Raw genomic sequence first — 54550 nt, 5'->3', positions numbered from 1 at the left:
CGGGGGAATCGAACCTGTTGCCGCGCGGTTATCACTCCGGCGTCAGCGAGGATCTCGCCTCGGTTGTCGCCCATGTTCGTGCCAAGCGGCCGATGGCGCCGCTCTATGCAGTGGGTTACTCGCTGGGCGGCAATGTGCTGCTCAAGTACCTGGGCGAATCCTCGGATAGCTGCCCGCTGAAAGGCGCGGTCGCGGTGTCGGTGCCGTTCCGCCTCGACCAGTGTGCGGACCGCATCGGCATCGGCTTCTCCAAGGTCTACCAGGCACACTTCATGCGCGAGCTGGTGGCCTATGTGCAGACCAAGCGCCAGGCCTTCGCCGCCGGCGGCCATGCGGAAAACCTCGCTGCGCTGGAGCGCCTCGGCCCGCTGGACGGCATGCGCACCTTCTGGGACTTCGACGACCGGGTCACCGCACCGCTGCACGGTTTCGCCGATGTGCACGATTACTACCGGCGCGCCTCCAGCCGTTATTACCTGGGCGGCATCCGGGTGCCGACGCTGGTCATCCAGTCCAGCGACGACCCGTTCATCCATGCCAACAGCGTGCCGCAGCTGGACGAGCTTTCCGCGTCGACGCAACTGGAGCTGCTGCCCCACGGCGGTCACGTTGGTTTCATCGGCGGCTCGCCCGGACGCCCGGATTATTATCTGGAGCGCCGCATCCCGCAGTGGCTGCGCGAACGACGCGAAGCCTGACTGCGCTGGATCAGCCCAACAGAACGGGAATGAGGCAGACTGAAACTGCACCAGGAAGGAAACGCCAGAAAGGAGCGCCGCCATGCACGACACGCCGCTGACGATCCTGCAGAACCCGCCGCTGAGCAATGCCCAGTGCGCCGCTATCGCCGCGCTTTACCGCGCCGTGGGCTGGGGCTCTCCTGGCACTACTGCGGAACTGCGCGATCTCTACGAATACTCCAGCTACTTCCTGCTGGCCCTGGACGGTGAACAGGTAGTCGGCCTGTTGCGCGCGGAAAGCGAGACGGCGCAGACCACCTGGCTGGCAGAGATCGCCGTGCTGCCGAGGCTCCAATTGCGTGGAACGGGCCTGGCGCTGATGGCGCGCTTCCTCGCCGATCATCCTGACCGCACGCTTTATACCGATGCCACCGAGGGTGTGGAGGAGTTCTTCCTGCGCCACGGCATTGCTCTGCGTCGGCCACGGGTACCGGGACCGCGCAAGGTGGATGCCTGACCTTCCAGCCCGAACATTCGGCGGATAACGCTGGCGCGTTATGCGCCCTGCATGGGGGCTCGGCGTAGGGCGAATAACCGTTCACGGTTATCCGCCGATGGAATATCAGCCTTCCAACGGCACATACAACCGATCGAACACCGCCGCCACCGCCTCGCGGAATGCCGGGGCGATGTGGCCGCTTTCCAGCGCCAGCACCTGGTAGATGCCGCGCCGCATCAGCGCTTCGCTGAGGTCGTTGGCCACCTCGCGGGTGGTGCACAGATAGCGCACCCAGGAGGTGAGGATGATCCAGGCGTTCAGGGTCAGCGCTTCGAGTTGCGGTTCGTCCATCTGCAGGATGCCGGCGTCGACGAAGCCCCGATAGATCGCCTTGGCGTTGTCCATGGCGCGGCGGGCGAAGGCGCGGTAGGCGGCGGCCAGCTCCGGGTCGGAGTCCAGCAGGTGTTCCAGGTCGCGGTGCAGGAAGCGGTAGTGCCACATCGCGGCGAGCAGCGCCTCGAGGTAGAAGGTCTTGTCCTCCACCGTCAGCGTGCGCCCCTCCGGCAGGTGCAGGAACTGGTCGACGTGGTTTTCGTACTCGGCGAACAGCTGGGCGATGATCACCTGCTTGTTGCGGTAGTGGTAGTACAGGTTGCCCGGCGAGATGCCCAGGTGCGCGGCGATGTGGTTGGTGGTGACGCTGCGCTCGCCCTGGGCGTTGAACAGCTCCAGGCTGGCCTGGGCAATGCGGTCACGGGTATTGATGCGTGGTGCCATTCGCGAAACTCATCGAAGCGGATTGCGCGGACGCAAAGGTACACCGATTGCTACCACCTGACACAACTGCGGGGTGCGCCCAACTTTTCGTTGGCTGGGCCTGGCGGCGCGGAAACGGCATGCTGATTGACACTCTAGAGCAATTGCTCTAAAAAACCAGCGACAGCATAAAAACGCGAAGCATCCGAGATCCTTGTGTGAATCCACGGAGAGCTTCCCCACCCGCTTCCGCCCAGGAGCCCGTCATGGTTGCCGATATCGCCTACCTGCAGCAGACCCAGCAGCAGATCAGCCAGCTGGAAACCCTTCTCGAACGCCAGCGCCAGGCCTATCGCGCGAACCCGATGCCGGACGCCGGCCAGCGCATCCAGTGGCTGAAAAGCCTCGCCAACCTGCTGGTGACCGAGCAGAAGGCGATCATCGACGCCATCAACGCCGACTTCAGCAACCGTTCCGCCGACGAAACCCTGCTTGCCGAAGTGCTGCCCAGCCTGCACGGCGTGCACTACGCCACCAAGCGCGTGAAGAAGTGGATGAAGCCCTCGCGCCGCAGCGTGGGCATGCAGTTCATGCCGGCCTCGGCCAAGGTCATCTACCAGCCGCTGGGCGTGGTGGGCGTGATCGTGCCGTGGAACTACCCGCTGTTCCTCGCCATTGGCCCGCTGACCGGGGCGCTGGCCGCCGGCAACCGGGTGATGATCAAGATGAGCGAATCCACCCCGGAATCCGCCCGCGTGCTGAAGGATCTGCTGGCCAAGGTCTTCCCCGAGGACCTGGTCGCCGTGGTGCAGGGCGAAGTGGATGTCGGCGTCGCCTTCTCCAAGCTGCCTTTCGACCACCTGCTGTTCACCGGTGCCACCAGCGTCGGCAAGCACGTGATGCGCGCCGCCGCCGAGAACCTCACCCCGGTCACCCTGGAGCTGGGCGGCAAGTCGCCGGCCATCGTCTCGGCCAGCGTGCCGATGAAGGACGCCGCCGAGCGCATCGCCTTCGGCAAGTCGCTCAACGCCGGGCAGACCTGCGTGGCGCCGGACTACGTGCTGGTGCCGCAGAACCGTATCGACGAGTTCGTCGAGAGCTACCGCCAGGTGGTCCAGGGCTTCTTCCCGAAACTGGAGAACAACCCGGACTACACCGCAATCATCAACGAGCGCCAGCTGTCGCGCCTGAACGGCTACCTCGCCGACGCCCAGGCCCGCGGCGCCACCGTCATCCCGTTGTTCCCGCAGGCCCAGGGCCGCCGCCTGCCGCAGGCACTGGTGCTGAACGTGACCGACGAGATGAAGATCATGCAGGAAGAGATCTTCGGCCCGCTGCTGCCGGTGATCCCCTACCAGACCCTCGACCAGGCGCTCAGCTACGTCAACGAGCGCGATCGCCCGCTGGCCCTGTATTTCTTCGGCTATGACAAGCGCGAGCAGGACCACGTACTGGCGCAAACCCACTCCGGCGGCGTGTGCCTCAACGACACCCTGCTGCACGTCGCCCAGGACGACATGCCCTTCGGCGGCGTCGGCCCCTCCGGCATGGGCCACTACCACGGCCACGAAGGCTTCCTGACCTTCTCCAAGGCCAAGGGCGTATTCAGCAAGCCGCGCTTCAACGCGGCGCGGGTGATCTACCCACCCTACGGTAAATCGCTGCAGAAGCTGGTCTACAAGCTGTTCATTCGCTGACCGGCACCCTCCAAGACACAGGTGAAAAAATAAGAATGACAGACACCTCCCTGAGCGCGCCGGGACTCTCCCGGCGCGGCGTGCTCAAGATCGGCCTGCTGGGCGGGGCCTTCCTCGCCACGGCGGGCGTTACCGCCAGCCTCAGCGGCTGCTCCGCCAGCACTCCGGCCAATGGCTTTGCCGTGCTGCGCGATTCCGACCTGCCGTTCCTGCGCGCGCTGGTCCCGGTGATGCTGGCCGGCGCCGTGCCCGCCGAGCGCATGGCCGAGGCGGTCAAAGGCACCATCCAGAGCCTGGACAACAGCCTGAACCACCTCTCCCCGGAAATGCTCAAGCTCACCGTGCAGTTGTTCGACGTGCTCGCCCTGCCGATCACCCGCGGGCCGCTCACCGGCATCTGGGGCAGTTGGGACAACGCCAGCGCGCAGGATGTGCAGAACTTCCTGAACCGCTGGCAGAACAGCTTCATTTCCCTGCTGAAGATGGGCCACAGCTCGCTGCTGCAACTGGTGATGATGGCCTGGTACAGCCGCCCGGAATCCTGGGGCCACTGCGGCTACCCCGGCCCGCCGAAAATCTGATTTCGCCAGAACAACAAGAATTCGCCTGAGAGATTTCCGATGCCCGTACCCGATCTGTTCGCCGAGGGCCTGGCCCGCGGCTGGAAAGTCCACAACGGCTCGCGCCTGGACAAGGACCTGACCCTGGAGGCCGACGTCGTGATCGTCGGCACCGGCGCCGGCGGCGGCACCACTGCCGAAACCCTCAGCGCCGCCGGCTACAAGGTGCTGCTGGTGGAAGAAGGCCCGCTCAAGACCAGCAGCGACTTCAAGATGCAGGAAGCCGACGCCTACCCGAACCTGTACCAGGAAGGCATCGGCCGGATGAGCAAGGACGGCGCCATCACCATCCTCCAGGGCCGCGCCGTGGGCGGTACCACCCTGGTCAACTGGACGTCCAGCTTCCGCACCCCCGAGCCGACCCTGGAACACTGGGCCAAGGAACACGGCGTGAAGGGCCACAGCGTCGCCGAGATGGCGCCCTGGTTCGAGAAGATGGAACAGCGCCTGGGCGTCGCGCCCTGGATCATGCCGCCCAACGCCAACAACGACGTGATCCGCAACGGCTGCGAGAAGCTCGGCCTGCACTGGAAGGTCATCCCGCGCAACGTCCGTGGCTGCTGGAACATCGGCTACTGCGGCATGGGCTGCCCGACCAACGCCAAGCAATCGATGCTGGTCACCACCATTCCGGCCACGCTGGAGAAAGGCGGCGAACTGCTGTTCCTCGCTCGCGCCGACCGCCTGCTGCTCGACGGCAACAAGGTCAGCGGCCTGGAATGCTCGGCCATGGACGAGCGCTGCGTCGCCCCCACCGGCCGCAAGATCACCATCAAGGCGCGTCACTACGTGCTCTCCGGCGGCGGCATCAATACCCCGGCGATCCTCCTGCGTTCCAAGGCGCCGGACCCGAACGGCCGCGTCGGCCAGCGCACCTTCCTGCACACGGTGAACTTCAGCGCCGCCCTGTTCGACGAAGTGATCAACCCGTTCTACGGCGCACCGCAGTCGATCTATTCCGACCACTTCCAATGGGACGACGGCGCCACCGGGCGCATGTCCTACAAGCTGGAAGTACCGCCGCTGCAACCGGCGCTCAGCGCCACCCTGCTCGGCCGCTTCGGCGAAGACAATGCGCTGCGCATGGAGCAGTTGCCGCACACCAACGTGATCCTCGCGCTGATGCGCGACGGCTTCCATCCGGACAGCGCAGTGGGCTCCGTCAGCCTGCGCGGTGACGATACCCCGGTGCTCGACTACCAGATGACCGATTACACCTGGGACGGTATCCGCCGCGCCTTCCACACCATGGCCGACATCCAGTTTGCCGCTGGCGCCAAGGCCGTGCTGCCGCTGCACGCCGACGCCGGCTACGTGAAGACTGCCAAGGAAGCACACGAGCTGATCGACAGCCTGAGCCTGGAGCTGTACCGCACCCGCCTGGGCAGTGCCCACGTGATGGGCGGCTGCGCCATGGGCGAGGACCCGAAGCAGTCGGTGTGCGACAGCCTCGGCCGCCACCACCAGCTGGAGAACCTGTCGATCCACGATGGCTCGCTGTTCCCCACCAGCATCGGCGCCAACCCGCAGCTCTCGGTCTACGGCCTCACCGCGCAACTGGCCGATGCCCTGGCCAAGCGGCTGGGCAAGGCCTGAGACCGCTCCCGTAGGGCGCATAACGCGCCAGCGTTATCCGCCGCAGGTTGGCTGGCGGATAACCCGTTCCGGGTTATCCGCCCTGCAAAACCGAGCAGAATCGGGCGAAACCGCGCGCGCAGGCTCTGGCACGCGGCCTGCGTGTGACTCATCAGTCTCTCGCCGGTTATCTCAGGTAGTCCGTTCACAGAAGCACTACCAAGGTCGCTTGGCCCCACGGACATGCTGCGTTACCATCCGCCCGCTATTGCACCAGCCTGCCAACAAGAGCCGACCAGGACGCCGCGATGAATCGAGTGTTGTACCCGGGTACCTTCGACCCCATCACCAAAGGCCATGCCGATCTGGTCGAACGCGCCTCGCGACTGTTCGACCAGGTGATCATTGCCGTCGCCGCCAGCCCCAAGAAGAATCCCCTGTTCCCGCTGGAACAGCGCGTCGAGCTGGCCCGCCAGGTCACCTCGCACCTGCCCAATGTAGAAGTCGTCGGCTTCTCCACGCTGCTCGCACATTTCGCCAAGGAGCAGAATGCGAACATCCTGCTGCGCGGCCTGCGTGCGGTGTCGGATTTCGAGTACGAGTTCCAGCTGGCCAACATGAACCGCCAGCTCGCACCTGACCTGGAAAGCATGTTCCTCACGCCGTCGGAGAAGTACTCCTTCATCTCCTCCACCCTGGTGCGCGAGATCGCGGCCCTGGGCGGCGACATCACCAAATTCGTCCATCCCGCGGTGGCCAGCGCCCTGGCCGAGCGCTTCAAGCGCTGATCCGCACGCCGCCAAGGATGGCGGTTTCCGTCAGTTGACTCCCTGACTGCGTGCACTGCGCGCGCCGATACGGCACAATTTCATCCTTGTTGCTACCGATCGCCATGGCAGCCGCCCTGGTTGGAGTTGTATCGATGTCCCTGAAAATCACTGACGATTGCATCAACTGCGACGTCTGCGAACCCGAGTGCCCCAATGCCGCGATCTCCCAGGGCGAGGAGATCTACGTCATCGCCCCGAACCTGTGCACCGAATGCGTCGGCCACTACGACGAGCCACAGTGCCAGCAGGTCTGCCCGGTCGACTGCATTCCCCTCGACGAAACCCACGTCGAGAGCAAGGAAGAGCTGATGGAGAAGTACAAGAAGCTCACCGGCAAGGCCTGACTTCGCGCGATTCGACACTTTTTCATTGAGTTCTCACAAACCTGCGGCGCCGTGGATTGTCTATCCTCCACCTTCGCCCCATTTGGTTTTCCAGCCGGCAATGCCGGCGGTTCGTGAGATGCCATGTCCTCGTTGAACTCCCGCTCCCGCGCCTCCCTGCTCGGCTTCTGCAGCCTGCTGCTGCTCAGCTTCGCGCTGCACGCCGCGGAACACCCGGCCCAGGCCAGCGTCGCCACGGCGCATCCGTCCGCCACTGTCGCGGGTCTTGAAACACTCGCCGACGGCGGCAACGCCTTCGACGCCGCCGTGGCCATCGCCGCCGCGCTGGCGGTGGCCGAACCCTACGGCTCCGGCCTGGGCGGCGGCGGTTTCTTCCTGCTGCGCAAGGCCGGCAGCCCGCCGACCTACCATTTCATCGACGCCCGCGAGCGCGCCCCGCTGGCCGCCCACGCGCGGATGTACGAGCGCAACGGCAAGGTCGATCCGCAGCTGTCGCTCAACGGCCCGCTGGCCGCCGGTATCCCCGGCCTGCCCGCCGCCCTGGCGGACATCACCAGCCGCTACGGCCGCAAGACCCTGGCGAACAACCTCGTACCGGCGATCCGCCTGGCCACCGATGGCGTCTCCATCGACCGCGTCTACATCGACCGCGCCTCCTGGCGGCTGGATGCCATGCGCCAGGACCGCGAGACCGCACGCATCTTCCTCGACCAGGGCAACCTGCCCGAAGAATACAGCCTGATGCGCCAGCCACAGCTGGCCAACACCCTGGAGAAACTGGCGCGCTACGGCCGCATCGGCTTCTACGAAGGCGAGACCGCGCAGAAACTAGTGGAAGGCGTGCGCGCCGCCGGCGGAGTGTGGAGCCTGGAAGACCTCGCCAGCTACCGCACCGTCGAACGCCAGGCGCTGCGCTACCCGCTGGCCGACGGCAAGGAATTGATCAGCGCCCCGCCGCCCTCCGCCGGTGGCGTCGCCCTCGCGCAGAGCCTGGGCATGCTGCAGCAGCTGCCCTGGCAGAAGGCCGAACCCGTACAGCGCGTCCACTACGTTGTCGAAGCCCTGCGCCGCGCCTACCGCGACCGTGGCCTGCTGGGCGACCCTGACCGCGTCGCCAACCCGGTCAACCAACTGCTCGCACCGGATTACCTGAAGCGCCTGGCCGCCGGCATCGATCCGCAGCGCGCCACGCCCAGCTCTTCGCTGCCACCCGCGCCCGCCTGGCGCGAGGGCGATCACACCACCCACTTCGTGGTGATGGACGCCGACGGCAATGCCGTTGCTGCCACGCTGTCGGTCAACCTGCCCTTTGGTGCGGCCTTCACCGTGCCCGGCACCGGCGTGCTGCTCAATGACGAGATGGACGACTTCGCCACCGACGTCAGCGGCGCCAACGCCTACCAGTTGGCCGGCAGCCAGGCCAACGCCGTAGCGGGCGGCAAGCGCCCGCTGTCGAGCATGAGCCCGAGCTTCATCGAAAGCCCCACAGAGCTGGCCGCCTTCGGCACGCCGGGCGGCAGCCGGATTCCCAGCATGGTGTTGCTGGCGATGCTCGAATACCTGGACGGCAAGCCGGTGCAGCGCTGGGTGTCTTCGCCGCGCTACCACCACCAGTTCCTGCCGGACGTGATCGAGCACGAACCGCGCGCCTTCAGCGCTGCCGAAGCGGCCGACCTGCAGCGCCGTGGCTACACGCTCAAGGATGTGGGTCGCGCCTATGGCAACCAGCAGGTGCTGCTGTGGAACAAGAAGTCCGGCGAGGTGCAGTCCGCCAGCGATCCGCGCGGCATCGGCCTGGCCACCGAACTGGCGGCACCGCTGCGCTGACCAGGGATTCCTCAGGGCAGGATGAGGCCGGGCGCTTCGTCCTCGCCCGGCTCGAACAGGCCATGCTCGGTGCCCAGTTGCAGTACATTGCGCAGGCTCTGGATGATGCGGCTGACGTAGCCCAGGTCGTTCATCAGCGAGCTCATCTGCAGGCCATCCAGTTCGTGCCGGCGCACCGCAGCGAACAGACGCTGGCGGAAGGCACCGTCGAATTCGGCGGCGCTTTCGTCGAGCAGCTGCAAGCGCGCCGTCAGCGCCTCTTGCGGCAGATCGCCGCCAATCAACGAACCCAGCGCACGTACTTCCCGCAGCATCGCGATCAGGTGGCGACGCAGCTCGACATAGGTATCGCGCAGCACTGAAGGCTCGCCCTGCAGAGCCTGCCCCAGGTTCTTCTGCAGATGCTTGGCGTCCTTCACGGCATCCACCAACTGCAGCGCCACCACCTGGCAGGACAGCCAGAAGCGCTGGTGTTCCTCGTCCAGAGGGACTTCGAGGCGCCCCATGAAGCTCAGCAGATCGCCATAAACTCCCTTGATATGGCGCTGGTAGAGCACTTCCGCGCCCAGCGCATGGCGGTCGGGCGCCGCGCGCAGCTCGTTCTCGTCAATGCGCGGCTGGCTGAGCATGTCCACCGGCAGGTAGAGCGCGTGGCAGATCACCTCGATACTCAACCGGCCGAGATGTCGCAGTTCCTGGAGTACCGCGCTGGCGGCGGCATCGGCGGAATCCAGCGCGCGTTCGTTGAGGTAGCGCGCATGGGTGCGCTCGATGCTCGGCATGGCCGGCGCCATGTCGGTGATCAGCACGGCCGGCTCCTCCACTTCCGGCAACCAACGCACCAGGGCATTGGCCAGCGCGCCCTGCAGGGGCCAGAACAACGCCACGCCCATGCCATTGAACAGTGTATGGAACAGCGCCAGCTGGATCATCGGGTTGTCCGCCAGGCCCAGCGGTGTCACCAGCCAGTGCACCAGCCAGGTCAACGGCGACAACAGCAGGAAGGCCAGCACACCGGTCACGACATTGAACAGCACATGGGCCAGCGCCAGCCGCTGCCCACTGCGGTTGCCGCCCAGGGAGCCGACGAAGGCCGTGGTGACGCTGCTGCCCACATTCGAGCCGATGGCGATGGCCAGGCTCTGGCCCAGCTCCAGCTGCCCGCCGGCCAGGGCCGCCAGGGTCAGCATCAGCGTGGCGTGGCTGGATTGCAGGACCACGGTGATGAGCAGGCCGAAGGTCACGAACAGCAGCGCGCCGAGCATGCCTTCGGCACGCAGCTCGCTCATGTCCATGGCATCGCCGAAGCTCTGGAAGCCTTCCTTGATCTGGTCGATGCCCAGGAAGATGAAGGCGATGCCCAGCAGGATGCGTCCGGCAGCCTTGCTCTTGGCGCCGTTGAACCCCAGCAGGATGCCGAACACCAGCAATGGCAGCGCCAGCGGGCTCAGGCTGAGGTTCTGCCCGGCCAGCGCCAGCAGCCAGATGCCGCTGGTGGCACCCAGGTTGGCGCCGAACAGGATCGCGATGCCACCCGCCAGCTGGATCAGCCCGGTGCTGATGAAGGCAATGGTGAGCAGGGAAACCAGCGTGGAGGATTGCAGCAGGAAGGTGCCGAAGAGGCCGAACAGCAGGCTCTTGCCGCGCGTCGCGGTGCTTTTTTCCAGCCAGCGTTCGAGCTGGCTGCCGGCCAGGTCGCGCAGCCCTTCTTCCAGGCACTGCATGCCGAGCAGGAACAGCGCCAGGCCCGCTCCCAACTGCAGCAGGCCGGCGCTGGACCAGAAGGTGTAGCCCAGGACGATGGCGACCAGCAGCAGAAGCAGCGGACGCAGGTGCTTCTTCAGGCCGCTCAGGTTCATGGGCTACCCACAGGACTCACCCGGCAAGCCGGGCCGACGAGGCGGCCTCGCCGCCCCGGAACGGGACGACGGATCAGTCTTTCTTGTAGCCGCTGGTGGTGCAGCCCAGGCAACGTACGAAAGCGGCCTTGCCCGGGTCGACGACCAGCGCCTTGCCCGCTTCGCCGATATTGCCGCCGGCCGCGCTGAACGGCAGGGTCACCACGAAGGCGGCGGTGCCCACCACGGTGGCGGCAATCAGCAGCGGGCGAGCGATCAGCAGGTCACCCATCATCGAGTAGAACGGCGGGGCTTCGACGACGTACGTCGGATCACCGCTGACGTTGCTCACTTCTTCCTGAGCAACAGCCGGCAACACCGAAAATGCACAGACCAGGGCCATTGCAGTGGCGGCGGTGCGGAACAGGGTCATGGAGGGAAGTCCTTTTTTGTGTAGTTGGGCAGGCAGACTGCCATAACTATAACAGCGCTCCATGACTTGTCGCGTGACAGCCTTCAATCACCGAAGAATGCGTATTCAGGCTTTTTCGGCACGAACGGCCGGTAGAACGCCAGCATCCGGCGCAGGTCGGCGGACTCGTCGCCCGTGGGCCAGAACGGCTCGCCGATGACGATGCGTCGTCCGGGATAGTCCAGCGCCGCCAGCACGATGGGTACGCCCGCCCCGCGAGCAATGTGGTAGAAACCCATTTTCCAGCGCTCGACCTTCCGCCGCGTACCCTCCGGCGAGAGGATCAGCATCATCTCGCGGTTGTCGCGGAATGCCTGGATCGCCTGGTCCACCGTGTTCAGCTTGAGGTGGCGCTGGATCGGGATGCCGCCCCAGCGGCGCATCAGAGCGCCGAAGGGCGCGCGGAAGATGGTGTGCTTGCCGAACCAGCGGGCGTTCAGCCGCAGCACGAACTTGACCGCGAGAAACAACACGAAATCCCAGTTGGACGTGTGGTGCGCGCCGATCACCACGAACTTGTCGAGTGGCGGCAGCGCGCCTTCGATGCGCCAGCCGGCCGCACGCAGCATGCTGTGGCCGAGCGCCTCGGCGAACGGGTTGCGGGGCAGGTAGTTGCCGGACATGAATCACCTGTAGGCCCCTCGTCGGGGGCCATTGTTGTTATGGCAGAAGGTGGAGTGGCAGATCGGGCGGCAGCTTAACGGCGGCCCCGCGGCCTCAGCGTTGGCAGCGCGGACAGTAGACGCTGGCGCGCTGGCCGAGGCGCACGTCGCGCAGGGTCGAGCCGCAGACCTTGCAGGGTTCGCCACCGCGCCCGTAGGCGAAGAGCTCCTGCTGGAAGTAGCCGGGCTGGCCGTCGCCGCCGACGAAATCGCGCAGCGTGGTACCGCCGCGCTCAATGGCAATGGCGAGGATTCGCTTGATCTCCTGGGCAAGCTTCACGTAGCGCGCCCGCGAGATGGTCCCCGCCTCGCGGCGCGGGTCGATGCCGGCGGCGAACAGCGCCTCGGTGGCGTAGATGTTGCCCACCCCGACCACCACCGCGTTGTCCATGATGAAGGGCTTCACCGCCATGCTGCGGTTGCGCGACAGCTGGAACAGCCGCTCGCCTTCGAAGGCGTCGGTGAGCGGCTCCGGGCCCAGGTGGCGCAGCAGTTCATGTTCCAGCGGCGTCAGGCTCCAGAGCAGCGCACCGAAGCGGCGCGGGTCGGTGTAGCGCAGCGCCATGCCTGATTCCAGCTCGATATCCACATGCTCGTGGCGTGCTGCCGGCGTGCCGCACTCCACCAGGCGCAGGCTGCCGGACATGCCCAGATGGCTGATCAGCGTCCCCACTTCGGCATTGAGCAAGAGATACTTGGCACGCCGCTCCACCTGCACGATGCGCTGCCCGGACAGGCGCACGTCGAGGTCCTCGGGAATCGGCCAGCGCAGGCGGCGCTCCCGGACGACCACACGGCTGACGCGCTGACCTTCAAGATGGGGCGCTATGCCCCGGCGGGTGGTTTCGACTTCAGGTAATTCGGGCATGGATCACTACTGCTGAAAGCTTTCTGTAGAAGCGAGCTTGCTCGCGAACGAGTTCACCGGCAACACCCGCGTCAAGCGGGCTCGCTCCTACAACGGTATGGGGTCAGTCCAGCGCGCGAGCCAGCTGGATCAGATCGTCGCGCCATTCGGCCACCTTGGGCAGCGCCAGGAAGGACGAATTGAGGAAACCTTCCCGCGCCTCATAGGTAAAAGGCTCGCCCTTGGTATCCAGCACTTCGCCGCCGGCGCCTTCCAGCACACCCTGGGCGGCTGCCGTGTCCCACTGGCTGGTTGGCGCCAGGCGCGGGTAGCAGTCGGCCGAGCCTTCGGCCAGCAGGCAGAACTTCAGCGAACTGCCGATGTTGGCCAGGTTCAGGTCGCCAAAGCGCTGCGCGAGGCCGGACAGCAGGCTTTCCTGCTGCGGGCTGGAATGGCGCTTGCTGGCCACCACGGTAAAGACGTCTTCCGGGCTGCTGCGCACCTCGATGGCTTCGGGCTCGCCGCGACGCTCTTCGCGCCAGGCGCCCAGGCCGGTACCGCCGTAGTAGCAGCGACCGCTGGCGGGGATACCGACCACGCCGAAGATCACGCGCCCGTGCTCGATGAGCGCGACGTTGACGGTGAACTCGTCACTGCCGGAAATGAACTCCTTGGTACCGTCCAGCGGGTCCACCAGCCACCAGCGGCTCCACTGGGCCCGTTGTTCCAGGGGAATGTCGCAATCCTCCTCGGACAACACCGGCACATCCGGCGCCAACGCGCGCAGGCCGTCGGCCAGCAGGCGGTGGGCGGCCAGATCGGCGGCAGTCACTGGCGATTCGTCGGACTTGCTCTGGACATCCAGGTCGCCCTGCCAGAACGGCAGGATCACATCGCCCGCCTTGTGCACCAGGTCGATCACGGCAGGCAGGAAGGCATTCATCACGGTTGGAACTCCCCTCGTTGGGTCAACAGGTCGCGCACCAGGTAGAGCGCGGCCAGGGCACGCCCTTCACTGAACTGGGCATTCTGCGCGAGGCTGGAGAGCTCGCGCAGGCTGATCCTGTCCACGCCCATGGGCTCGGGCTCGTCGCCGGGCAGCGATTCCTCGTAGAGGTCACGGGCGAGCACCACCTGGATGCGCTGGCTCATGTAACCGGGCGACAGGGACAGCTCGGTGATGTATTCCAGCTGACGGGCGCCGTAACCGGCTTCTTCCTTCAGCTCGCGGTTGGCGGCGTCGAGGATGTCCTCACCCGGCTCCACCAGGCCCTTGGGCAACGACAACTGGTATTCATCGACCCCGGCGCAGTACTCCTCCACCAGCACGGCGTGCTCGGCGTCGAGCATGGCGATCACCATCACCGCACCGTAGCCCTGCCCTTTGCCCACCAGGCGCTCGTAGGTCCGTTCGACGCCATTGGAGAAGCGCAACTGCAGCTCCTCGACGGCGAATAGCCGGCTTCTGGCAACGATCTCTCGGGCGAGGACCGTGGGTTTCTGACGCATGGGGCGACTCCTGGGGGTGGCCGGGTCGGCTATGATAACCCGCCTTTTCCGATTCTCCGTGTCAGATATCGCGCCGATTCCGTCCATCGGCGGCGCAATTGCGACACCCTTTTGCGAAAGCCCAGCATGCCACGCCTGCCCTGGAACCAGATCGACACCGTCCTGCTCGACATGGACGGCACCCTGCTCGATCTGCATTTCGACAACCACTTCTGGCTCGAACACCTGCCGCAACGGTACGCCGAGCACCACCGCATCAGCCGCGCCCAGGCCGATGCCGAACTGCTGCCACTGTTCCGTGACAACGCCGGGCTGCTCAACTGGTACTGCCTGGACTTCTGGAGCCGCGAGCTCAAGCTGTCGATCATGGACCTCAAGCACGAGGTCGCCCACCTGATCGCCCTGCGTCCGGACGCCGATTTCTTCCTTGCGCAACTGCGCGAACACGGCAGGCAGGCGGTGCTGATTACCAATGCGCACCGCGATTCGCTGACGCTGAAGATGCAGCGTGTAGAGCTGGCGCCCTGGTTCGATCGGTTGATCAGCTCCCACGACTACGGTTTTCCCAAGGAAGACCAGCAGTTCTGGCAGGCACTGCGTGCGGACGTCGACTTCGACCCGGCGCGCAGCCTGTTCATCGACGACAGCCTGCCGATCCTGCGCGCGGCGCGGACCTTCGGCATCGGCCATCTGCTTGCGGTACGCCAGCCCGACAGCCGCCAGGGGCCAAAGGACACCGAGGAATTCGCTGCCCAGGAAGACTACCGGGCGCTGCTCGAAGGCTTGTGAGGAGCGCAGAAACAACGAGACCGGCACTGGGCCGGGCTCGGGGACATCACTCCGGAATCCGCAGCACCTGGCCGGGATAGATCTTGTCCGGATGACTGAGCATCGGCTTGTTCGCCTCGAAAATCTTGTTGTAGAGGTTGGCGTTGCCGTACTCCGCCTTGGCGATGGCGCTGAGCGTATCGCCCTTCTTCACGGTGACGAAACGCGCCTCGGCAGCCGGCGTGGCGACGCTGATGTGGTCTTCCACACCCGACACGCCCGCGACGTTGCCCAGCGCCAGCAGGATCTTCTCCTTCTCTTCCTGGCTGGCCACTTCACCGGTGGCGATCACCTTGTCGCCCTCGACGCTGACCTGGATGTTCGGGTTGCCCAGGCCCACCTTGGCGATATGGTCCTTGAGCGAGTCGGCGGCCTGCGCCTCCTGACCCACAATGCTTTCCCACAGCTTTTCGCCGGCTTCCTTCACGAACGCAAAAATGCCCATTTCCAACCTCCCTACGGTTACAGTGACAGGCGGCCGGCATTGGGCAGACCGCGCGCCCCTGGAGTCTAGTCGCCGACTTCCGCAGCGCCCGACGGAATACTCCTAATCCCGCCTTAACCCGACAGAACGCCCCCGGAGCTCTCCCGCCGATGGACATCAAGCAGCTGAAATTCCTCTGCGCGCTGGACGAGACACGGCACTTCGGCCAGGCGGCGGCACGCTGCCACGTCACTCAGCCAACGCTGTCGATGCGCGTACGCAGCCTGGAGGAGGAACTGGGCCTTGAACTGGTGCGCCGTGGGCAGCGCTTCGAAGGTTTCACCGAAGCCGGCGAGCGCGTACTCGCCTGGGCCCGGAGCCTGCTGGCAGCGCATGACGGGCTCTACGCAGAAGCGGCGGCCTGTCGCGGCCAATTGGTCGGCACCCTGCGCCTCGGCGTGGTGCCGCTGGCAGGTTTCGACCCCATGCAGCTGATCGAGCTGTTCGCCCAGCGCCACCCGGAACTGCGCTTCCAACTGTTCGCCCTGAGTTCGGAGAACATCCTCGAAGGACTCGGCCGCAATCAGCTGGACCTCGGCCTGTCGTACCTCGACCGCCTCGACCGCGAACATTTCGAAAGCCTCGAACTCGCCGCTACCCGCATGGGCCTGCTGCACGACCGCCGGCACTTCCAGATCGACGGTCCGAGCCTGAGCTGGGACGCACTGGCGGAGCTGCCGCTGGGCCTGCTCTCGGCCGGCATGCACTTCCGCCAGTCCATCGACCACGGCTTCCGCAGCCGCGGCCTGGCGCCTCGGGCACGCCTGGAAACCGATGCTGTGCACCAGTTGGTGCAAGCCGTCGAGCGCGGGCTGTGCTGCGCGATCATGCCGCTGGGCAGCGGGCTGGATGCCCAGGGTGAACACTTCGTGCTGACCCCGATCGACGACGCGCGCACCCTGTCGCCACTCGGGCTGATCCTGCGCCGCAGCGAGCCACGCTCGGCGCTGGCCGAAGCCTGCTTCCACGAAGCGGCGGTCCTGCTGGGCAGCGACTCGCCCGACCGATAAACCGCATCTATCACAACATCGACAGCAGCCATTAGACGCTACCCCGGCATCGGCATAGGCTGGTTGTATTACTAGAACCACAGGGCTCAGCCCATGCCTTGCCTGATCACCCGCCCGGCCAGCGCCGCGGTCCGGGATGCCGTCGTGCCTGCCGACGGCTACAGCTACGTCGAACTCACCCCGCAAGGTGCCGGCGGCCGCGCCGCCTTGGCCGGGGAAGCCGCCCTGGCCATCGCCTACAACGGGCTCAGCCAGGCCGTGATGATGGTCTCGCCGAACGACCTGGAAGACTTCGTCCACGGTTTCAGCCTCGGTGCCGGCCTCATCGAGTCCATCGACGACATCTATGACGTGAGTCTGACGGCACATGGTGAGGCCATTACCGCCGAGGTGCAGGTCAGCAATCGCGCCTTCTGGGCCCTCAAGGACCAGCGCCGGCAACTGGCCGGCAACACAGGCTGCGGCCTGTGTGGCGTCGAGGCCCTGGACCAGGCGCTGCCCGGCCTGCCGGTATTGCCGCGCGCGCCCCTGCCACCCGTCGCCCATTTCGACCACCTGCGCGAGCGGGTCAACGCCGTGCAGGAGATCGGCCGCCGCAGCGGCGCGCTGCATGCCGCGCTGTTCGTCGATGCCGCCGGCGAGATTCGCCTGTGCCGCGAGGACATCGGCCGCCACAACGCCCTCGACAAACTGGTCGGCGCGCTCAAGCGCCAGCGCCTGGAGCTGGCCGGCGGCTTTGCCGTGGTGACCAGCCGCTGCAGCCTGGAACTTATCCACAAGGCCGTTCGCGCCGGGCTCCCCACCCTGGTCAGCCTGTCCGCTCCCACCGCGCTCACCGTGCAGTGGGCCCGCGAGCACAACCTGAACCTGATCCACCTGCCCCATCGCAGCGCGCCCCGGGTCTACAGCCCGGCGCCACCAGCGGCCTGAACGCCCGCTTTTTCAAAGAAAGAGATTCCATGAGCCTGCAGCAAGAAAATCCCCGCTACCAACCCTACAAGGGCGCCGCCGCTGGCTGGGGCGCGCTGATCAGCGTCACGCGCTTCTGGCTGGACAGCAAACAGCCGTTCAAGAACCTGCGCGCCCTGCTCAAGACCAACCAGAACGGTGGCTTCGACTGCCCTGGCTGCGCCTGGGGCGACTCCCCCGAAGACGGGCGGGTGAAGTTCTGCGAGAACGGCGCCAAGGCAGTTAACTGGGAGGCCACCAAGCGCCGCGTGGACCCCGCATTCTTCGCCCGTCACAGCGTCACTTCGCTGCGCGAGCAGAGCGATTACTGGCTCGAATACCAGGGCCGCCTGACCGATCCGATGCGCTACGACCCGGCCACCGACCGCTACCGGCCGATCGCCTGGGACGACGCCTTCGCGCTGATTGCCGAGCACCTGAACGCGCTGGAAAACCCCAACCAGGCCGAGTTCTACACCTCCGGCCGGGCCAGCAACGAGGCGGCCTTCCTCTACCAGTTGTTCGTCCGCGCCTTCGGCACCAACAACTTCCCCGACTGCTCGAACATGTGCCACGAGGCCAGCGGCGTGGCTCTGGGCCAGAGCGTCGGCATCGGCAAGGGCACCGTGACCTTCGATGACTTCGAGCACGCCGATGCAATCTTCGTCTTCGGCCAGAACCCCGGCACCAACCACCCGCGCATGCTCGAACCGCTGCGCGAAGCGGTGAAGCGCGGCGCCCAGGTGGTCGCCTTCAACCCGCTCAAGGAGCGCGGCCTGGAGCGCTTCCAGCACCCGCAGCACGCTCTGGAAATGCTCACCAATGGCTCCGAGCCGCTGAACACTGCCTTCTTCCGCCCGGCACTGGGTGGCGACATGGCTGCCGTGCGCGGCATGGCCAAGTTCCTCCTGCAGTGGGAGCGCGAAGCCCTGGCCAAGGGCGACCCGGCGGTGTTCGACCACGCCTTCATCGCCGAACACACTCAGGGCGTCGACGCCTACCTGGCGGTGCTGGATGACACCAGCTGGGAGCACATCGCCCAGCAGTCGGGCCTGAGCCTCGCGGAAATCGAGCAGGCGGCGATCATGTACCGCCGCGCCGAGCGGGTGATCGTCTGCTGGGCCATGGGCATCACCCAGCACCATCACTCGGTACCGACCATCCAGGAACTGGTCAGCCTGCAACTGTTGCGCGGCAATGTCGGCCGCCCCGGCGCCGGCCTGTGCCCGGTACGCGGCCACAGCAATGTGCAGGGCGACCGCACCATGGGCATCAACGACCGCCCGCCGGCCGCCCTGCTCGATGCCATCGAACGGCGCTTCCAGTTCAAGGTGCCGCGCGAGAATGGCCACAACACCGTCGAGGCGATCAACGCCATGCTCGACGGCCAGGCCAGGGTCTTCATCGGCCTGGGCGGCAACTTCGCCCAGGCGACCCCGGACAGCCCGCGCACTCATCAATCCTTGCGCAATTGCGCGCTGACCGTGCAGATCAGCACCAAGCTCAACCGCAGCCACCTCACCGTGGGCGGCGACGCGCTGATCCTGCCGTGCCTGGGGCGCACCGACATCGACCGTCAGGCTGAAGGCCCGCAGGCAGTGACCGTGGAAGACTCCTTCAGCATGATCCACGCATCCTTCGGACAGTTGGAACCGTCGTCAAAACAGATGCGCTCGGAGCCGGCCATCATCGCCGGCATCGCCAAGGCCACCCTGGGCAACCACCCGGTGGACTGGGACGCGATGATCGCCAACTACGACCGCATCCGCGACCTGATCGCCGACACCATCCCCGGCTTCAGCGACTTCAATCGCCGTGTGGCCAACCCTGGCGGCTTCCACCTGGGCAACTCGGCGGGCTCGCGGCGCTGGAACACCGCCAGCGGCAAGGCCAACTTCCACCACCACCCGCTGCCAGCGGACCTGGTCCACGCGAAGATCCGCGAGACCGGCCAGGAGCCGCACCTGATCCTGCAGACGCTGCGCTCCCATGACCAGTACAACACCACCATCTATGGCCTGGACGACCGCTACCGCGGCGTGCGCGGCCACCGCGAAGTGGTGTTTGCCAACGAGGCAGACATCCGCCGCCTGGGCTTCGAGCCGGGCGAGAAAGTAGACATGGTGTCGCTCTGGTCCGATGGCGTGGACCGCCGCGTCAGCGGCTTCACCCTGCTGGCCTACGACATTCCCGCCGGCCAGGCTGCGGCGTACTACCCGGAGACCAACCCGCTGGTGCCGCTGGACAGCCACGGTGTCGGCAGCCACACGCCAACCTCCAAGTTCGTCGCCATCCGCTTCGAGAAAGCGCGACCGAGCCAGCGCATCGCGTGATGCCCTTCACGGCGCTCCCACCGGAGCGCCGTCCACCCCCCGTTCGCGAACGCGCCAGCTCCTGCAGAAAAGCCGCTGCTCTTTTGTAGGAGCGAGCGTGCTCGCGAAGCTTTTCTCGGACGCACCCTTGCCTCGTCTTGCGAAAAATCCGCTAGACGCGCATCGAGTAGGAAGAGGCTGAAAGGTAAACTCGGAAGGAAAAGGGCGCTTTCCGTGAAAGGCCATCATTTCAATGGCATTCTGTGAGAAAAACACATCAAAAGCGGAACCCTGGAATAACACTCAGACCGCCCAAAATCGAAAAAGTTCTGACCTAAAATCAATTACTTGCATTATTTGATGAAAGTCGTGTTACTCGTCGGAACCCCCTTGTCAGAGCCTTCGCACGAACCGAGGATCGCCCCCAACATCCCCACAGAGAGATCCTCTCTATGAAGTACTCCTCGATGCTCCTGTTGTCTCTTGCGCTGGTCGGTGGCACCGCCTTCGCGGACGGCGACACCCGTGCCGGCGTCGGTGGCGCCCTGGGCGGGGTATTGGGCACTGCGGTCGGCCAGGCGGTCGGTGGCAGCACCGGCGCCGCCATTGGTGGCGGCCTTGGCGGTGCAGCAGGCGGCGCCATGGGCGCACGCCATGGCAACAAAACAGAAGCCGCCATCGGCGGTGGCCTGGGCGCCGCGGGCGGCCAGGTGCTGGGCAACAAGATGGGCGGCACCACGGGCGGCCTGATCGGCGCGGCCCTGGGTGGCGGCGCCGGTGGCGCACTGGGTAACCACTACGCCGACAGCAACCGCGACGATGACGACGACTACGATGGTCGCCGCGGCTACCGCCATGCGCGCTATGACGATCGTCGCTACGACCGCCACTGGCACGATAACGGTCGCCACCGCGGCTGGTACAAGCACAAGCACCACCGCCGCCACTGGGACTGATCCAGGGCATTGCAAACCTCGATCAGTCCACGTAAGCGACGACTGACAGCCGGGCTAGATTGCCCGGCTGTTTTCTGTGCGGGACAATTTCATCATTCCTTTCCTACTTTCAGGTTCGCAACATGCGTAAGACTCTTTCTGTTCTGGCACTGGCCCTGCTGGCCAGCCACGCCGTGGCCGACGACACCAAATCCGCCATTGGCGGCGGTGTCGGTGGCGCACTGGGCAACGTGGTGGGCGGCGCCCTGGGCGGCTCCACCGGTGCAGCCATCGGTGCCGGCGTAGGCGGTGCAGCTGGCGGCGCAATGGGCGCGAAGAACGGCAACAAGACCGAGGCGGCCATCGGCGGCGGCCTGGGCGCAGCGGGTGGCTCGGTCATCGGCAACAAGGTTGGCGGCTCGACCGGCGGCGCCATTGGCGCAGGCCTGGGCGGCGCGGCTGGCGGTGCACTGGGCAACCACCTGGCCGGTGACAACGACGACGACCACCACAGCGGCAACAAGAGCCACCACAAGGGCAAAGGCCACTACAAGCACAAACACAAGCATCACGACGACTGACAGATGCCTGTATGAAAAAGCCCGCCAATTGGCGGGCTTTTTCGTTCAGGGCTTCGATATCAAGCGCAGGCCGGCAAACACGACAACAACGCACTCAGCTCCGCCGGCGGGCGTCGCTCGATGCGCCGGTACTCGCTACCGTCATCGGTACGTGCGAGCCAACCGCCATCCACCAGCGACCGTCGCAGCAACAGGTGGTCGCCCAGGCACTCCTGGGCCCGCAGCCGTTCGTTGATTTCCTTCTCGCTCCAACGCTGGCGTGGCGGCAGCCTTGACCACAGCACCCACAGGCAGGCCTCGCGGTGGCTGTGTTTCTTCGGCCAGCGCTGCAGGCAGCCGGACTCGTCGAAATAGCGCCGCCATTGTTCGACGCGGCGGAAATCCACTACCGCCTCGGGCTCGGCTACGCGCGACAGGCGCGCTTCGGCCTGCTGGCTCGCGCGCAAGGCCTGGTAGTTACGGAAGCCAACCGCGCGGGCCAGCAGGTTGAGCATCTCGACGTGGCTGGGCCGTTCGGACGTTTCGTCCAGCTGGCGGGCCAGCGATTTCGCCAGGGCGGAGATGTCGGGAGCGTGATAGGGCAAGCGTTGCCTGGACACAGTGCAATCCTCGTTGCGTGCCAAGACCTCGCGGAGGAGGTAATCGGGGGTCGCCGACTTCCGATGCGGCACTGGGAAAGTGTGTCGGATCGTCAAAGATGCGGGGAACCGCGCGGCAGGTTTAGCGCTCTCCATACGGAGGCGGCGACGCCTGGGTGAACTGCCGACCGACGGCCAGCATAGGCTTGGCGGACCACCCGGGACAAGCCGCATGTCATCCGGCCAGCCTCGTATAGGCTTGTCGGGAAGGGATCACTGGCCACAAGGAGTCATTCGTGAAAGCGCTTGCTGCCGCCGGTCTGCTGCTGTCGCTTGGCGCCGTGAAGACCGCGCACGCCGGGGACTGGCAGGTCTGCCAGATGGAAGTGGAGATCATCGGGGCGCTAAAACTGCCCGTGCGGGGCCTGGAAGGCCGCGTGGAGTCGGTCAAGCCGCGGGCCGCCGGCGCGGATTGCCCGAATCGGGGCGCGCTGATCGCCTTCGAGCCGGAAAGCGCCGACTGGCAGAGCATGATCCCGCGTAAGCATTGGCCAGCGCCAGGGCAGCGGGTGTGGATGCGCTACCAGTACCTCGATGGCATCTGCAAGGGCGACGGCAACAGCCGGCCGTGCCGGATCGAGCATTATCCGATGGGCTGGTGACGCAACCGCTGTAGGAGCGAGCTTGCTCGCGAACAATCCCTGCATCGAGAGCTGCCGGGAAATCCGTTCGCGAGCAAGCTCGCTCCTACGAAGAGCAGGTCAGACTCGCACCAGTACGTCCATCGCCTCCCGCAACGGCCCCGGAATCGACACCGGCCGGTTGCTGGCCCGATCTACGAACACATGCACGAACTTGCCCGCCGCACAGGCCAGGTCCTCGCCCTCGCGGAAGATCGCCAGTTCGTACTGCACGGAGCTGTTGCCCAGCTTGCCGACCCGCAGGCCGACCTCGATGCGCTCGGGGAAGGCCACCGGCGCGAAATAATCACAGCTGGAGCTGACCACGAAGCCCACCACCTCGCCGCCGTGGATATCCAGGCCACCGCGCTCGATCAGGTAGGTGTTCACCGCTGTGTCGAAGAAGCCGTAGTAGGTCACGTTGTTCACGTGGCCGTAGATATCGTTGTCGTGCCAGCGGGTGGTGACCGGCTGGAAGTGCGCGTAGTCGGTGCGGCTGGGGTGCTGTTCGCTCATCGGGTTCTCAGAAGGCGGCTCGGTAGATGGCCAGCGCGTCACTCTCGCTGACTTCGCGGGGATTATTCACCAGCAGGCGCTGCTGCAACATCGCATCAGCGGCCAGGCGCGGCAGGCTGGCTTCCGGTACACCAGCATCGCGCAGGCGCGACGGCAGGCCGCTGCGCGGGCTGAGGTCGGCCAGCTCGGCGATGAACTGCTCGGTGCGGTCGGCATCGCTGCGCAGGCGCTCGCCCAGCAGCAAAGGCGCGAGTTCGGCGTAGAGCGACGCGGCGTTGGGCGCATTGAAGCGGATCACCTCCGGCAGCACCAGCGCATTGCTCAAGCCGTGGGGGATATGGAAGTGCCCGCCCAGCGGATAGGCCAGCGCGTGCACGGCGGCCACCGGAGCGTTGGCGAAGGCCTGGCCGGCCAGGCAGGCGCCCAGCAGCATGGCCTGGCGGGCCTCGCGGTTGCTGCCGTTGTGCACGGCTTCGTCGAGGTTCAGCGCCAGCAGGCGCAGCCCTTCGCGAGCCAGCAGGTCAGACAGCGGGTTCTTCTTCAGCTTGCTGGTGTAAGCCTCGATGGCGTGGACCATGGCGTCGATGCCGGTGGCGGCGGTGACCGCCGGCGGCAGGCCGAGGGTGAGGTCGGCGTCGAGCACAGCCAGATCCGGCAGCAGGTGCGGGCTGACCACCCCCATCTTGGTGGTCTCGCCGGTGGTGACGATGGCTATGGGCGTCACTTCCGAACCGGTACCCGCGGTGGTCGGCACCTGGATCAGCGGCAGGCGCGGGCCGCGGGCGTTGCCGACGCCGAAGAGGTCGTTCAGTCCCTGGGATGCCGACGGATGCGCCAGCAGCGCCACCAGCTTGGCAACGTCCATCGAGCTGCCGCCGCCATAGCCGATCACCAGTTGCGCAGCCATCTTGCGAGCCTGCTCTGCAGCTTCCAGCACGACGCTTTCCGGCGGGTCGGCCACCACCTGATCGAAGACTTCCACCGCCACGCCGGCCTGGGCGAAGCCGGGCAGCACGCCGTCGAGCATGTTCAGGCGGGTGATACCGGGGTCGGTGACGATGAGCACGCGCTGGGCGCCGCGCTCGCGGCAGAGTTCGCCCAGGCGGGCGGCGGAGCCACTCTCGCAGAGGATCTGCGCGGTGGTGGCGAAGCTGAAAGGCTGCATGACGGTCCCCGGTCTTGTCGTTGTAGTGCGGAAAATCCGTAGGCCACTGCTTGGCGGCCAGCCGAAGGAGCATAGCAACGGCGAGCATCCCCATGAAACCCTGTACCGCCAGGCGAAACAGTTATTCACCAAATGAATGGCAAGGCACGGCGCGCAAGGGCGCGCAGGAGCGGATTCATCCGCGATCGATTTCCGGCGGCGCCGAGCAGGCCGATTGCCCATCGCGGACGGAGCCCGCCCCTGCGAATCAGCCACGCAGAAACGACAAAGGCCGGCATTGCGCCGGCCTCTTTTTCATCGAGGGCAGGTCAGACAGCGACCGGCGCCTTGATGTGCGGGTGGGCTTCGTAGCCGACCAGTTCGAAGTCCTCGAAGCGGAACTCGAACAGGTCCTTCACCTCGGGGTTGATCTTCATGGTGGGCAGCGGCAGCGGCTGGCGGGTCAACTGCAGGTCGGTCTGCTCCAGGTGGTTGGCGTACAGGTGGCAGTCGCCGCCAGTCCAGATGAACTCGCCCGGCTCGAAGCCCGCGACCTGCGCCACCATCAGGGTCAGCAGCGCGTAGCTGGCGATGTTGAAGGGCACGCCGAGGAAGATGTCGGCCGAGCGCTGGTACAGCTGGCAGCTGAGCTTGCCGTCGGCGACATAGAACTGGAACAGCGCGTGGCACGGCGGCAGGGCCATTTCGTCGATCAGCGCGGGGTTCCACGCGGAGACGATCAGCCGGCGCGAGTCCGGATTCTTCTTCAGCATCTCCATCAGGTTGGCGATCTGGTCGATATGGCGGCCGTCCGGCGCCGGCCAGGAGCGCCACTGGTACCCGTAGACCGGGCCCAGGTCGCCGTTCTCGTCAGCCCATTCGTCCCAGATCGAGACGCCGTTTTCCTTCAGGTAGGCGATGTTGGTCGAACCTTTGAGGAACCACAGCAGCTCATGGACGATCGATTTGAGGTGGCACTTCTTGGTGGTCACCAGCGGGAAGCCTTCGGCGAGGTCGAAGCGCATCTGGTGGCCGAACACACTGTAGGTGCCGGTGCCGGTGCGGTCGCTCTTGAAGGTGCCGTGTTCGCGCACGTGGCGCATGAGGTCGAGGTACTGTTTCATCGCGAAGGTTTCACCCAAAAGCCGGTCGGTGAGGCTCTGCGGCGCGGCTCCGGGGTGGGCCGCCGGCAGAACGATTCGCCCGGCAGAATCTGAACAAGCGGCAATACTAAGGGCCTGGGCCCGGTCTCGCCACCCTGGCCGACCAACACCCGATTCAAGCGGCGCCAGACCGCGCTCCCCAACCGTTCGTCTGTTGCAAGAGAGGTCGACATGTCCGAGGCACAGCTGCCCGCCTTTCCTTTTTCGCGCCGTCGCCTGCTGGCAGTGGCGTGCGCCAGTGCCGCTCTGGGCGGTGTACTGCTCAGCCCGGCCGCACGTACCTGGGCCGCGCTGACGCCCCAGGCGGCGACGGAGCTGGACGAGTTCATGACCCTGTCCCAGCGCCTGACCGGCCGCAGCAACCTCGACCCGCGCATCGGCGAACGCCTGTTCGGCGTCCTGGCCCAGCGCGACACGGCGCTGCGGCAGAGTCTCGCGGAACTGCTGGATCGCCTGGGCGACGCGCCGGCTACCTGGAACGAGCGCCAGCAGTGGCTGGCCCGGCAGATTCTCGGCGGCTGGTACCTGGGCCAGATCGGCGATGACACCAGCGCCGCGGTGGTCACCTACGAACAGGCGCTGATGTTCCGCGCCGTGGACGACGTGCTGGTGATCCGCAGCTATTGCCCGAACAAGCCCGGCTTCTGGGCGGCGCAACCGACCGAGCGGGGGGCCTGAGCATGGCCGATACGCAACGCGCCGATTTCGTGGTGGTCGGCTCCGGCGTCGCCGGCGCGCTGGTCGCCCATCAGCTGGCGCTGGCCGGCAAGGATGTGCTGATCCTCGAAGCCGGCCCGCGCATGGGGCGCTGGGAGATCGTCGAGCGCTTCCGCAACCAGGCGGACAAGTCCGACAACCAGGCGCCCTACCCGTCCAGCCCGTACGCGCCGCATCCGCAGTTCAAGCCGGACAACCATTACCTGATCCAGAAAGGCGAACACCCTTACGACGTGCAGTACATCCGCGCCGTGGGCGGGACCACCTGGCACTGGGCGGCGTCGGCCTGGCGCTTCCTGCCCAATGATTTCAAGCTGCTCAGCCTCTACGGCGTGGGCCGCGACTGGCCCATCGAGTACGCCGAACTGGAGCCCTGGTACCAGCGCGCCGAAGAGGAACTGGGCGTCTGGGGACCGGGTGACGAAGAGCTCGATTCGCCGCGCAGCCAGCCCTACCCGATGCCGCCGTTGCCGCTGTCGTGGAACGAGCAGCGCATCAAGACCCTGCTCAACGCCAACGGCTACCGCGTGGTCACCGAACCGGTGGCGCGCAACAGCCGTCCCTACGATGGCCGGCCGACCTGCTGCGGCAACAACAACTGCATGCCCATCTGCCCCATCGGCGCGATGTACAACGGCATCGTCCACGTCGAGAAGGCCGAGGCCGCCGGCGCGCGGCTGATCGAGAACGCCGTGGTGTTCAAGCTGGAAAAGGGCGACGGCGGCAAGATAGTCGCAGCGCTGTACAAGGACCCGCAGGGCAACGAGGTGCGCGTCGAGGGCGATACCTTCATCCTCGCTGCCAATGGCATCGAGACGCCCAAGCTGATGCTGATGTCCGACGTCGGCAACAGCTCCGACATGGTCGGCCGCAACCTCATGGACCACCCCGGCACCGCCGTGCAGTTCTATGCCGACGAGAAGCTCTGGCCGGGTCGCGGCCCGCAGGAGATGACCTCCATGGTGGGCTTCCGCGACGGCGCCTTCCGCAGCGAATACGCGTCGAAGAAGATTCACCTGTCCAATCTCTCGCGCACCGATCAGGTGGCCGCCGAACTGATCCGCCACGGACCACTGCTGCTGGGCCACGACCTGGAAGCGAAGATCCGCGACCGCGCAGCGCGCTTCGTGCGCTTCGACAGCTTCCACGAAATCCTCCCGCATCCGGAGAACCGCATCGTGCCCAGCGCTAGCGAGCGCGACGCGGCGGGCATTCCCAAGCCCGAGTTCACCTATGCGATGGACGACTACGTGCGCAAGAGCGCGGCACATACCCGCGAGGTCTACGCCCATGCGGCGAAACTGCTGGGTGGCGAGGAGGTGAAGTTCGACGACAGCTTCGCCAACAACAACCACATCACCGGCACTGTGCTGATGGGCGCCGACCCGAAGGACTCTGTGGTGGATGCGCGGTGCCGCTGCCACGACCATCCCAACCTGTTCATCGCCAGCAGCGGCGTGATGCCCACCGTCGGCTCGGTGAACTGTACCCTGACCATCGCCGCCCTGGCCCTGCGCCTGGCCGAACAGCTGAAGCGGGAGGCCAAGGCATGAAGCGTCTGGTCCTGCTCGCCCTGCTCGCCGCTCCCCTGGTATCGCACGCCGCCAAGGCTCTCGATCCCGCCCCGCAGGAGCTCCTGCAGCGCGGCGAATACCTGGCCCGCGCCGGCGACTGCGCCGCCTGCCACACCGCGCCGGGCGGCAAGCCCTTCGCTGGCGGCCTGCCACTGGCCACGCCGCTGGGCGCGGTGTATTCCACCAACATCACCCCCGACCCGAAGACCGGTATCGGCAGCTACAGCTACGACGACTTCACCCGCGCCCTGCGCGACGGCGTGGCCAAGGGCGGCACCCGCCTCTACCCGGCAATGCCCTACACCGCCTACGCGAAGATCACCGAGGAGGACATGAAGGCGCTCTACGCCTGGTTCCTCGAAGGCGGCGTGCAGGCCGTCGCGCAGCCCAACCAGGATTCCGACATCGCCTGGCCGCTGAACATGCGCTGGCCGCTGGCGATCTGGAACCTGCTGTTTCACCAGGATTCGGTCTACCAGCCCAACCCGAAGCAGAGCCCGGCCTGGAACCGCGGCGCCTACCTGGTCCAGGGTCTGGCGCATTGCGGCACCTGCCACACGCCGCGCGGCATGGCCTTCCAGGAGAAGGCCGTGGACGAACGCACTACCGGATTCCTCTCCGGCGCCGCGCTGGGCGGCTGGTACGCCTTCAACATCACCCCCGACACCCATAGCGGCATCGGCGGCTGGAGTGACGCGGAGATCGCTCAGTACCTGAAGACCGGCCGCGTGCCGGGTAAGGCGCAGGCGGCCGGGCCCATGGCCGAGGCGGTGCAGCACAGTTTCCAGTACATGACCGACGCCGACCTGCTGGCCATCGCCAGCTACCTGCGCAGCGTGCCGGTGGTCAGCGATGGCGAACGCAAGGCACGCTTTGCCTGGGGCGAGCCGGCAGACGACGTGGTCACCTTGCGCGGCCAGGACTTCGCCGCACAAAAGCATGACGATGGTGCGCGCCTGTACCTGGGCAATTGCGCCAGCTGCCACTCCTGGAGCGGCGAAGGGGTGAAGGACGGCTACTACCCGATGCTGCTGAAGAACAGCGCCGTGGGCGCCCTGCAGCCGGACAACCTGGTGCAGGTGGTACTGGGCGGCGTGCACCGCAAGGTCGGCGACGAGGAGATGTTCATGCCCGGCTTCGCCGGCACGCTGAATGACGAGCAGATCGCCACGCTGGTGAACTACCTCATGGCACAGTTCGGCAATCCGGAGGTAAAGGTCGACAGCGCGCGGGTCGCCGAAATCCGCCAGCCTTGAGCAGGGCTGGCGCCCCTCACCGAAGGGATCACGGGCCGGCCTGATTCGCGTTGACAGGCCGGCGCCCCCTCGTCGAAGCTGCGCCGATTCGTGGAGTTGTCCAGAAGAACAATGGAAGTCGAATGACCAAGCCGAAGAAGCCTGCTCCACGCCCCGCGAGCGCGCCGCGCAAGCCCTATCGCGGATGGCTGCTGGCCGCCTGCGCCGGCCTGCTGCTGATGGCCACCATCGGCCTGTGGTGGTGGGTGCAGAGCAGCAACCCCGCGCTGCCGGTGTCTGCCAGTGCACCAGCCAAAGCCCCGGCATCGACTCCTGTTCCGCCGGCAGTACCGGCGGCACCCACCACGACGATGGTCGACGAACAGCAATGCCAGGGCTGTCACGCCGACCAGTTCAAGAGCTGGCAGGGCTCGCACCACCAGCAGGCGATGAAGCCGGCTGCCGAAGGCAATGTGCTGGGCGACTTCGACAACGTCACCTTCAAGGGCGAGACCGAGACCACCCGTTTCTTCCGCAAGGACGGCGAGTACTGGGTCAATACCCCCGGCGCCGACGGCAAGCCGGCGGACTTCAAGGTTGCCTTCACCTTCGGCTTCGAGCCGCTGCAGCAGTACCTGCTGGACTTTCCAAACGAGCAAGGCAAGCCCGGCGGTCGCCTGCAAGCCCTCGGCGTGGCCTGGGATAGTCGCAAGCACCAGTGGTTCCAGCTGATGCCCGGCCAGGGTATCGACCACAAGGACGAGCTGCACTGGACCCGCCCGGCGCAGAACGCCAACTTCATGTGCATCGAATGCCATACCACCGGCTTCAAGCGCAATTACGACGCCACGACCGACAGCTTCGCCAGCCACTGGAACAGCCTCGGCGTCGGCTGCCAGGCCTGCCATGGCCCGGCATCCCGGCACCTGGAATGGGCGCAGAAGCCCGACCGCCGCGCGGACAGGGGATTCGAAGTGCCGCTGCAGAACGCCAGCCAGGCGACCATCGTCGAGACCTGCGCACGCTGCCACGCGCGCCGCGCACCGCTGGCCGACGGCTTCCAGAACAAGCATCGTTTCATGGACGACTACCTGCCCAGCACGCTGACCCGCGAGCTGTACGAGATCGACGGCAAGATCAAGGACGAAGTCTTCGAATGGGGTTCCTTCACCCAGAGCAAGATGTTCGCCAAAGGGGTCCAGTGCACCGATTGCCACAACCCCCACAGCGGCGAGCTGAAGGCGCCGGGCAATGGCGTCTGCCTGCAATGCCACAACACGGCAGCCAGGCCGGTGCGCCCGCAGATCGACGGCAAGGGCCTGCAGGCGAAGAACTACGACTCGCCCGAGCACACACATCACCAACCCGGTACACCGGGCGCGCAATGCACCGCCTGCCACATGCCGGGGCGTTACTACATGGTCAACGACTACCGCCACGACCATGGTTTCACCCTGCCGAACCCCGCCCATGCCCGCCGCATCGGTGCGCCGGATGCCTGCCAGGCCTGCCACCGCGACATGCCAGGCAAGCAGCTCGGCGCGAAATTCCGCGAGTGGTTCTCCAGCGAGCTGCCGGCCAAACCTAACGCCTCCAGCAACCCCGCGCCGCGCTATGACGACACCCTGTGGAAGGCGCGCAACGGCAAGCCCGGCGCCTCCCGTGCGCTGCACCTGCTGCTGGCGACGACCGACCTGCCGGCGATCCGCCGGGCGACCCTGCTTGCCGAGCTGCCCAGCTACCCCAGCCAGCGCTCGCTCGAGTTGGTGGCCCTGGGCCTGAAGGACGTCGACCCGCTGGTGCGCAACGCCGCCATCGAGGCTCTGCCGGCACTCGCGGGCGCCCCACAGCAGGCCATGCTGCTGGCGCCGTTGCTCAATGACCCGATCCGCGCCGTACGCATCGCCGCGGCCTGGCAACTGGCCCAGCTCCCGCCACCAGTTCGCGCCAGCATCGGAGCGGCCCTGGGCAAGGGTCTCGAAGAGTACGAACAGGTCCAGCACGAGCTCGCCGAGCGCGCCGAGGCCAATCTCAACCTCGCCATGCTCTACCAGCAGACCGATCGGGGCGATCAGGTGGAACCGGCGCTGCGCGCCGCCATTCAGCGCAACCCCGACTTCCTGCCCGCGCGGGTCACGCTGATCCAGTGGCTGGAGGGCAATGGCCGGGCAGCCGAAGCCAGGCAAGCGCTGGATGAAGGCTTGCGCCTGTTCCCCACCTCCGGCCTGCTGCACCACGTCAATGGCCTCGGCCTGGTGCGCCAGGGGCAACGTACGCAGGCGCTCAAGGAACTGCGCGAAGCGGTGCGCCTGAGCCCGGACGACGACCAGTTCCGCTTCGTCCTGGCAATCGCCCTGCATGACACCGGCGACAGCGACGGCGCCTGCCACGAGCTGGAATTACTGCTGCAGCGCCACCCTGCCAACCGCTCGGCACGCCTGGCGCTGATCGACTACCTGCGCGAAACCGGGCAGTTCCAGAAGGTGCAGCAGTTCACCGCAGAACTGGAGCAGCAGAATCCGGACGATCCCGCGCTAAAACGTGAGTGAAAAATCCGACGACAGGCCGGAACCGCTGAAGCCTCCAAGGCTCTGATTGGCGCGCAATCATCCAAGGAGACACCATGCGTCGCCGTTTCGCCCCTGTCGTCGTAGCCCTCACCCTTCTCCCACTCGCCTCGGCCATGGCCGAGGACCGCAGCTTCTGGCGCGGCGTCCTCACCTCCGGCGCCACCACCGCCTCGAGCTACCTGACCAGCCGTGACGATCACAAGCTGATCGGCCCGGCCCAGGACGACGCCGCCAGCTTCATCGCCACCGATGGCGCCATCCGCGGCCCCTACCTGGAAGCCACGCTGCAGCAGATGCGCAGCGCCGACCCGGCCCTGGCGCAAGCCAGCGACGCGGAGCTGGCCTCGGCAATCCTGGCCGCCCAGCGCTGACCCACGCGAGGCGCGCGGGCAACCGCTCGCGCACCTCGCGCGGATAATCTTGGAACTCCCGCCAGCCGCTGCGCCTCTCACCTGTACACGGACCTTCCGGAGGTGTAACCGATGCGTACCGCGAAACTGGCCACTGCCTTTGCCCTTCTCGCCCTGCCCGTTGCCTCGGCCATGGCCGACGGCGACTTCTGGCGCGACATCATCTCATCCGGCGCCACAACCGCGTCGACCTACCTGACCTTCAAGCACGACAAGCTGATCGTCGCCGCCCAGGACGATGCGAGCGCGTTCGTCGCCAGTGACGGTGCGATCCGCGGCCCGTACCTGGAAGCGGCCATCACCCGCCTGCGCAGCGACGACGCCGCGCTGCAGGATCGCAGCGACATGGAACTGGCCAACGCCATTCTCGTCCGCCGAGATGACGCACCCGCCCAGTGATACCCACCGGCGCGGCCCGTGGCGCTCGCCGCGGGCCAAGCCGGCGGGGCGCGGCTGTGTTCTACTGACACTCCAATTCCGACACGGAGTGTCCCATGAACGATCCCATCCAGCCGCTGAAGATCACCCTGATCCTGCTGATCGTCAGTGAAGGCTTCTGGCTGCTCAGCCGCCTGCTCAGCGTGGTCGGCCTGGAGATCTATTCGCTGCTGCCATCCGCCGTCTACAACCTGATCGGCATGCTCAGCAATGTGCTGATGATCGTGCTGTTTGCGCTACTGATCCGCCTGATCGGCCGGTTGCAGCTGAAGCCCTGAGGCCTTCTGCCGGACCAGCTCGCTCCCACGCCCGAACGAACCCGTACGAAAAACAAAAAAGCCGCCCGAAGGCGGCTTTTTCAATTCAACGCACCGCTCATTCGCGGTAATCGTCCACCGGCACGCAGGCGCAGAACAGGTTGCGGTCGCCGTAGACGTTGTCCACACGGTTCACTGCCGGCCAGTACTTGAAGGCACGGGTGTGCTCGGTGGGGGTCACCGCTTCGGCGATCTGGTAGGGGCGATCCCACAGCCCGGTCACATCCGCCAGGGTGTGCGGCGCGCCCTTGAGCGGATTGGCTTCGGCCGGCCATTCGCCGGTCTCGACCTTGGCGATCTCCGCGCGGATCGACAGCATCGCCTCGATGAAGCGGTCCAGCTCATGCTTGGACTCGCTCTCGGTAGGCTCGATCATCAGCGTGCCCGGCACCGGGAAGGACATGGTCGGGGCGTGGAAGCCGTAGTCCATCAGGCGCTTGGCAACGTCCTCCTCGCTGATCCCGGTCTGCGCCTTGAGCGGACGCAGATCGAGTATGCACTCGTGGGCAACGCGCTCGTTGCGACCACGGTAGAGCACCGGGAAGGCGCCATCGAGCTGCTGGGCCAGGTAGTTGGCGTTGAGGATCGCCACCTCGGTGGCGTCGGCCAGCTGCGGGCCCATCATGGCGATGTACATCCAGCTGATCGGCAGGATGCTGGCGCTGCCCCAGGGCGCGGCGCTGACCGCGCCGTTGAGCGGGTTCGGGCCTTCGATGCGGATCACTGGGTGGTTGGCGACGAAGGGCGCGAGGTGCTTCTTCACGCCGATCGGGCCCATGCCCGGGCCGCCACCGCCATGGGGAATGCAGAAGGTCTTGTGCAGGTTCATGTGCGACACGTCGGCACCAATGTCCGCCGGACGCGCCAGGCCGACCTGGGCGTTGAGGTTGGCGCCGTCCATGTAGACCTGGCCGCCGTGGCCGTGGATGACCTCGCAGATTTCGCGGATGCCTTCCTCGTACACCCCATGGGTAGACGGGTAGGTGATCATCAGGCAGGACAGCTGCTCGCCGGCTTCGGCCGCCTTGCGCTTGAGGTCCTCCATGTCGACGTTGCCGCCCTTGTCGCACTCGACGATGACCACGCGCATGCTCGCCATGATCGCCGAGGCCGGGTTGGTGCCGTGGGCCGAGGACGGGATCAGGCAGATATTGCGGTGCGCATCGCCACGGCTCTCGTGGTACTTGCGGATCGCCAGCAGGCCGGCGTACTCGCCCTGGGCGCCGGAGTTGGGCTGCATGCAGATGGCGTCGAAGCCGGTGATCGCGCAAAGCCAGCTTTCCAGCTCCTCGATCATCAGGCGGTAGCCCTCGGCCTGCTCGCGCGGCACGAAGGGGTGCAGCGTGGCGAATTCCGGCCAGGTGATCGGGATCATCTCGCTGGTGGCGTTGAGCTTCATGGTGCAGGAGCCCAGCGGGATCATCGCCTGGTTCAGCGCCAGGTCCTTGCCCTCGAGCTGGCGCAGGTAGCGCAGCATCTCGGTTTCGCTGTGATGGCGGTTGAACACCGGGTGGCTCAGGTAGCCGCTGCTGCGCTGCAGGGCTGCGGGAATACCCTCGGCGACCTTTCCGGCATCGAGTTGGGCGACGTCCAGGCCATGGCCGGCACCCAGCAGGATGTCGAACAGCGTGGCGAGGGTCTCGGCGCTGGTGGTTTCGTCCAGGCTCACGCCCAGGCGGTCCTCACCGACGATGCGCAGGTTGACGCGGGCGGCGCGGGCGCGCTCGACGATGGCCTGCTGCTGCGCGCCGACATCGAAGGTCAGGGTATCGAAGAAGTGCTGGTTGACCGGCTTCAGGCCCTTGGCGGCGAGGCCAGCAGCCAGCACGGAAGTCAGGCGGTGCACGCGCTGGGCAATGCGTTTCAGGCCCTGCGGACCGTGGTACACGGCGTACAGGCTGGCGATGTTGGCCAGCAGCACCTGCGAGGTACAGACGTTGGAGTTGGCCTTCTCGCGGCGGATGTGCTGCTCGCGGGTCTGCAAGGCCATGCGCAGCGCGGTGTTGCCACGGGCGTCCTTGGACACGCCGATGATCCGGCCCGGCATGGCACGCTTGTACTCATCGCGGCAGGCGAAGAAGGCTGCGTGCGGGCCGCCGTAGCCCATCGGCACGCCGAAGCGCTGGGCGCTGCCCAGGACCACGTCTGCACCCAGCTCGCCCGGCGGGGTGAGCAGCAGCAGCGCGAGCAGGTCGCTGGCGACGCAGGCGATCGCCTGCTGGACGTGCAGCGCATCGATCAGCGGGCGCAGGTCACGCACCTCGCCACGGGTATCCGGGTACTGCAGCAGCGCGCCGAACACCTGGTGCTGACCAAGGTTGTCCACCTCGTCGACCACCACGTCGAAGCCGAAGGCTTCGGCGCGGGTCTGCACCACGGAGATGGTCTGCGGGTGGCAGTGGCTGTCGACGAAGAACAGGTTGCTCTTCGCCTTGGCCACGCGCTTGGCCAGTGCCATGGCCTCGGCGGCGGCGGTGGCTTCGTCCAGCAGCGAGGCGCTGGCGAGATCGAGGCCGGTGAGGTCGATGGTCATCTGCTGGAAGTTCAGCAGGGACTCGAGACGGCCCTGGGCGATCTCCGGCTGGTACGGGGTATAGGCGGTGTACCAGCCCGGGTTCTCCAGCACGTTGCGCAGGATGACGGTCGGCGTCAGGGTGCCGTAGTAGCCGGTGCCGATCAGGCTGGTCCACAACTCGTTCTTCAGCGCGTAGCCCTTCAGCTTGGCCAGTGCACCCTGCTCGTCGAGGGCGGTCGGCAGGTCCAGCGGCCGGTTCAGGCGGATGGCCGGCGGTACCGTCTGCACGATCAGGTCGTCGCGGTTGTTCAGGCCCAGGGTGTCGAGCATGGCTTGCTGCTCGGCGGCGTCGGGGCCCAGGTGGCGGGCGAGGAAGGCATCAGGCTGGTGCAGCTGGGAAAGCGAAGGGGTGTTCGACATGGCCACGGTCTCGAAAGGGCGTTCCCTGAAAAGAACAGGCCCCGACGAATCGAGGCCTGTGTGTACAGCAGTGTCTTACGCGTCGGCGTCGCTGGCAGCGCGATAGCCGGCGGCATCGAGCAGCTTGTCCAGCTCGGCCGGGTTGCTCGGCTTGAGCTTGAAGAACCAGGAACCGTACGGATCGTTGTTCACTTCTTCGGGGGTGTCGGCCAGCACGTCGTTGACGGCGATGACTTCGCCGCTCACCGGGGCGTAGATGTCCGAGGCGGCCTTCACCGACTCGACCACACCGGCTTCCTGGCCGGCGGCGAGGGTCTTGCCCACTTCCGGCAGTTCGACGAAGACCACGTCGCCCAGGGCTTCCTGGGCGTGGTCGGAGATGCCCACGGTGACGGTACCGTCGGCTTCCAGGCGCGCCCACTCGTGGCTGGCGGCATAACGCAGGTCGGCGGGGATATTGCTCATCTTGTTTTTCCTCGAGGACTGGACGACGGGCGGCGGCGCCGCACCATGCAAGTTAGATCATGCAATTTAGATCAGGGCTTTGCCATGACGCACGAAATTCGGTTGAACGACGCGGACCGGGTACCACTTGCCGCGGATTTCCACCTCGGCGCGGTCTCCGGTGGCCGCCGGCACACGGGCCAGGGCGATGGACTTGCCGAGCGTCGGGGAGAAGCTGCCGCTGGTGATCTCGCCCTCGCCGACACCGGCGACGCGGACCACCTGGTGGGCGCGCAGCACGCCGCGCTCTTCCAGCACCAGGCCGACCAGCTTGGGTGCATCGCCGGCGGCTTTCTGCGCTTCCAGGGCCTTGCGGCCGATGAAGTCGCGGCCTTCGGGTTCCCAGGCGATGGTCCAGCCCATGTTGGCGGCCAGCGGGGTGACGTCTTCGTCCATGTCCTGGCCGTAGAGGTTCATCCCGGCTTCCAGGCGCAGGGTATCGCGCGCGCCCAGGCCCGCCGGGGAAATACCGGCACCGACCAGGTCGTTGAGGAAACCTTGCGCCTCGACGGCCGGCAGCATGATTTCCAGGCCGTCCTCGCCGGTGTAGCCGGTGCGGGCGATGAACCAGTCACCGTCGGCCTTGCCCTGGAAGGGCTTGAGCTCACGGATCAGCGCGGCGCGGGCGGGAGTGACCAGCTCGGCGGTCTTCTCGCGGGCATTGGGGCCCTGGACGGCCAGCATCGCGAGGTCGGGACGTTCGGTCAGGGTGACGTCGAAGCCCTCGGTATGCGCCTGCATCCAGGCCATGTCCTTGTCGCGGGTCGAGGCGTTGACCACCACGCGGTAGCCGTACACGCCGAGGTAGACGATCAGGTCGTCGACCACGCCGCCACGCTCGTTGAGCATGCCGCTGTACAGCGCCTTGCCCGGAACCTGCAGTCGTTCGACATCGTTGGCCAGGAGTCGCTGCAGGTATTCCTTGGCCTGCGGACCGGTGACGTCGACCACGGTCATGTGGGAAACGTCGAACACGCCGCAATCGCGACGTACCTGGTGGTGCTCTTCGACTTGCGAACCGTAGTGCAACGGCATGTCCCAACCGCCGAAATCGACGATCTTGGCGCCGAGGGCGACGTGCAAATCATAGAGCGGCGTGCGCTGTCCCATGGGTGTTCTCCTTCCGGGCGAGGCGGGTGCGGAGCGCGAGTACGGCCCGCACGAAACGCGCGCATTGTAGTCGCATGACCGGACTCTGGACAGCTTGTCCGACGGCCGATTCTCAGGGCCGCACAGAACCGCTCGGTCGCGCCGAGCGACGGATCAGCCCGATCACCGGGAACAGTCCCACCAGTACCAGCGTCAGCGCCGGTAGCGCGGCGCGCGCCCACTCACCTTCGCTGGTCATCTCGAAGACGCGCACGGCCAGGGTGTCCCAGCCGAACGGACGCATCAGCAGGGTCGCGGGCATTTCCTTGAGCACGTCGACGAACACCAGCAGCGCGGCGCTCAAGGCTCCCGGCACCAGTAGCGGCAGGTAGACGCGGAAGAACAACCCCGCTCCGCCGACGCCCAGGCTGCGGGAAGCTTCCGGTAGCGAAGGTCGAATTCTCGCCAGCGCACCCTCCAACGGGTTGTAGGCCACTGCCATGAAACGGATCAGGTAGGCGACCAGCAGCGCTCCGAGGCTGCCTAGCAACAAAGGCTTGCCGGCGCCGCCCAGGGCGCTGGACAGCGGAATTACCGCATGGTTATCCAGCCAGCTGAAGGCCAGCATGATTGCCACCGCCAGTACCGAGCCGGGCAACGCATAGCCCAGATTGGAGATGCCGACTGCCGAGCGCACCGCGGGCGTTGGCGACAGCCGCCGGGCGAAGGCCAGCAACAGCGCGACGGCCACCGTGATCAGTGCCGCGAAGCCGCCCAGGTACAGGCTGTGGAGGATCAGTCCCCAGTAGCGCTCGTCGAGGTCGAAACGTCCCTTCTGCCAGACCCACACCACCAGTTGCAGCACCGGGATGACGAAGGCGCAGGCGAACACCAGCAGGCACCAGGCGCTGGCGGCGAAGGCCTTCCAGCCATGCAGCCGATACAGCGCCGCGCCACGCGGGCGCTCGTTGGGCACACCGCTGCGGCCGCGGCTGTAGCGCTCGCCCAGCAGCACCAGCATGACGAACAGCAACAGCAGGCTGGCCAGCTGGGTGGCACTGGAAAGGCTGTAGAAGCCATACCAGGTCTTGTAGACAGCTGTGGTGAAGGTGTCGAAGTTGAACACCGAGACGGTGCCGAAATCCGCCAGGGTTTCCATGATCGCCAGCGCCAGCCCGGCGCCGATGGCCGGCCGCGCCATGGGCAGGGCGACGCGCCAGAAGGCCGCCAGCGGCGACAGGCCGAGCACCCGCGCAGCCTCCGTCAGGCCGCGCCCCTGGGCGAGGAAGGCGGTGCGCGCAAGCAGATAGACGTAGGGGTAGAAGACCAGCACCAGCACGGTGATCACGCCGCCGGTGGAGCGCACGCGCGGCAGCCGCAGGCCGCTGCCAAACCACTCGCGCAGCAGCGTCTGCACGGGGCCGGAGAAATCCAGCAGGCCGACGAAGACGAACGCGAGCACATAGGCCGGCACCGCGAAGGGCAGCATCAGCGCCCAGTCCAGCCAGCGTCGGCCGGGGAATTCGCAGAGGCTGGTGAGCCAGGCAAGGCTGACGCCCAGCACAGTCACGCCCACTCCTACGCCGGCCACCAGCACCAGGGTGTTGCCCAGCAGGCGCGTCATCTGGGTTTCCCACAGGTGCGACCAGATTTCGCGGTCGATTTCCGCCCAGCTCAGCAGCAGGACGCTGATGGGCAGCAAAACCAGGGCGGCGACGGCAAAGGTGATGGGGGTCCAGCGGTGGGTGCGCATGCGTTGCGTTATTCCAGGAGATCAGCCGGTGTTCGCAGGAAATGTCGCCGAAGAATTGACGGAAACTTCCCTCATTGGTATCGAATTCGCCTGATCCTCATGCGATAGGGATAAAGCTCAAGCTAGTGCGGTCGAATCCGCCACTTTGCCATTTCCAACCTGCCAAGGAAAAAGCCCATGTCCTCCCCTCGCTCTCTCTGCGGACTGCTGCTTCTGACACTGTGCGGCGCCGTTCAGGCCGACGAGCCCACTCCCATGGAAGCCTGCCTGCAGATGGCAATGACGCTCCTGGCCGAGAATCCGCAAGTACAGGAGCGCTGGCAGCAGACCTGGGTGGAGCCATCGTCGATCCGCGAAGAAGCCTACGACGGCGAGGTGGACGGGCAGCACGCCAGCAAGCGCCTGACCGCCCAACTGCGCCGCGGCGATCAGTCGGACGGCCAGTTCATCTGCCTGCTGGCGGAGAACGGCAAGGCGCTTTCAGTGGATCACAAGGGCGACGCGGACAGCCAGTAAGGCGCCGGCGCTTTCATCAGTTCCAGCCGGCGCGGTCCATCAGCTTGATCGCTTCGGCCTGACGCTTACCGGCGATCTCCACCGGAATGCTGTCGGCCTTGAACTCACCCCAGGCGGCCACTTCCTGCGACGGCGCGACCTTCGGGTTGGCCGGGAACTCCTGGTTGATGCCGGCGAACAGCGCCTGGGCGTCCGCGCCGGTCATCCATTCCACCAGCTTCTTGGCTTCTTCCGGGTGCGGCGCGTACTTGGTCAGGCCGATGCCCGATAGGTTGACGTGCACGCCCCGGTCGCCCTGGTTCGGCCAGAACAGCTTCACCGGCAGCTGCGGATTGTCCTTGTGCATGCGCCCGTAGTAGTAGGTGTTGACGATGCCGACGTCGCACTGCCCGGCGGCGATGGCCTGCAGCAGCGCGTTATCGTCAGAGAACACATCGGTAGCCAGGTTGTTCACCCAGCCCTTGAGGATTTCCTCAGTCTTCTCGGCGCCATGGGTCTCGATCAGGGTGGCGGTCAGCGACTGGTTGTAGACCTTCTTCGCGGTCCGCAGGCACAGGCGGCCTTCCCATTTTGCATCGGCCAGTTCCTCATAGGTCGACAGTTCCTCGGGCTTCACCCGCTGGGTCGAATAGGCGATGGTCCGCGCGCGCAGCGACAGGCCGGTCCAGCTGTCGGTGCCGGAGCGGTACTGCGGCGGGATGTTCGCGTCCAGGGTCGGCGAATCGAAGGGCTGCAGGATGCCCATCTTCTCGGCCTGCCAGAGGTTGCCGGCGTCCACGGTAAGCAGCAGGTCGGCCGGTGTATTGGCGCCCTCGGCCTTGATCCGCGCCATCAGCGGCGCTTCCTTGTCGGTGATGAACTTGATCTTCACCCCGGTGGCCTGGGTGTAGGCGTCGAACACCGGCTTGATCAGCTCGTCGATGCGCGAGGAGTAGACCACCACCTCGTCGGCGGCCTGGGCGGTACCAGTTAATCCGAACAGGGCAAAAAGTAAAAAAAGGCCTTTGCGTACCGACATCCGAACAACTCCTGGACAATGGATGGAACAACAAATGATAAAAAACATCATTTGCGCTTGAGCGCTCCAGTTGTGTCCAGGTGTGTCAGTAAATGCTTAATAAGTCAGTCGCTACGAATCAAGCTCACAAATGTCGGTTGACTGCCAGCTGGAAAAACAGAATGGGATACGCGATTGGCCACAGAAGCATCATCCGTAGCTTCGTCGAGGCGACATTTGCCAACGTGGCATTTACCGGGTGCCATTCAATCAATTGAGCCAGCAACTTTCGGCTGAGCACCGCACCGATCGCAACATAGCCACATACAAGCAACAGGAACGACCAGCCGCCAGAGCCAGTTAGCCATTGCAAGGCACCTCCCAACAACCAGACGCCCAGTAACGCAACCCACCCTATCGCATACCCAAGCCATGCTCGAGAAAGGGCCATCGGGACAAGGGACGATGAGTTCTGTCGATTTCCTTCCATAGGGCAACTCCTATCGTAAGACCGAAAGTAGATTGATGCGGACCGGTCAGGCCCTACTTTGCGGAGAGACGATAAAGTTTGGCCATGGCGGTATTCAATCTCGACGGTTTCACACTCGCGCCAACCCCGGCAGATCCCCGGAAAGCCCAAGCGCCTGGCGCACGAACACGCCCTTGGCCTCATGGTGCTTGTCCACCAGCCGCAACCCGGCATTGCGCAGCCAGCGCACCGCCAGCGGGTCGGCCTGGAACAGGCGCTGGAAGCCTTCCATCGCTGCCATCATCGCCAGGTTGTGCGGCATGCGACGACGTTCGAAGCGGCTCAGCACGCGTTCCTCGGCGATGTTCTCGCCACGGGCGTGAGCGTGCTCGATCACCTCGGCGAGCACCGCGGCATCCAGGAAGCCCAGGTTCACGCCCTGCCCGGCGAGCGGGTGGATGGTGTGTGCAGCATCGCCGATCAGCGCCAGCCCCGGCTCCACATAGCGTTTCGCGTGGCGCTGGCGCAGCGGGATGCATAGGCGGCGATCGGCGTGTTCGATGGCGCCCAGGCGGTGCTCGAAGGCAAGCCCGAGCGCCTTGCAGAAGCCTTCGTCGTCCAGCGCCATGAGCTTCTCGGCCTGCTCGGGGGTAGTCGACCAGACGATCGAACACCAGTGCGCGTCGCCCTCCTTCGCCAGCGGCAGGAAGGCCAACGGGCCGTCGTCGGTGAAGCGCTGCCAGGCGGTGGCCTGGTGGGGTTTCTCGACGCGCACGCTGGTGACGATGGCGTGGTGCAGGTAATCCCATTCGCGGGTGGCGCAGCCGGCCAGACGGCGCACGGCGGAATTCGCGCCGTCGGCGGCGACCACCAGCGGCGTGCGGATTTCGCGGCCATCGGAAAGGCTCAGCAGCCAGTCGTCGCCGGAGTGGCGCAGCTGTTCCAGGCGCGCATTGGGCAGCAGGCCCAGAGCGGAGTCATGCAGCCGTTCCAGCAGGGCATCCTGCACCACGCGGTTCTCGACGATATGGCCGAGCATTTCGGCATGCACGCTGGCCGCGCTGAAATGAATCTGCCCGGTGCCGGAGCCGTCCCACACCTGCATCTCGCGGTAAGGTTCGGCGCGGCGCGCAGCGATGCCATCCCAGGCGTGCAGGCGCTGGAGAATCCGCCGGCTGGCCTCGGACAGCGCACTGACGCGCGGCTCGAAGGGTGCTTCGCGGTCGAACGGCGCGACGCTCAGCGGCGAGCCGTCCAGCAGCAGGATATCCAGCCCGCTGCCTTCCAGGGCCAGGGCCAGCGCACTGCCGACCATTCCCGCCCCGACGATTACCAGATCCGCGTGCATGTGCGTTCCTTCTTCAGCGGCCCGCGCAGCGTCGGCGCGGGCATCGAAATTCAAGCGGCCTGCCGCGCGCGCGGCTTGAGCCGGACGTACAGGGTCTTCTGCACCCGCGCCACCAGGGTGCCTTCGCCGTCACGCACTTCGGCGTGCAGGCGCGGCAGGTACTTCGCACCGCTGGCGGTGTGCTCGCGGATTTCATCGAGCAGGTGCTGGTCGATGCGGAACTCGGCGTACACCGGGCCCTTGCCGGGGCTGACGAATTCGATGTTGGCGGCCTTGTCCCAGACGATGTACTCGCGCCCCAGGTTCTCCATCAGCATCAGCATGAAGAACGGGTCGGTCATGCTGTACAGGCTGCCGCCGAACTGGGTGCCGACGTAATTGCGGTTGAACAGGTTCAGGCCCATTTTTACCCGCACCTCGCGAAAATCCGCGCTGATGTGGCGCACCCGCACCCCGGCGCCGAGATACGGCGGGTAGAGGTTCAGGCCGAAACGCAGCAGGCGGGCGCGGCGGGCGCTTTTGCGAGAATCCATCGAATCAGACCGGCCGGGCGCCCAGGCCCATGGCCTGGCGGGCGAACCAGCGTTTGGCCGGCGGCAGCAGGTCAAGGCCGAGCAGGCCGATGTTGCGGCCGGTGGCCAGCAGCGGCTGGTCGTTGGAGAACAGGCGGGTGACGCGATCGGAGAAACCGACGGTCATCTGCTGGTCCAGGCGCTGACCGTCCAGGTAACGCTGCAGTACGGCGAAATCGCCCGGCGCAGCGTCTTCCTGCAGCAGGCGGTCGCCCAGCGCCTTGGCATCGCGCAGCGACAGGTTGAAGCCCTGCCCGGCAATGGGGTGCAGGCTGTGGGCAGCGTTGCCCAGCACCACGAGGTGCGGGCGAATCTGTTCGTCGGCCTCGGTCAGGCTCAGCGGGTAGCCATGGCGCACACCAACCTGGCGCAGGGTGCCCAGGCGGTAGCCGAAGGCGTCCTGCAACTCGGCGAGAAAGGCCGCGTCGGGTAGCTCGCGCAGACGCTCGGCGTCACTGCCATTGCGGGTCCAGACCAGCGCGCAGCGGTTTTCCGGCAGCGGCAGCAGGGCCAGCGGGCCGTTTTCGGTGAAGCGTTCGAAGGCCTGCCCGCGATGGGCTTCGGACGGGCTGATGTTGGCGATCAACGCAGTCTGCCCATAGGACGAGGAACGCACGTTGATGCCCAGCTGCTCGCGCAGGCCGGAGCGGCCGCCATCGGCCAGCACGGCGAGGTCGCAATCCAGCTGCGAGTCGTCGTCCAGGGTCAGGCGGTAGCCATCGCCCAGGGCGTCCATCCGTCGCACCTCGGCCGGGCAGCGCCAGCTCACCACTTCCGGGTCCAGCGCATGCCACAGGCATTGGCCGAGCCAGGCGTTCTCGACTACGTAGCCCAGCGCCGGAACGCCCTCTTCCACCGCCGTCAGGCGCGCGGCGCCGAAGCGGCCGCGGTCGGACACGTGGATCTGGGTGATGGGTTCGGCGCGCTGGGATATCTGCTGCCAGAGCCCCAGGCGCTCGTAGATCTGCCGGCTGCCGAAGGACAGCGCCGAGGAGCGCGCGTCATAGCTGGGCTGGTAGGCGTCACCGGGGGCGAAGGGCTCGACCAGCACGATCTGCCAGCCGCGCGCGCGGGCGCCGGCCTGGAGAATCAGCGCAAGGCTTGCACCGACGAGCCCGCCACCAATGATGGCCAGTTGCGTACGTTGCATGTCAGGCGGCCTGGGCCTTGGCTTCGGCCATCAGTGCTTCGATCTCGGCAACGGTTTTCGGCACGCCGTTGGTCAGCACTTCGCAGCCGGTCTTGGTCACCACCACGTCGTCCTCGATGCGCACGCCGATGCCGCGCCACTTCTTCGGCACGTCGGTGTTGTCCGGCGAAATGTAGATACCCGGCTCGACGGTCATCGACATGCCCGGTTCGAGCACGCGCCATTCACCGCCGACGCGGTATTCGCCGACGTCGTGCACGTCCATGCCCAGCCAGTGGCCGGCGCGGTGCATGTAGAAGGCCTTGTAGGCTTCGCGCTCGATCAGTTCGTCGACGTCGCCCTTGAGCAGGCCCAGTTCCACCAGTCCGGCGGTGATGACCCGCACGGTGGCCTCGTGGGCTTCGTTCCAGTGACGGCCAGGGGCGATGTAGTCGAAGGCCGCCATGTTGGCGTCCAGCACAAGCTGGTAAATGGCCTTCTGCTCAGGGCTGAACACACCGCTGGCAGGGAAGGTGCGGGTGATGTCGCTGGCGTAGCAGTCGATCTCGCAGCCGGCGTCGATCAGGATCAGGTCGCCGTCCTTGATCTGTGCGTCGTTCTCCCGGTAATGCAGGATGCAGGCATTGCGGCCGGTGGCGACGATGGAGCCATAGGCCGGCATCTTCGCGCCGCCCAGGCGGAAGGCGTATTCCAGCTCGGCTTCCAGGTGGTACTCGTAAAGCCCCGGACGGCAGGCCTGCATGGCACGGATGTGAGCACCGGCGGAGACTTCCGCGGCGTAGCGCATCACCTTCACCTCACCGGCGCTCTTGTACAGGCGCTGGTCGTGCAGCAGGTGGTCGAGGGCGACGAACTCGTTCGGCGGCTGCGCACCCTGGCGCGCCTTGGAGCGGATCACGTTGATCCACTCCATCAGCCGGCGATCGAATTCCTGGTTGGCGCCCAGTGCGTAGTACACGCGGTCGCGGCCCTCGATCAGGCCCGGCAGGATGTCGTCGATATCGCCGATGGGGAAGGCATCGTCGGCGCCGAAGGTGCTGATGGCACCGTCCTGGCCGGCGCGCAGGCCGTCCCAGAGTTCACGCTCCGGATCGCGCTCGCGGCAGAACAGCACGTACTCGCCGTGCTCGCGACCGGGGATCAGCGCCAGCACCGCTTCCGGCTCGGGGAAGCCGGTGAGGTACTGGAAGTCGCTGTCCTGCCGGTAGACGTGCTCGACGTCGCGGTTGCGGATGTACATCGGCGCCGCCGGGAGAATGGCGATGCTGTTGGGTTCCATCTGCGCCATCAGCGCCTTGCGACGACGGGCGTATTCCGACTTGGCGATACGGATCATGCGCGACCTCAATGCAGGGAGGGTTTCTCGGCCGGTGCCGGCACCTTGCCGAATTCGGAGAACAGCAGCAGCGGGGCCACGCGCAGGTATTCCTGCACTTCCATGTAGTCGGCCTCGCCGTCTTCGGATTCTTCCAGCTGGCCGCCGACCTGGGCGATGGCGGCGATGTCCTGCAGCACTTCGTCGGCTTCGTCCGACAGGCTGGGGGCACGCAGCGCCAGGCCGAAGCCGGCGAGGAAGCCCTGGCACCACTGGCCGAGGGCCACGGCGCGCTCGGCCAGCGGCGCGTCGTCGTTGGGCAACATCAGCACCACGGCCATCTCGCCCTGGCTGAAGTCCTGCTGGACCATGCCCAGCAGGCCGCCGAGAGCCGCGCCCAGGCGTTCGCCCGGCTCGCCGCCGAGCAGGTCGCTGGCGGCCTGCAGCCACTCTGCCTGGTCGAAGCCACTGCCGGCGCAGACGCGACCGAGCAGGTGGCCGTGCAGTTCGGCAGGGGAAATGGGCAGGGCAGCCTCGGCAAGCAGGGCGGCGAAAGCGGTGTAGGCGGAGCTGGAAGTGGACATGATCGAACCCGGATGACGGCTAGGCGCCATCAGGCGCCGCGCATAGAATATGGTCCGTTATCCTAGCACCGGCGCACACCGCAAGACCATGTGACGACTCGCCGGGCCGCCGTGCGTTGACCCACCCCCACGGCAGTCCTATATAGTTCTCGATTACTTAAGCAACTCCCAAGCGAGAGCCCATGGAAGACGCCGACCTGCACGCGCTGATCGCCAAGTTCGACCTGCTGCTCCAGCGCCTGGAACAGCTCAAGGCCGAGAACCGGCTGCTGCGGGCGAACGAGAAAAGCTGGCGGGAAGAACGCGCCCATCTGATCGAGAAGAACGATTTGGCTCGGCAGAAGGTCGAAGCGATGATTTTGCGTCTTAAAGCCCTGGAGCAGGACTCATGAGCCAGTCGAATACCCTGAACGTCCAAATCCTCGACAAGGAGTACTGCATCGCCTGCCCTCCGGACGAGCGCGTCAACCTGGAAAGCGCCGCGCGCTATCTGGACAGCAAGATGCGCGAGATCCGCTCCAGCGGCAAGGTGATCGGTGCCGACCGCGTCGCGGTGATGGCCGCCCTGAACATCACCCACGACCTGCTGCACAAGCAGGAGCGCGTCGAGCAGGACAGCGGTTCCACCCGCGAGCGCGTGCGTGAACTGCTCGAACGCGTGGACCGTGCACTGACGACCGAACCCCTTACCACCGATAAAGAGCAGGGTGAAGTCTGACCCCGGAAATTTCCTTGGGGTATAATCCGTCTCGCTCCCTGGTGTGTTGGCCAGTCGGTGATGTCCCTGAGCCGATAATTGCAACAACGGGGGTTGCCAGTTGGGCTGGTGTGCATGTCCGCACGACGGAAAGCCTTAAAGCCTACTGCAACCACCACCTTGAACTCTCGGGTTCAAGGGCTAACCCGACAGCGGCATGTCCGGGGAGCTTTACCCTTCCATGATCCACGCAGATTCCCTCTCCCGCCCTGCCCTGCGCCGCCAGCTGCGCCAGGCCAGACGCGCACTCACTCCCCTCCAGCAACGCCTCGCCGCACAAGCCCTGTACCGCCAGCTTGCGCAACATCCGCTGTTTCGCCGGGCGAAGCACATTGCGTTGTATCTGCCGGCTGACGGCGAGATCGACCCGCGCCCCCTGATGAAGGCTGCGCAGCAGCGTGGCAAGGCGACCTACCTGCCGGTGCTTTCCGACTGGCCACGCACGCACATGTCCTTCCAGCAGGTCGGCATTGGCGAGCGCTGGGTACGCAATCGCTTCAACATCGCCGAACCGCAGGCCGACCGTCGGCGCCAACGCCCGGCCTGGGCGCTGGACCTGCTGTTGCTGCCACTGGTGGGCTTCGATCCGCAAGGCGGCCGGCTGGGCATGGGCAAGGGGTTCTACGACCGTACCCTGGCCTACCTGGGAATGCGCAAAAATTGGCAGAAACCGACACTTTTGGGCCTGGCGCATGAATGCCAGAAGGTCGATAAGCTGGAACTGGCGAGCTGGGATGTGCCGCTGATGGGCATTGTGACGGATGACGGCTGGTATGGCCGTCTCGCTACGGCATCGCGGTCCTTGCGATAGCCGTCTCGATAGCGCCCCGGCGAATCAGGGCTGCTGGGTGACCTGCACCGGGGCGTTGCCCTGGCGTTGTTCCCACAGGCTCTGGGTGTAACCGGTCGTGACGACACCCAGACCGAAAAGTATTACCAACACCCACAAAAGATCAGGCTTGCGCTTCATCGATTGCCTCCCCCTTCCAGGCAATTGTTCATGACGGCCGGCGGTGGTTTTTGGTCCGTCCGGCAGGCCAAGCTAAAAACGGCGGCATTCTCCGACAATGCGGGGCGTCTCGCAATTCTGGCGCCAACCGGTCGTCGGAGGATCGGCCGCCCCCGAAACTCTCGGCACTTTCAGGCAATGTTCATGCCGATGCTCCTACATATTCTTCCTACAATTTGTTTCCGGCGAGTCGGCAGCTTGTCGCAGGGAACCACCTATCGTTAGTAAAAACGATCACGAACCGCCACGCACAAGGAGACCCTCGCGGATGGCACGCGCTTACTGGCTGATGAAATCCGAGCCCGACGAACTTTCGATCCACGACCTCCAACGCCTGAAGACCGCGCGCTGGGACGGCGTGCGCAACTATCAGGCACGCAACTTCATGCGCAGCATGCAGCCGGGCGACCTGTTCTTCTTCTACCACTCCAGCTGCCCGGAGCCGGGCATTGCCGGCATTGCCGAGATAACGGGCGAGGCCTACCCGGACCCGACCGCGCTGGACCCGAAAAGCCACTACCACGACCCCAAGGCCAGCGCAGAGAAGAACCCCTGGACGGCCCGCGATGTCGGTTTCGTCGAGGCCTTCCGCTCAGTGCTGCCGCTCGGCACGCTCAAGGCCCAGGCCGGGCTGGAGGAGATGCCCCTGGTGCAGAAGGGCAGCCGCCTGTCGGTCATGCCGGTCACCGCTGAACAATGGGCGATTGTCGTCGGCCTGGCGCACAAATAGAGGCATTGTGCTATTAGGTTACTGAAGCTCCCGGAATTCGCCGCATGCACCGCCTTCAGTCCTCACTAGCTACCTACCTCGGGCTTGGCGGTCTGCTCTGCGTGCTCCTGCTCGCCAGCGCCTGGCTCGGCGAAGAGCTGGCAGGCAGTGAACGGCAGCGCGTGCAGGAGCGCCTGACCTACCAGGGGCGCAGCCTGGCACACCGGTTGGAAGCCAACCTCCACGAGCAGGTCCAGGGCCTGGACCTGCTCGCCCAACTGTGGACCCACCACGGCCGCATGCCCCGCGCCGAATGGGAGCTGGACGCACGCTTCTACGTGCGCAGCTTCCCCGGCTACCAGTCGATCCAGTGGTCAGGGCCGGACCTGCGTATCCGCTGGCTGGAGCCCTTGCAGGGCAACGAGGCGGCGCTGAACTTCCAACTCACCGACCATCACCCCAACTACGCCACCGCCATTGCCGCCCGCGACAGTGGCAAGCCGCGCCTGAGCGACAGTGTGGAGCTGCTCCAGGGCGGCCGCGGCTTCGTCCTGTATACGCCGGTGTTCATCCGTGGCGCGGACAATGAGCTGCAATTCGACGGGTTCATGCAGGGCGTGTTTCGCGTCGGCAACCTGATGGACAACCTGCTGCAACAGCTCGACAACCAGCTGTTCACCGTCCGCCTGCTGGAGCATGGTCGCCCGCTCTACGTGCGCGAGCAGCCCGACAGCGATGCCGACCAGACCCTGCGCGTACCGCTGCGCCTGCTCAACAACCGCAGCTTCGAACTGGAGCTCAGCCCGACGGCGCAACTGGTCAGGTCGCTGTCCTCGCCGTTGCCGCTGGTGGTTTTTGGCGGCGGCGTCGCGATCAGCCTCCTGCTGGTGGCAGCGCTGTTCCTCGCCCGAGAGAACGCCCGCCGCGCCACCGCCCTGAGCGCCAGCAACCAGTTGCTCAACCAGGAGGCGGAACAGCGCCAGTCCGTCGAGGCCACCCTGCACGAGAGCCGCGAACGCCTGCAGCTGGCGCTCGACCTCACCGACTCCAGCCGCGACGCGCTGTTCATCTTCGACCTGCAGCACCGCGAGCTGCTGCACATGAACCGCGCCACCTACAACGCCCTGGGCTACAGCGCCGAGGAATTCCGCCACCTGCTGCGCGAAGACCCCGAACGGCTGGTTCCCGGCTTCCACGCCTGGATCCAGCTGGTACAGCAGGCGCACCGACTGAACCTGTCGATGATCTTCCAGCGCGAAATGCAGCGCCGCGACGGCAGCCTGCAGCCCGCGGAGATCAATACCCAGCTGATCCACCAGGGCGACCGCGACTACCTGATCGCCGTGGCCCGCGATAACAGCGAACGCCTGCAGCTCGAGGCACAGCTGCAGAAGCTGTCGCAGCAGGACGGGCTGACCGGCTTGTACAACCGCCGCTACTTCGACCGCCAGCTGCAGAGCGAATGGCGCCGCCTGCGCCGGGCCGACGCGCCGCTGGCGGTGCTGATGCTCGACGTCGACCACTTCAAGCGCTTCAACGACTGCCTCGGGCACCTCGCTGGCGACGACGCCCTGCGCCGCGTTGCCAGCTGCCTGCAGGAGTGCCTGCAACGCGAGGGCGACGTTGCCTGCCGCTTTGGCGGCGAAGAGTTCGTGATCATCCTCACCGACACCGGTGCCGAGGGCGCCGGCCACGTCGCAGCGCGCATCCACCAGCACGTGGCGGAACTCGCCATCGCCCATCCGGCAGCGGAGCTGGGTCGGTTGACGGTCAGCATCGGCCTGGCCATTGCCACGCCCGGCCAGGACGCCGAGCCGGACCAGCTGATCGCCCAGGCCGACCGTGCGCTGTACGCGGCCAAGCACAGGGGGCGGAACCAGACGTGTGTGTGGCCGGTGGAGTAACAGTTCCCCTGTAGGAGCGAGCTTGCTCGCGAACGGATTGACCGGCAGCGTCGGCGTCGGGCAGGTTCGCGAGCAAGAACTAGGCGTCCCCCTCGCTCCTACGAAAAGCCGGCCTAGGCCATCTGCCCGATGGTCCGACGGAAGCGCCACAGCGCGCCGCTGAAGAACGCCGCACCGATCCCGACGATGGCCAGCAGCTGTGGCCATACGATGGACAGGTCGGCCCCACGATAAAGAATCGCCTGGGCCAGGCTGACGAAGTGCGTGGTCGGCGCCGCCAGCATGATGGTCTGCACCAGCTCCGGCATGCTCTCGCGCGGCGTGGTGCCGCCGGACAGAATCTGCAGCGGCATCAGCGTCAGGATCACCAGCAACCCCAGCTGCGGCATCGAGCGCGCCACGGTGCCGAGGAAGATGCCCATCGATGTGGTGGCGAACAGGTGCAGCGCCGCGCCCAGCAGGAACAACCCCACCGAGCCGCTGATCGGCACGTCCAGCCAACCGCGCACCACCAGTTGCAGCGAGATCGCTGCCGCCACCAGCACCACGGTGCCCATCGACCAGACCTTGGCCATCATGATCTCGAAGGCGGTCAGCGGCATCACCAGCAGGTGCTCGACGGTGCCGTGCTCGCGCTCGCGAATCAGCGCGGCGCCGGTGAGGATGATCGACAGCATGGTGATCTGGTTGATCACCTCCATCACCGCGCCGAACCAGGCCTGCGTCAGGTTCGGGTTGAACTCCATACGCACCGCCAGCTCCGCCGGCATCGCCGACTCGGCACGGTAGCGGCTGACGAACTCACGCACCTCGGTGCCGACGATGTTCTGGATGTACCCAGCGCCGGAGAAGGCCTGACCGGTCTGCGTCGCATCGACGTTGACCTGGATCGCCGGTTGCCGCCCGGCCAGCACGTCGCGCTGGAAGTCCGGCGGGATATCCAGGGTGAAGGTGTACAGGCCGACGTCCATGCCACGGTCCATCTCCGCGTGGCCGATCATCTCCGGCGTGCGGAAATACGGCGGCTGGAAGGCGTTGACGATGCGCGAGGAGAGCTGCGACTGGTCCTCGTCGACGATGGCGATGGGCGCGTGGTGCAAGGTTTCCGGCACGCCGGTGGCGGAGCTGTAGACACCCAGGGTGAAGGCCCAGGCGATCAGGATCAGCATCGCGTAGTCGCGGCCCAGGCTGCGGAACTCCTTGATACCGAGGTTGAAGATGTTCGCCAGCTTCTTCATGGCTCAGTCCTCCTGCTTCTTCAGGCAGGCCACGCTGAGCAGCGTCAGCACCACGATCATCGCCGCCAGCGGCAGGTAGTAGACCCACAGGTCGGGGAAGCCCAGCGCCTTGGAGAAGGCGCCACGGCTGATGATGAGGAAATGCGAGGTCGGGTAGAGCTGGCCGATGAAGGCTGCCGCGCCTTCCAGCGACGACACCGGGTGGATCAACCCGGAGAACTGGATCGCCGGGATCATGGTGGCGATGGCGGTGCCGAACACCGCGGCGATCTGGCTCTTCATGAAGGTCGAGAGCAGCAGCCCCAGCCCCGTGCTGGTCACCACGTAGAGGAACGCGCCGACCAGCAGCGCGAGGAAGCTACCCTTGAGCGGCACCTGGAACAGCAGCACGGCCATCGCCAGCATCAGCACGAAGTTGATCATGCCCATGCCGATGTAGGGCAGCTGCTTGCCCAGCAGGAACTCCAGGCGCGTGACCGGCGTGACGTAGAGGTTGGTGATCGAGCCCAGCTCCTTCTCACGCACCACGCCCAGGGCGGTGAGCATCGCCGGGATCATGATCAGCAGCAGCGGGATCACCGCCGGCACCATGGCCTTGAGGCTCTCCACATCCGGGTTGTAGCGGTAGCGCACCTCGGTGCTTGCGGCCGCGCTGGCAGCGGCGCTGCCGTTCTGCCGCGCAAGGTCGGCGAGGTAACTGGCGTGGAGCCCCTGCACGTAGCCGAGCACGGTGTTGGCGCGAGTCGGCATGGCGCCGTCGATCCACACGCCGATGGCCGGGTCGGCGCCACGCTTGAGGTCGCGGCCGAAGTTCGGCGGGATCTCCACCGCCAGGCTGATGTCGCCGCTGCGCAGGCGCCGCTCCAGGTCGTCCGGGTCCTGGATCGCCTGCTTCTCGATGAAGTAGCGCGATCCGGCGATGTTCAGCGCGTAGGCCTGGCTGGTGGTGGTCTGGTCGCGGTCGAGCACGGCGTAGGTCAGGTCCTCGACATCCATGTTGATGCCGTAGCCGATGATGAACATCAGCAGCGCAGTGCCGACCAGCGCCAGGGTCAGGCGGATCGGGTCGCGGCGCAGCTCCATGGCCTCGCGGCGCGCGTAGCTGAACAGGCGCAGCCAGCTGAAGCGATCGCTGCCCTTGTAGCGCGTGGATTCAGTGGCCGGCTCCGGCGCAGGGGCCGTTTCCGGCACTGGCGCGCTGCCGGCGGCTTCTTCCAGGTAGGCGATGAAGGTGGCTTCCAGGGTCGGCAAGCCGCGCTTGTCGATCAGCCCCTGCGGGGTGTCGCTGTCGAGCACCTTGCCGGCGTGCATCAGCGAGATGCGGTCGCAGCGCTCGGCCTCGTTCATGAAGTGGGTGGAGATGAAGATGGTCACGCCATCGTTGCGCGACAGCTCGACCATCAGCTCCCAGAAGCCGTCGCGGGCTACCGGGTCGACGCCCGAGGTGGGCTCGTCGAGGATCAGGATTTCCGGCTTGTGGATCACCGCCACGGCCAGCGACAGGCGCTGGCGAATGCCCAGCGGCAGGCTGTCGGGCAGTTCGTTGCGGACCTTGCCGAGGTCGAAGCGCTGGAGCATTTCCTCCACGCGCGGGCCGATCTGTTCAGGCGGCAGGTGGAAGAGTTTCGCGTGCAGTTCGAGGTTCTGCAGCACCGTCAGCTCGGCGTACAGCGAGAACGCCTGGGACATGTAGCCCACACGGCGGCGAGTCTCCATGTCGTTGGCGTTGACCGGCTGGCCGAACAGCGCGCAGGTGCCTTCGCTGGCCGGCAACAGGCCGGTGAGCATCTTCATGGTGGTGGACTTGCCGCAGCCGTTGGAACCGAGGAAGCCGAAGATTTCCCCGCGCTCGATGCGGAAGCTGACATGGTCCACCGCGACGAAATCGCCGAAGCGACAGGTCAGCCCCTCGGCCTCGATGGCGATCTGCGGTGCACCGTCATTCTGCGGACGCGGGGGAATCACCAGCTTGTGGTGGCCAGCACGCTTGCTCTCGGGCAGCAGCGCAATGAACGCCTCCTCGAGGTTCTGCGTCGATGTCTGCTCGCGCAACTCGGCGGGTGTCCCGGTGGCGAGCACCTTGCCCTCGTCCATCGCCACCAGCCAGTCGAAGCGCTCGGCCTCCTCCATGTAGGCGGTGGCCACCAGCACGCTCATGCCTTCGCGACCGGCGCGGATACGACCGATCAATTCCCAGAACTGGTTGCGCGACAGCGGGTCGACGCCGGTGGTGGGTTCGTCGAGGATCAGCAGGTCGGGGTCATGGATCAGCGCGCAGCACAGCCCGAGCTTCTGCTTCATGCCACCGGACAGCTTGCCCGCCGGCCGCTCGGCGAAAGGCGCCAGCCCGGTACTCTGCAGCAGGTCGGCGATGCGCCGCTCGCGCTCGGCCTTGTCGTGGCCGAACAGGCGACCGAAGAAATCGACGTTCTCGAACACCGAGAGCGTCGGGTAGAGGTTCTTGCCCAGCCCTTGCGGCATGTAGGCGATGCGCGGGCACACGGCGCGGCGATGGCGCACGTCGCGCATGTCGCCGCCGAGCACCTGGATCTCGCCGTCCTGCATCTTCCGCGCGCCGGCCAGCAGCGCCAGCAGGCTGGACTTGCCGACACCATCCGGGCCGATCAGGCCGACCATGCGGTTGGCCGGGATTGCCAGGCTGACGTCGTCCACCGCGCGGGTCTCGCCGTAGCGCAGCGAGACGCCGGTGAGATGCGCCACGCAGCCGGCGCCGCTCATTGCGGGACCTTGATCTGCAGGTCAGCCGGCCATTCCACCTGCGGGTCGAGGCGCATATAGGCCATGCCCGGCACGCCGGTCTTCACGTAGGTGATGTACTTCTCCAGCAGGCCCGGATCGAGGCGCGCCTTGACGCGGAACATCAGCTTCTCGCGCTCGTTGGCAGTCTCCACGGTCTTGGGCGTGAACTGCGCGACGCTGGCGACGTAGGACACCTTGGCCGGGATCACGTACTCCGGCACCGCATCGATCACCAGGTGCACTTCCTGCCCCAGCTCGACCTTGCCGGCCTGGCCCGAGGGCAGGAAGAAGGTCATGTAGACATCGGCCAGGTCGACCATGTTGAGCAGCTTGCCGCCGGCCGGC

General features: G+C 66.1%; 55 protein-coding genes and 1 other RNA gene (2 of these 56 running past the window's edge). 29 read left to right on the top strand and 27 right to left on the bottom strand.

Going from position 1 to position 54550, the window contains the following annotated elements:
- Nucleotides 1-698: the 3' portion of a hydrolase gene (locus RS899_RS29000; RefSeq protein ID WP_315810481.1), read on the top strand. It extends 298 nt beyond the left edge of the window; the window shows 698 of its 996 coding nt (coding positions 299-996); the start codon falls outside the window, past its left edge; the stop codon is at nt 696-698.
- An 82-nt stretch (nt 699-780) separates the two neighbouring features.
- Nucleotides 781-1197 carry a GNAT family N-acetyltransferase gene (locus tag RS899_RS28995; protein ID WP_054907802.1) on the top strand — a complete coding sequence of 139 codons (417 nt, stop codon included), beginning with the start codon at nt 781-783 and terminating at the stop codon, nt 1195-1197.
- 105 nt (nt 1198-1302) lie between these two features.
- Here the strand turns inward: RS899_RS28995 and RS899_RS28990 are convergent, their stop codons facing one another.
- Entirely contained in the window at nt 1303-1956 is a 654-nt protein-coding gene (locus tag RS899_RS28990; protein WP_054907801.1) for a TetR/AcrR family transcriptional regulator, read from the bottom strand.
- 245 nt (nt 1957-2201) lie between these two features.
- Between RS899_RS28990 and RS899_RS28985 the strand changes: the two genes are divergently transcribed.
- From RS899_RS28985 to RS899_RS28960, 6 genes are all read left to right on the top strand, one after another.
- Nucleotides 2202-3632 (top strand): coniferyl aldehyde dehydrogenase, encoded by a 1431-nt coding sequence (locus tag RS899_RS28985; RefSeq protein ID WP_054907800.1) that lies wholly within the window; start codon nt 2202-2204, stop codon nt 3630-3632.
- A 35-nt stretch (nt 3633-3667) separates the two neighbouring features.
- Nucleotides 3668-4213, top strand: a complete 546-nt coding sequence (locus RS899_RS28980; protein WP_054907799.1) for a hypothetical protein — start codon at nt 3668-3670, stop codon at nt 4211-4213.
- Between the two features lie 39 nt (nt 4214-4252).
- Nucleotides 4253-5848, top strand: a complete 1596-nt coding sequence (locus RS899_RS28975; protein ID WP_205338650.1) for a GMC family oxidoreductase — start codon at nt 4253-4255, stop codon at nt 5846-5848.
- A 287-nt stretch (nt 5849-6135) separates the two neighbouring features.
- Entirely contained in the window at nt 6136-6615 is a 480-nt protein-coding gene (gene coaD, locus RS899_RS28970) for a pantetheine-phosphate adenylyltransferase (protein WP_024767001.1), read from the top strand.
- Nucleotides 6616-6749: 134 nt separating this feature from the next.
- A complete protein-coding gene (locus tag RS899_RS28965) occupies nt 6750-7001 on the top strand; it encodes a YfhL family 4Fe-4S dicluster ferredoxin (RefSeq protein ID WP_315808656.1) in 252 nt (83 codons plus the stop codon).
- Nucleotides 7002-7124: 123 nt separating this feature from the next.
- Nucleotides 7125-8828 carry a gamma-glutamyltransferase family protein gene (locus tag RS899_RS28960; RefSeq protein ID WP_315808655.1) on the top strand — a complete coding sequence of 568 codons (1704 nt, stop codon included), beginning with the start codon at nt 7125-7127 and terminating at the stop codon, nt 8826-8828.
- Between the two features lie 11 nt (nt 8829-8839).
- Here the strand turns inward: RS899_RS28960 and RS899_RS28955 are convergent, their stop codons facing one another.
- The 6 genes from RS899_RS28955 to nudE all read right to left on the bottom strand — a co-directional run bounded on the left by RS899_RS28955 (nt 8840) and on the right by nudE (nt 14156).
- Nucleotides 8840-10687 (bottom strand): Na/Pi symporter, encoded by a 1848-nt coding sequence (locus RS899_RS28955; protein ID WP_315808654.1) that lies wholly within the window; start codon nt 10685-10687, stop codon nt 8840-8842.
- Between the two features lie 73 nt (nt 10688-10760).
- A complete protein-coding gene (locus RS899_RS28950) occupies nt 10761-11099 on the bottom strand; it encodes a multidrug transporter (RefSeq protein ID WP_233297043.1) in 339 nt (112 codons plus the stop codon).
- Between the two features lie 83 nt (nt 11100-11182).
- The gene (locus RS899_RS28945; protein WP_054907794.1) at nt 11183-11761 is read right to left on the bottom strand and encodes a lysophospholipid acyltransferase family protein; all 579 of its coding nucleotides are present in this window, start codon (nt 11759-11761) and stop codon (nt 11183-11185) included.
- 94 nt (nt 11762-11855) lie between these two features.
- Nucleotides 11856-12668 carry a bifunctional DNA-formamidopyrimidine glycosylase/DNA-(apurinic or apyrimidinic site) lyase gene (gene mutM / locus RS899_RS28940; RefSeq protein WP_024767006.1) on the bottom strand — a complete coding sequence of 271 codons (813 nt, stop codon included), beginning with the start codon at nt 12666-12668 and terminating at the stop codon, nt 11856-11858.
- A 103-nt stretch (nt 12669-12771) separates the two neighbouring features.
- Complete coding sequence (cysQ, locus tag RS899_RS28935) at nt 12772-13590, bottom strand: 3'(2'),5'-bisphosphate nucleotidase CysQ (protein ID WP_315810480.1); 819 nt, start codon at nt 13588-13590, stop codon at nt 12772-12774.
- Nucleotides 13590-14156: an ADP compounds hydrolase NudE gene (gene nudE, locus RS899_RS28930; RefSeq protein WP_017521420.1), complete on the bottom strand. Its 567-nt coding sequence runs from the start codon at nt 14154-14156 to the stop codon at nt 13590-13592. The genes cysQ and nudE overlap by 1 nt, the downstream gene beginning before the upstream one ends.
- A gap of 126 nt (nt 14157-14282) precedes the next feature.
- Here nudE and yrfG point away from each other — a divergent pair, with 126 nt between their 5' ends.
- Complete coding sequence (gene yrfG / locus RS899_RS28925; RefSeq protein WP_315808653.1) at nt 14283-14945, top strand: GMP/IMP nucleotidase; 663 nt, start codon at nt 14283-14285, stop codon at nt 14943-14945.
- 46 nt (nt 14946-14991) lie between these two features.
- Here yrfG and lysM read toward each other — a convergent pair whose 3' ends face one another.
- Nucleotides 14992-15429, bottom strand: coding sequence for a peptidoglycan-binding protein LysM (gene lysM, locus RS899_RS28920; protein WP_054907790.1), 438 nt, complete (start codon nt 15427-15429; stop codon nt 14992-14994).
- Nucleotides 15430-15578: 149 nt separating this feature from the next.
- Here lysM and RS899_RS28915 point away from each other — a divergent pair, with 149 nt between their 5' ends.
- The 5 genes from RS899_RS28915 (at nt 15579) to RS899_RS28895 (ending at nt 21254) form a co-directional block, all read left to right on the top strand.
- The gene (locus RS899_RS28915; RefSeq protein ID WP_233297040.1) at nt 15579-16478 is read left to right on the top strand and encodes a LysR family transcriptional regulator; all 900 of its coding nucleotides are present in this window, start codon (nt 15579-15581) and stop codon (nt 16476-16478) included.
- A gap of 93 nt (nt 16479-16571) precedes the next feature.
- A complete protein-coding gene (gene fdhD, locus RS899_RS28910) occupies nt 16572-17408 on the top strand; it encodes a formate dehydrogenase accessory sulfurtransferase FdhD (RefSeq protein ID WP_315808652.1) in 837 nt (278 codons plus the stop codon).
- Between the two features lie 29 nt (nt 17409-17437).
- Nucleotides 17438-19759: an FdhF/YdeP family oxidoreductase gene (locus tag RS899_RS28905; RefSeq protein ID WP_315808651.1), complete on the top strand. Its 2322-nt coding sequence runs from the start codon at nt 17438-17440 to the stop codon at nt 19757-19759.
- A gap of 431 nt (nt 19760-20190) precedes the next feature.
- Nucleotides 20191-20694 carry a hypothetical protein gene (locus RS899_RS28900; protein ID WP_054907787.1) on the top strand — a complete coding sequence of 168 codons (504 nt, stop codon included), beginning with the start codon at nt 20191-20193 and terminating at the stop codon, nt 20692-20694.
- Between the two features lie 122 nt (nt 20695-20816).
- On the top strand, nt 20817-21254 hold the full coding sequence (locus tag RS899_RS28895; protein WP_054907786.1) for a glycine zipper domain-containing protein: 438 nt from the start codon (nt 20817-20819) through the stop codon (nt 21252-21254).
- 59 nt (nt 21255-21313) lie between these two features.
- Here RS899_RS28895 and RS899_RS28890 read toward each other — a convergent pair whose 3' ends face one another.
- Entirely contained in the window at nt 21314-21853 is a 540-nt protein-coding gene (locus RS899_RS28890) for a DUF2087 domain-containing protein (protein WP_054907785.1), read from the bottom strand.
- Nucleotides 21854-22128: 275 nt separating this feature from the next.
- Here RS899_RS28890 and RS899_RS28885 point away from each other — a divergent pair, with 275 nt between their 5' ends.
- Nucleotides 22129-22494, top strand: a complete 366-nt coding sequence (locus RS899_RS28885; protein ID WP_315808650.1) for a hypothetical protein — start codon at nt 22129-22131, stop codon at nt 22492-22494.
- A 99-nt stretch (nt 22495-22593) separates the two neighbouring features.
- Here RS899_RS28885 and RS899_RS28880 read toward each other — a convergent pair whose 3' ends face one another.
- The 3 genes from RS899_RS28880 to RS899_RS28870 all read right to left on the bottom strand — a co-directional run bounded on the left by RS899_RS28880 (nt 22594) and on the right by RS899_RS28870 (nt 25296).
- Complete coding sequence (locus RS899_RS28880) at nt 22594-23028, bottom strand: thioesterase family protein (protein WP_315808649.1); 435 nt, start codon at nt 23026-23028, stop codon at nt 22594-22596.
- 7 nt (nt 23029-23035) lie between these two features.
- Nucleotides 23036-24193 (bottom strand): iron-containing alcohol dehydrogenase, encoded by a 1158-nt coding sequence (locus RS899_RS28875; protein ID WP_315808648.1) that lies wholly within the window; start codon nt 24191-24193, stop codon nt 23036-23038.
- 308 nt (nt 24194-24501) lie between these two features.
- Nucleotides 24502-25296 carry a thymidylate synthase gene (locus RS899_RS28870; RefSeq protein ID WP_315808647.1) on the bottom strand — a complete coding sequence of 265 codons (795 nt, stop codon included), beginning with the start codon at nt 25294-25296 and terminating at the stop codon, nt 24502-24504.
- Between the two features lie 210 nt (nt 25297-25506).
- Between RS899_RS28870 and RS899_RS28865 the strand changes: the two genes are divergently transcribed.
- The 7 genes from RS899_RS28865 (at nt 25507) to RS899_RS28835 (ending at nt 32557) form a co-directional block, all read left to right on the top strand.
- Nucleotides 25507-26013 (top strand): sugar dehydrogenase complex small subunit, encoded by a 507-nt coding sequence (locus RS899_RS28865; protein ID WP_315808646.1) that lies wholly within the window; start codon nt 25507-25509, stop codon nt 26011-26013.
- 2 nt (nt 26014-26015) lie between these two features.
- Nucleotides 26016-27605 (top strand): GMC family oxidoreductase, encoded by a 1590-nt coding sequence (locus tag RS899_RS28860; RefSeq protein WP_315808645.1) that lies wholly within the window; start codon nt 26016-26018, stop codon nt 27603-27605.
- On the top strand, nt 27602-28882 hold the full coding sequence (locus tag RS899_RS28855) for a cytochrome c (RefSeq protein WP_315808644.1): 1281 nt from the start codon (nt 27602-27604) through the stop codon (nt 28880-28882). The genes RS899_RS28860 and RS899_RS28855 overlap by 4 nt, the downstream gene beginning before the upstream one ends.
- 122 nt (nt 28883-29004) lie before the next feature.
- Nucleotides 29005-31410: a tetratricopeptide repeat protein gene (locus tag RS899_RS28850; RefSeq protein ID WP_315808643.1), complete on the top strand. Its 2406-nt coding sequence runs from the start codon at nt 29005-29007 to the stop codon at nt 31408-31410.
- 74 nt (nt 31411-31484) lie between these two features.
- A complete protein-coding gene (locus tag RS899_RS28845; protein ID WP_024765732.1) occupies nt 31485-31802 on the top strand; it encodes a DUF2388 domain-containing protein in 318 nt (105 codons plus the stop codon).
- 111 nt (nt 31803-31913) lie between these two features.
- Nucleotides 31914-32240 carry a DUF2388 domain-containing protein gene (locus tag RS899_RS28840; RefSeq protein WP_315808642.1) on the top strand — a complete coding sequence of 109 codons (327 nt, stop codon included), beginning with the start codon at nt 31914-31916 and terminating at the stop codon, nt 32238-32240.
- A 95-nt stretch (nt 32241-32335) separates the two neighbouring features.
- Nucleotides 32336-32557 carry a hypothetical protein gene (locus tag RS899_RS28835; protein WP_024765734.1) on the top strand — a complete coding sequence of 74 codons (222 nt, stop codon included), beginning with the start codon at nt 32336-32338 and terminating at the stop codon, nt 32555-32557.
- 97 nt (nt 32558-32654) lie between these two features.
- Here the strand turns inward: RS899_RS28835 and gcvP are convergent, their stop codons facing one another.
- The 4 genes from gcvP to RS899_RS28815 form a co-directional block, all read right to left on the bottom strand.
- Nucleotides 32655-35531 carry an aminomethyl-transferring glycine dehydrogenase gene (gene gcvP, locus RS899_RS28830; RefSeq protein WP_315808641.1) on the bottom strand — a complete coding sequence of 959 codons (2877 nt, stop codon included), beginning with the start codon at nt 35529-35531 and terminating at the stop codon, nt 32655-32657.
- A gap of 75 nt (nt 35532-35606) precedes the next feature.
- The gene (gcvH, locus tag RS899_RS28825) at nt 35607-35996 is read right to left on the bottom strand and encodes a glycine cleavage system protein GcvH (RefSeq protein WP_024765736.1); all 390 of its coding nucleotides are present in this window, start codon (nt 35994-35996) and stop codon (nt 35607-35609) included.
- Nucleotides 35997-36062: 66 nt separating this feature from the next.
- Nucleotides 36063-37145 (bottom strand): glycine cleavage system aminomethyltransferase GcvT, encoded by a 1083-nt coding sequence (gene gcvT / locus RS899_RS28820; RefSeq protein ID WP_054907775.1) that lies wholly within the window; start codon nt 37143-37145, stop codon nt 36063-36065.
- A 112-nt stretch (nt 37146-37257) separates the two neighbouring features.
- Entirely contained in the window at nt 37258-38877 is a 1620-nt protein-coding gene (locus RS899_RS28815) for an iron ABC transporter permease (RefSeq protein WP_315808640.1), read from the bottom strand.
- Nucleotides 38878-39054: 177 nt separating this feature from the next.
- Here RS899_RS28815 and RS899_RS28810 point away from each other — a divergent pair, with 177 nt between their 5' ends.
- The gene (locus RS899_RS28810; protein ID WP_024765738.1) at nt 39055-39393 is read left to right on the top strand and encodes a hypothetical protein; all 339 of its coding nucleotides are present in this window, start codon (nt 39055-39057) and stop codon (nt 39391-39393) included.
- Nucleotides 39394-39409: 16 nt separating this feature from the next.
- Here RS899_RS28810 and RS899_RS28805 read toward each other — a convergent pair whose 3' ends face one another.
- From RS899_RS28805 to RS899_RS28775, 7 genes are all read right to left on the bottom strand, one after another.
- Nucleotides 39410-40411 (bottom strand): extracellular solute-binding protein, encoded by a 1002-nt coding sequence (locus RS899_RS28805; protein ID WP_054907772.1) that lies wholly within the window; start codon nt 40409-40411, stop codon nt 39410-39412.
- A 124-nt stretch (nt 40412-40535) separates the two neighbouring features.
- The gene (locus tag RS899_RS28800) at nt 40536-40880 is read right to left on the bottom strand and encodes a hypothetical protein (protein ID WP_315808639.1); all 345 of its coding nucleotides are present in this window, start codon (nt 40878-40880) and stop codon (nt 40536-40538) included.
- Between the two features lie 109 nt (nt 40881-40989).
- A complete protein-coding gene (locus RS899_RS28795; protein WP_054907770.1) occupies nt 40990-42207 on the bottom strand; it encodes a 2-octaprenyl-3-methyl-6-methoxy-1,4-benzoquinol hydroxylase in 1218 nt (405 codons plus the stop codon).
- Nucleotides 42208-42257: 50 nt separating this feature from the next.
- Nucleotides 42258-42740, bottom strand: a complete 483-nt coding sequence (locus RS899_RS28790; RefSeq protein ID WP_054907769.1) for a DUF4442 domain-containing protein — start codon at nt 42738-42740, stop codon at nt 42258-42260.
- Nucleotides 42741-42744: 4 nt separating this feature from the next.
- On the bottom strand, nt 42745-43929 hold the full coding sequence (gene ubiH / locus RS899_RS28785; RefSeq protein ID WP_169935050.1) for a 2-octaprenyl-6-methoxyphenyl hydroxylase: 1185 nt from the start codon (nt 43927-43929) through the stop codon (nt 42745-42747).
- Between the two features lies 1 nt (nt 43930).
- On the bottom strand, nt 43931-45265 hold the full coding sequence (gene pepP, locus RS899_RS28780) for a Xaa-Pro aminopeptidase (RefSeq protein WP_054907767.1): 1335 nt from the start codon (nt 45263-45265) through the stop codon (nt 43931-43933).
- Between the two features lie 8 nt (nt 45266-45273).
- Nucleotides 45274-45828 (bottom strand): UPF0149 family protein, encoded by a 555-nt coding sequence (locus RS899_RS28775; protein WP_054907830.1) that lies wholly within the window; start codon nt 45826-45828, stop codon nt 45274-45276.
- Between the two features lie 182 nt (nt 45829-46010).
- On the opposite strand from RS899_RS28775, the gene RS899_RS28770 reads away from it, so the two are divergent.
- From RS899_RS28770 to RS899_RS28755, 4 genes are all read left to right on the top strand, one after another.
- A complete protein-coding gene (locus tag RS899_RS28770) occupies nt 46011-46220 on the top strand; it encodes a TIGR02449 family protein (RefSeq protein WP_017521390.1) in 210 nt (69 codons plus the stop codon).
- On the top strand, nt 46217-46546 hold the full coding sequence (locus RS899_RS28765) for a cell division protein ZapA (protein WP_024765744.1): 330 nt from the start codon (nt 46217-46219) through the stop codon (nt 46544-46546). The genes RS899_RS28770 and RS899_RS28765 overlap by 4 nt, the downstream gene beginning before the upstream one ends.
- Nucleotides 46547-46578: 32 nt before the next feature.
- Nucleotides 46579-46757: non-coding RNA, 6S RNA (ssrS, locus tag RS899_RS28760), on the top strand.
- Between the two features lie 9 nt (nt 46758-46766).
- A complete protein-coding gene (locus RS899_RS28755; RefSeq protein ID WP_315808638.1) occupies nt 46767-47396 on the top strand; it encodes a 5-formyltetrahydrofolate cyclo-ligase in 630 nt (209 codons plus the stop codon).
- 24 nt (nt 47397-47420) lie between these two features.
- Here RS899_RS28755 and RS899_RS28750 read toward each other — a convergent pair whose 3' ends face one another.
- The gene (locus RS899_RS28750; RefSeq protein ID WP_128082560.1) at nt 47421-47555 is read right to left on the bottom strand and encodes a hypothetical protein; all 135 of its coding nucleotides are present in this window, start codon (nt 47553-47555) and stop codon (nt 47421-47423) included.
- A gap of 307 nt (nt 47556-47862) precedes the next feature.
- On the opposite strand from RS899_RS28750, the gene RS899_RS28745 reads away from it, so the two are divergent.
- On the top strand, nt 47863-48324 hold the full coding sequence (locus RS899_RS28745) for an EVE domain-containing protein (protein ID WP_233297027.1): 462 nt from the start codon (nt 47863-47865) through the stop codon (nt 48322-48324).
- Nucleotides 48325-48368: 44 nt separating this feature from the next.
- Nucleotides 48369-50207, top strand: a complete 1839-nt coding sequence (locus tag RS899_RS28740; protein WP_315808637.1) for a diguanylate cyclase — start codon at nt 48369-48371, stop codon at nt 50205-50207.
- A 113-nt stretch (nt 50208-50320) separates the two neighbouring features.
- Here the strand turns inward: RS899_RS28740 and RS899_RS28735 are convergent, their stop codons facing one another.
- The 3 genes in view from RS899_RS28735 to RS899_RS28725 are tightly spaced (at most 3 nt apart) and all read right to left on the bottom strand, a layout consistent with a single transcriptional unit that may run on beyond the window.
- A complete protein-coding gene (locus RS899_RS28735; protein WP_054907763.1) occupies nt 50321-51445 on the bottom strand; it encodes an ABC transporter permease in 1125 nt (374 codons plus the stop codon).
- A 3-nt stretch (nt 51446-51448) separates the two neighbouring features.
- Nucleotides 51449-54184 (bottom strand): ribosome-associated ATPase/putative transporter RbbA, encoded by a 2736-nt coding sequence (gene rbbA / locus RS899_RS28730; RefSeq protein ID WP_054907762.1) that lies wholly within the window; start codon nt 54182-54184, stop codon nt 51449-51451.
- Nucleotides 54181-54550, bottom strand: partial view of an HlyD family secretion protein gene (locus tag RS899_RS28725; RefSeq protein ID WP_054907761.1) — the 3' end only. It continues 704 nt past the right edge of the window; only the last 370 of its 1074 coding nucleotides appear in the window; its start codon lies off the right edge, out of view; its stop codon occupies nt 54181-54183. Before RS899_RS28725 ends, rbbA begins: the two co-directional genes overlap by 4 nt.

This window comes from Pseudomonas sp. C9-3, from assembly GCF_032392015.1.
In the GTDB taxonomy this organism is placed as follows: Bacteria; Pseudomonadota; Gammaproteobacteria; order Pseudomonadales; family Pseudomonadaceae; genus Pseudomonas; species Pseudomonas nitroreducens.
The sequence above is the reverse complement of the archived record's forward strand: the minus strand, read 5'-3'. Positions and strand labels throughout refer to the sequence as shown.

Excerpts from the sequence above, each read along its gene's own strand:
- RS899_RS28995 (WP_054907802.1), top strand. The coding sequence starts at position 781 with ATGCACGACACGCCGCTGACGATCCTGCAGAACCCGCCGCTGAGCAAT.
- RS899_RS28990 (WP_054907801.1), bottom strand. The coding sequence starts at position 1,956 with ATGGCACCACGCATCAATACCCGTGACCGCATTGCCCAGGCCAGCCTG.
- RS899_RS28985 (WP_054907800.1), top strand. The coding sequence starts at position 2,202 with ATGGTTGCCGATATCGCCTACCTGCAGCAGACCCAGCAGCAGATCAGC.
- RS899_RS28980 (WP_054907799.1), top strand. The coding sequence starts at position 3,668 with ATGACAGACACCTCCCTGAGCGCGCCGGGACTCTCCCGGCGCGGCGTG.
- RS899_RS28975 (WP_205338650.1), top strand. The coding sequence starts at position 4,253 with ATGCCCGTACCCGATCTGTTCGCCGAGGGCCTGGCCCGCGGCTGGAAA.
- coaD (WP_024767001.1), top strand. The coding sequence starts at position 6,136 with ATGAATCGAGTGTTGTACCCGGGTACCTTCGACCCCATCACCAAAGGC.
- RS899_RS28965 (WP_315808656.1), top strand. The coding sequence starts at position 6,750 with ATGTCCCTGAAAATCACTGACGATTGCATCAACTGCGACGTCTGCGAA.
- RS899_RS28960 (WP_315808655.1), top strand. The coding sequence starts at position 7,125 with ATGTCCTCGTTGAACTCCCGCTCCCGCGCCTCCCTGCTCGGCTTCTGC.
- RS899_RS28955 (WP_315808654.1), bottom strand. The coding sequence starts at position 10,687 with ATGAACCTGAGCGGCCTGAAGAAGCACCTGCGTCCGCTGCTTCTGCTG.
- RS899_RS28950 (WP_233297043.1), bottom strand. The coding sequence starts at position 11,099 with ATGACCCTGTTCCGCACCGCCGCCACTGCAATGGCCCTGGTCTGTGCA.
- RS899_RS28945 (WP_054907794.1), bottom strand. The coding sequence starts at position 11,761 with ATGTCCGGCAACTACCTGCCCCGCAACCCGTTCGCCGAGGCGCTCGGC.
- mutM (WP_024767006.1), bottom strand. The coding sequence starts at position 12,668 with ATGCCCGAATTACCTGAAGTCGAAACCACCCGCCGGGGCATAGCGCCC.
- cysQ (WP_315810480.1), bottom strand. The coding sequence starts at position 13,590 with ATGAATGCCTTCCTGCCTGCCGTGATCGACCTGGTGCACAAGGCGGGC.
- nudE (WP_017521420.1), bottom strand. The coding sequence starts at position 14,156 with ATGCGTCAGAAACCCACGGTCCTCGCCCGAGAGATCGTTGCCAGAAGC.
- yrfG (WP_315808653.1), top strand. The coding sequence starts at position 14,283 with ATGCCACGCCTGCCCTGGAACCAGATCGACACCGTCCTGCTCGACATG.
- lysM (WP_054907790.1), bottom strand. The coding sequence starts at position 15,429 with ATGGGCATTTTTGCGTTCGTGAAGGAAGCCGGCGAAAAGCTGTGGGAA.
- RS899_RS28915 (WP_233297040.1), top strand. The coding sequence starts at position 15,579 with ATGGACATCAAGCAGCTGAAATTCCTCTGCGCGCTGGACGAGACACGG.
- fdhD (WP_315808652.1), top strand. The coding sequence starts at position 16,572 with ATGCCTTGCCTGATCACCCGCCCGGCCAGCGCCGCGGTCCGGGATGCC.
- RS899_RS28905 (WP_315808651.1), top strand. The coding sequence starts at position 17,438 with ATGAGCCTGCAGCAAGAAAATCCCCGCTACCAACCCTACAAGGGCGCC.
- RS899_RS28900 (WP_054907787.1), top strand. The coding sequence starts at position 20,191 with ATGAAGTACTCCTCGATGCTCCTGTTGTCTCTTGCGCTGGTCGGTGGC.
- RS899_RS28895 (WP_054907786.1), top strand. The coding sequence starts at position 20,817 with ATGCGTAAGACTCTTTCTGTTCTGGCACTGGCCCTGCTGGCCAGCCAC.
- RS899_RS28880 (WP_315808649.1), bottom strand. The coding sequence starts at position 23,028 with ATGAGCGAACAGCACCCCAGCCGCACCGACTACGCGCACTTCCAGCCG.
- RS899_RS28875 (WP_315808648.1), bottom strand. The coding sequence starts at position 24,193 with ATGCAGCCTTTCAGCTTCGCCACCACCGCGCAGATCCTCTGCGAGAGT.
- RS899_RS28870 (WP_315808647.1), bottom strand. The coding sequence starts at position 25,296 with ATGAAACAGTACCTCGACCTCATGCGCCACGTGCGCGAACACGGCACC.
- RS899_RS28865 (WP_315808646.1), top strand. The coding sequence starts at position 25,507 with ATGTCCGAGGCACAGCTGCCCGCCTTTCCTTTTTCGCGCCGTCGCCTG.
- RS899_RS28860 (WP_315808645.1), top strand. The coding sequence starts at position 26,016 with ATGGCCGATACGCAACGCGCCGATTTCGTGGTGGTCGGCTCCGGCGTC.
- RS899_RS28855 (WP_315808644.1), top strand. The coding sequence starts at position 27,602 with ATGAAGCGTCTGGTCCTGCTCGCCCTGCTCGCCGCTCCCCTGGTATCG.
- RS899_RS28850 (WP_315808643.1), top strand. The coding sequence starts at position 29,005 with ATGACCAAGCCGAAGAAGCCTGCTCCACGCCCCGCGAGCGCGCCGCGC.
- RS899_RS28845 (WP_024765732.1), top strand. The coding sequence starts at position 31,485 with ATGCGTCGCCGTTTCGCCCCTGTCGTCGTAGCCCTCACCCTTCTCCCA.
- RS899_RS28840 (WP_315808642.1), top strand. The coding sequence starts at position 31,914 with ATGCGTACCGCGAAACTGGCCACTGCCTTTGCCCTTCTCGCCCTGCCC.
- RS899_RS28835 (WP_024765734.1), top strand. The coding sequence starts at position 32,336 with ATGAACGATCCCATCCAGCCGCTGAAGATCACCCTGATCCTGCTGATC.
- gcvP (WP_315808641.1), bottom strand. The coding sequence starts at position 35,531 with ATGTCGAACACCCCTTCGCTTTCCCAGCTGCACCAGCCTGATGCCTTC.
- gcvH (WP_024765736.1), bottom strand. The coding sequence starts at position 35,996 with ATGAGCAATATCCCCGCCGACCTGCGTTATGCCGCCAGCCACGAGTGG.
- gcvT (WP_054907775.1), bottom strand. The coding sequence starts at position 37,145 with ATGGGACAGCGCACGCCGCTCTATGATTTGCACGTCGCCCTCGGCGCC.
- RS899_RS28815 (WP_315808640.1), bottom strand. The coding sequence starts at position 38,877 with ATGCGCACCCACCGCTGGACCCCCATCACCTTTGCCGTCGCCGCCCTG.
- RS899_RS28810 (WP_024765738.1), top strand. The coding sequence starts at position 39,055 with ATGTCCTCCCCTCGCTCTCTCTGCGGACTGCTGCTTCTGACACTGTGC.
- RS899_RS28805 (WP_054907772.1), bottom strand. The coding sequence starts at position 40,411 with ATGTCGGTACGCAAAGGCCTTTTTTTACTTTTTGCCCTGTTCGGATTA.
- RS899_RS28800 (WP_315808639.1), bottom strand. The coding sequence starts at position 40,880 with ATGGAAGGAAATCGACAGAACTCATCGTCCCTTGTCCCGATGGCCCTT.
- RS899_RS28795 (WP_054907770.1), bottom strand. The coding sequence starts at position 42,207 with ATGCACGCGGATCTGGTAATCGTCGGGGCGGGAATGGTCGGCAGTGCG.
- RS899_RS28790 (WP_054907769.1), bottom strand. The coding sequence starts at position 42,740 with ATGGATTCTCGCAAAAGCGCCCGCCGCGCCCGCCTGCTGCGTTTCGGC.
- ubiH (WP_169935050.1), bottom strand. The coding sequence starts at position 43,929 with ATGCAACGTACGCAACTGGCCATCATTGGTGGCGGGCTCGTCGGTGCA.
- pepP (WP_054907767.1), bottom strand. The coding sequence starts at position 45,265 with ATGATCCGTATCGCCAAGTCGGAATACGCCCGTCGTCGCAAGGCGCTG.
- RS899_RS28775 (WP_054907830.1), bottom strand. The coding sequence starts at position 45,828 with ATGTCCACTTCCAGCTCCGCCTACACCGCTTTCGCCGCCCTGCTTGCC.
- RS899_RS28770 (WP_017521390.1), top strand. The coding sequence starts at position 46,011 with ATGGAAGACGCCGACCTGCACGCGCTGATCGCCAAGTTCGACCTGCTG.
- RS899_RS28765 (WP_024765744.1), top strand. The coding sequence starts at position 46,217 with ATGAGCCAGTCGAATACCCTGAACGTCCAAATCCTCGACAAGGAGTAC.
- RS899_RS28755 (WP_315808638.1), top strand. The coding sequence starts at position 46,767 with ATGATCCACGCAGATTCCCTCTCCCGCCCTGCCCTGCGCCGCCAGCTG.
- RS899_RS28750 (WP_128082560.1), bottom strand. The coding sequence starts at position 47,555 with ATGAAGCGCAAGCCTGATCTTTTGTGGGTGTTGGTAATACTTTTCGGT.
- RS899_RS28745 (WP_233297027.1), top strand. The coding sequence starts at position 47,863 with ATGGCACGCGCTTACTGGCTGATGAAATCCGAGCCCGACGAACTTTCG.
- RS899_RS28740 (WP_315808637.1), top strand. The coding sequence starts at position 48,369 with ATGCACCGCCTTCAGTCCTCACTAGCTACCTACCTCGGGCTTGGCGGT.
- RS899_RS28735 (WP_054907763.1), bottom strand. The coding sequence starts at position 51,445 with ATGAAGAAGCTGGCGAACATCTTCAACCTCGGTATCAAGGAGTTCCGC.
- rbbA (WP_054907762.1), bottom strand. The coding sequence starts at position 54,184 with ATGAGCGGCGCCGGCTGCGTGGCGCATCTCACCGGCGTCTCGCTGCGC.